The following is a 54,776-nucleotide window of genomic DNA, read 5'->3' as shown; positions in this document are numbered from 1 at the left end:
TTACGGTCACCGATTTCCCATGTTGCCGGGCCCGGCTTGCCGAGCCCGAACCGATTGGACGCCACCATGTGCGGTGCCTCCTGCGGTGGAACGCCGGACATCGTGGCGGCCCTGTCGCAACCCCGCTACCCGAGAGTGCCCCGCGAACTGTGCGATAAATCTTGCACAATCTTGTAGACAGGATCGTTGCTCATGATCAGGATGTCAACAGGCCATTGAGCTGCCGAAAGAGCAAGATGGCACTCTGCTGAGCCCAGATCCGTCGTACCTCGGCGGTGACAGGTGCGGCGTGGATCCTCTACAGTCCACGATCGATGATCACAGTGGTGGCCCCTACCCAACCTGCTCGGGCGCTCCCCGCGTCCGCTTCTCAAACCCCTGGAAGCTGGAGAAATGATGATTGAGCGCTCCCGAGTGCTGGTAGCTGCGGTCCTTGCTGCCGCCCTCGTAGCCGTGAGCGGCTGCAGCGGCTCAGACTCCGACACCGAGGAGTCGAAGAAGACCGACAAGGTCGCCTACATCACGGCCTTCGGCGCTGTCGGCCGGGACTCCTTCGCCTGGGTGGCAAAGGAAAAGGGCTACTTTGCCGAGGCCGGCATCGAGGTGGAGATCAAGGAGGGGTCCGGCAACGTGCCGAACCTGACCGCACTCAAGGCTGGTCAGGTTCAGTTCGGCGCCCTCGACTTCACCGGCGCGGTGATCCAGGCGGGCAAGGGCGAGTTCACCGACTGGCGGGCGATCGCTGCCGTTCACCAGCAGACACTCGTCGCCGTGATGACCACGAAGGACACCGGCATCAGCGCGCCGAGGGACCTCACCGGCAAGACGATGGCCACCGCCGCCGGCTCGGTCACCGAGCTGCTCTTCCCCGCCTACGCCAGGATGGCCGGACTCGACCCCAACACGGTCAAGATCCAGGGCGCGCAGACCACCGCGCTGAACGGGCTGATGGCCAGCCGCCAGGTGGACGCGCTCGGTACCTTCCTGCTCAGCCGTGGCGCACTGGCGACGGTCGCGAAGAAGGAGGTCGTGGTGTTGCCGTACAGCGACTACCTCGGGGACCTCTTCGGCAACGCCATCATCACCACCCCGGCCCTGATCCAGCAGAACCCGGACCTGGTCCGCCGCTTCACCGAGGCGATCCTCAAGGGACTGCAGTACAGCGTCAAGAACCCGCAGGAAGCGGCGACGATCCTGAACAAGGTGAAGCCGACCTACACCGTGGCTGCGGGCGTGGGTGAGATTGAGGCGATGGCCGCGTACGTGTCACCGGCCGGTGGAGCTCCGATCGGATCCATGGACGAGGTACGGGTTTCGCGGTCGATCGCCATCCTGCAGGGCGCCGGCGTGGTCCCGAACGGTCTGACCCCGAAGGACATCGTCGACAACAGCTTCATCCCCAAGGGCTGACGACAAGCGTTACCTCGCGGACCTGGCGTGAGGGGATGGTTGCCGCAGCCGGGCACCGTCCCCTCACGACCACCGGGCGCACCGAACCCCTGCCACACGACCTCCACGGAGGAAGCCGCCATGCCTGCCGAACGGACCAGCTCCAGGTCAGCACACCTATGGTCGACCGCCGGGCTGCCCGTCCTGGGCGCGGTGCTGGCGGTCGCCCTCTGGTGGTCGGCCACCAGAGTCTTCAACATCGAGCCCTTCTTCCTGCCTGCCCCACCCGACGTCGTCGACGCCTTCCTCCGCTTGCCCGACTATCTGCTCAGGGAAGCCTGGGTGACCCTCCTGGAGACGATCACCGGCTTTGGCATCGCCGCGGTTGGCGGACTGGCCATCGCGATCGTGCTGGCCGCCTCCCGCACGGTAGAACGGATGACCCTACCGCTCATCGCCGGAATCAACGCCGTACCGAAGGTCGCGCTTGCGCCTCTCCTCCTGGTCTGGATCGGGTTCGGCACGCAACCCAAGATCGTGATGGTCGTCCTGCTCTGCTTCTTCCCGATCCTGGTATCCGCTATGGCGGGGCTCACCTCGACTCCGAACGACCTGAGCGAGCTGTCCAATTCGCTCGCCGCGTCGTGGTGGCAAACATTCGTGAAGGTCCGCCTTCCCTGGGCGCTGCCGCAGGTCTTCGTGGGCCTGAAAGTAGCGACCTCACTGGCCATCGTCGGTGCGATCATCGGCGAGGTCATCCAGCCTGACCGGGGTCTCGGCTCGGTCGTCGTCAGCTCCGGGCAGTCCGCCGACACCCCGCTCGCCTTCGCCGCACTGACCCTGCTCGCCATCATGGGGGCCGCCCTGTTCTACCTCGTGGGGGCACTCGAGCGGATCCTCGTGCCATGGGCCCGGGCGATCTCGTCATGACCGGCGCTCAGACCTCGGGGAGCATGATGATCAACCTAAGTGACGTGTCACGGACGTTCAAGAGCCGGACCGGCACCGTCAAGGCACTGCAGAACATCAATCTGGACATCCGTGACGGCGAGTTCATGGCCGTGATCGGCCGGTCCGGATGTGGCAAGTCGACACTACTGCGGCTCGTCGCCGGGCTGATCCCACAGTCAGCGGGCGACATCCGGATCGGCGGCGAGCCGGTGACCCGACCTCGCCGTGACGTCGCCATGATGTTCCAACGCCCAGCACTGCTGCCCTGGCGGACGGTCCTCAGCAACGTGTTGCTGCCAGTCGAGATATTCCGGTGGCATCGGTCAGAGCATCGCGATCACGCCATGCGCCTGTTGGAGATGACCGGGCTGGACGGCTTCGCCAAGCGCCTTCCCCACGAGCTCTCCGGCGGCATGCAGCAACGGGTCTCGCTCTGCCGAGCGCTCATCCAACGGCCAAAGGTCCTGTTGATGGATGAGCCGTTCTCCGCACTCGACGCGCTGACCCGGGAGGAAATGGCGGCCGAGTTGCAGCGCATCCACATGGACCTTGGCACGACTGTCGTCTTCGTGACCCACTCCATCCAGGAGGCTGTTTTGCTGGCTGACCGGGTCGCAGTGCTGAGCGCCCGGCCCGGCCGGCTGCAACGGCTCGTGGACATCGACATCCCACGGCCCCGCTCCTTCGGACACAACGCTCACATGGACCAGGTCGCCGCCTGCTCCGCGGAACTACACCAACTGCTACTGGGCAACGACCACTCGTCCGCCACCGCCACATCGGTCGAGGTGCCGTAGGTCGGCAGCGAGTGGATCCGCCCCTCGGGTAGCGCCGCACCCCGCACCACCCTGCCGTCAACGTCTCGGCGTCGACGTGGACCAGCAGCCGCCCCCACCCGTCACCCTCCAATCAGGCCAGCGGCACCCCATGCGCCCAGGTCGCAAGACACCCCGGCGACCACGCAAAGCCCCTGCGCCGTCGATGCGGATGCCTGCTAGCCTGGGCCCCGCGTAAGCCTCTCCTTGACAGCGGCGGCCTCACTAGCCGTCGGCAGCGGCGCGCCAGCGAGCGGTGAACCAGCCCAGGGCGACCCACCGATGCGGTACAGCCCGCCGATCTGACCCTGGGCGTCCGACCGATGCGGCGCATCCGGCTGCGGCGACTGTTGCCTGCTCATTGGCACGCATCTATAGTTGCGCGGATCACAACAATCATGGCCGTGGTGGTTGCGGCCGGATCGTCGAAGCGCTTCGACGATCCGTCGTCCAGGCCCGTCAGCCGGGTGTCGAGCCTGGCCACGCCGGTCGGGGCGTCCGCTGGGCGTCTGTCGTACGACATGAGGAGAAGCAAATGGGGAACAAGCGCCTTCGGCGCGGAATCGCCGTGCTCGCGCTCGTCCTACTGGCTCTACCGGCCGTTCCCGGCACCGCCCTCGCCGAACCCACCTACCCGTTCCGCGACCCACACCTGCCGGTGCAGGCCCGGGTTGACGACCTGCTCGGCCGGCTCACCCTGGACGAGAAGATCTCCTGGCTGCACCAGTACCAGCCAGCCGTTCCCCGGCTGGGCATCGGCCTGTTCAAGACCGGCACCGAGGCCCTGCACGGGGTGGCCTGGTCGACCGACATCGACAACAACGGCGCTGTCGTCAAGGCCCGCGGCACGGCCTTCCCCCAGCCGGTCGGCATGGCGAGCACCTGGGACACCGACCTGATCAACCGGGTCGGCTCGGCCGTCGGCGACGAGGCGCGCGGCTATCACGCGCAGAACCCCCGGGTGTGGGGTCTCAACCTCTGGGCACCGGTGGTCAACCTGCTGCGTGACCCCCGCTGGGGCCGCAACGAGGAGGGCTACTCCGAGGACCCGCTGCTCACCGCCAAGATGTCCACCGCGTACGGCTCGGGGATGACCGGCGGCGATCCCGACCACCTGAAGAGCGCCCCGACCCTGAAGCACTACCTGGCCTACAACAACGAGATCCGGCGCGACGTGACCTCGTCGAACGTGCCGCCTCGGGTGCTCAATGAGTACGAGCGCGCCGCGTTCAAGCCGGCCCTCGCCGCCGACGCTGCGACCGGCGTGATGGCCGCGTACAACCTGATCAACGGACGGCCCGCCACCGTCGATCCGGACCTGGCCACCGTGGTACGCGGCTGGACGGACCAGCCGCTGATGAACGTCACCGACGCCTGGGCGCCGAACAACCTCGTGGCCTCGCAGGGGTACTACGCCACCCAGCCCGAGGCGAACGCCGCGATCATCAAGGCCGGCCTCAACAGCTTCATCACCGACGACACCAACGCCCAACCGACGGTGACGGCCATCAAGCAGGCCCTCACGACCGGCCTGCTGACCGTGGCGGACATCGACGCCCGGATCCGGGAGATCCTGAACGTGCGGTTCCGGCTCGGGGAGTTCGACCCGGGCGGTGGCCGCCACGGCGGCATCACCCCGGACGTCATCAACAGCCCGGAACACCAACGGCTGGCCCGACAGGCCGCCGGCGAGGCGATGGTGCTGCTGAAGAACTCCCGGCAGGCACTTCCGCTGGACCCGGCCCGCACCCGCAAGGTGGCCGTGCTCGGTCCGCTGGCCGACACCCTCTACACCGACTGGTACGGCGGCGACCTGCCGTACCAGGTGACCACGCTCGACGGGATCCGTGAGCGGCTGGGCAACTCCGCGAGTGTCAGCGGGCTCGACGGGGCGGACCGGATCGCCCTGAAGGACACGGCGACCGGCAGGTACGTCACGGCCACCGGCACCACCGACGCCGACCCGGTCGCCGCCACCGGCACCACGGCATCGCCCGCCGCGCAGTTCGACGTGGTGGACTGGGGCCAGGACGTGGTGACGCTGCGCAACGCCGCCAACGGCCGCTACCTCGGCTACAACTGGGGGCCGTTCATCACCCGCGACGAGCAGCCAAACGGCTGGTACGTCCAGCAGCAGTTCAAGCTGGAGCCGCAGGACGACGGCACCGTGGTGCTGCGCTACGTCGGCTACGAGACCAAGGAGAGCTGGTTCGCCCCCGAGAAGTACGTCACGGTCGGCGACGACGGCGCGCTCAAGCTCGGCGCGTCCACCCCCGCCGCGGCGACCCGCTTCAGCCGCGAGGTGATCAGCAGCGGAATCAACCGGGCGGTGGCGGCGGCCAGGGCGGCCGACACCGCCGTACTGGTCGTGGGCAGCAACCCGTTCATCAACGGACGCGAGGCGCACGACCGCACCTCCACGGCCCTGAGCGCCGGCCAGGAGGCGCTGGTCAAGGCCGTCGTCAAAGCCAACCCGCGTACGGTTCTCGTGCTCCAGACCAGCTACCCGGTCACCCTGACCTGGGAGCAGGAGCACGTCCCCGCGATCGTGTGGACCACCCACGCGGGCGCCGAGACCGGGCACGCCGTGGCCGACGTCCTGTTCGGCGACCGCAACCCGTCCGGTCGGCTCACCCAGACCTGGTACCGCTCGGACGGGCAACTGCCACCGGACCTGCTGGAGTACGACATCATCTCGTCCGGGCAGACCTACCTGTACAGCACCGCGAAGCCGCTCTACCCGTTCGGCCACGGGCTGTCGTACTCCCGGTTCCGCTACGGCCAGGCGCATACCGGCGACCGGCCGGTCGCGGCCGACGGCACCATCACGGTGAGCGTCGACGTGACGAACACCGGCAGCCGGGCCGGCTCCGAGGTGGTCCAGCTCTACACCCACCAGCGCACCTCCCGGGTCAAGACTCCGATCCGTCAGCTCAAGGCCTTCCAGCGGGTGGAACTCGCACCCGGGCAGACCCGGACCGTGACACTGCGGGTGCCCGCCGCCGACCTGGCGCACTGGGACGTCACCCGCAGCCGGTGGGTTGTCGAATCGTCCACCCACGACCTGATGGTGGGGGCGTCCGCCGAGGACATCCGGTCCCGGACCGCGGTGCGGGTGCGCGGTGAGACGGTCCCGGCCCGGGACCTGTCCCGGCCCACCCGGGCGGAGAACTTCGACAGGTACGCAGGGGTCCGGCTGGTCGACGAGACGAAGGCCCAGGGTACGGCCGTCGGCGCCACCGCGGCCGGCCAGTGGATCTCGTTCGCCGGTTCGGCCCTGCGTCCGGGCGCCGACACCTTCACGGCCAAGGTCGCCAGGGCCGGCGCGGACGCCGGCACGATCCAGGTCCGCCTGGGCTCGCCCACCGGCCGACTGCTCGGCACGGCCACCGTGCCCAGCACCGGCGACGACTACCGGTACGCCAACGTCAGCGCCGAGTTGGCCCGCGCCGCCGGCACCCACGACGTGTACCTGGTGTTCGACTCCCCGCTGCGGCTGGCCGACTTCTCCATCAGGTGACCGGAACCCGGGCCGGGACGACCGTCGTCCCGGCCCGGGACGCTCAGGGCCGGTCCGGCCGGCCGGTGGACCTGGGGTCACTGATGCGTCCGTCCACGGCGGTGTTAACGTCTCATCCCGTTGCCGGCGAGCGCCGCTAGCTCAACTGGCAGAGCAGCGGACTCTTAATCCGCGGGTTCGGGGTTCGAGTCCCTGGCGGCGCACCAACGATCAAGGCCCTGACCTGGTGTTTCACACTGGGGGAGGGCCTTTTTCGTGTGCTTCGGTGGTGGGCGGTCGCTCTGCGGGTGCTCGGGAGCCGTTGGACCCGGCCTCGTCCTGTTGGATGCCTGGCTGTCGTCATGGACCCATGGGTCAGATGTTCTCCATGTTGCGGTGCCGCCGACGCGGATGTCGCCTCTTGCGGAGGTTCGGCTACGGCGTCTCGGCGACCTGTTCCGCAGGCCCCACACAGCAGCGCGACGAGCACTGCTGCGGTGCTGCGCACGACCTTGCGCGAGCTGCTGATCACCGCCGCAGCCTGCCACGATGTCCAAGCTCCCGCTGCCCCCACCGCATCGAGTCGGTGCACCACCGGTTACCGATGTCGCTGTTCCGGCGTATCGCTCGCCAACATCGGCCCCGAGTGGCCAGACAGCCCGCCAAGCACGGCGACTGCGACGGCGTGGGGCCCGCCCTATTACGCCCGCCTGAGCCAGCTCTCAATGACAGTGAAGTCGTGCTCGGTGAGCCCGCGACGGGGATCGACCCGATGCAGCAGGGCCGGAGCGGGGTGATGAGTCGACACCCACTGCTGATCGGCGGCGGAGATCTCGTCGTCGACCCAGACGAAGGGACGTCCCTGCGCCCACTCGACCAGTCCGCGGGTCTTCCAGTGCAGGAGCCCCACCTCGTCGGAGTCGGGCCACTCCACGACGGGCAGTGTCGGCAGCCCGAGCAGCGGTGCGAGCACGTCGTTCGCGTCGCTCATCCAGGTCGTCGCCCACACGAGATCACACGGCAGGGCCTTCAGCCGGCGGCCGTGTCCCGGATCGACCTTGTGCAGCAGGGGATTGGCGTCGGCCGGTAGGGCTGGTGCCTGGGTGTGGCTATGCGGCAGGCCCGGCTGAGCCGCCTCGGGTGTGCCGAACGGGATGAGGGTGCCGTCCACGTCGAGGAACAGCAATGAACGCGGCGCAGGGGCGGACATGACCCAAGAGGCTAGCCCCCACCCCGCTGGCGTCACGCGGCTGAGTTGACGCGCGTCAGACCTTGAGGATGTCCACGTCGTACAGCGCTATCGACGCGTCGCGGGAGGCCAGGGTCAGACTCTCGGTGATCGCCTGGGCCACCAGCATGCGGTCGAAGGGGTTGCGGTGATGCGCTGGCAGGCGACCGGCGGCGATGGCGTGGGCGTGGGTCACCGGGAGTTCCTGGAAGCCCATGTCCCTTACTCGCTCTGCGAGGTCAGGGGGTCCGCCGAGCTTCCCCGCGCTCTGCTTGATGGCGATCTCCCACAGGGTGACCGGGGAGAGGAAGATGTCCGGCTCGTGTCGCAGTCGGTCGAGGAACTCGGTGCCGAGGGTCGAGTCGCCGGTGATGGCCCAGAGCGCGACGTGAGTGTCCAGCAACAGGGTCATGCGCCGATGCCGAAGTCGGTGGCGATCTCGGCGTTGGTCTGTGGTGAGTCCCAGTCGCCGGAGAGGTCGAGTTGGCCGGCGAGGGAGCCGACTGCGGTGCGGTTGGCCCGCCGAACCAGCGGTACGACCTTCGCCACCGGGGTGCCCGCCCGGTCGATGATGATCTCCTCGCCGTGTTCCACCCGTTCGATGATGCGCGACAGGTGGGTTTTGGCGTCGTGCATGTTGTAGTGCACGGCCTCAGCCGACATGGCGTAACCCCCTCGCTTAGCTAAGGGATTAGTTTAGCCTGCTTGGCCGCGTGCGCCAGCGGCTTGGCTGCCTGCGGTCGGGGTCGCCGGACGCCGTCTGAGCCGGCGCGCTGGGCAGGGTCGAGGTCGATGGATCACCACGTTGGCCGGCATTGGGGACGACAACCATCCCGTGCTTGACATCGCCCGTCAAGTACTTGACGATGGGTGTCAAGCGAAGGGGGTCGGTGTGTCAGCAGCGAATGCGGAACTTGTCGCGCAGCTCCTCAGGTTGATCGAGGTTCGGCTGCTCGATCCTCTCGAGATCCTGGTCGACGGTGACCCGGCGATCGACTCGCTGCGGTCCGTCGTGGAGGACCGGGCACGCTCCTGGGCCGCCACCATGGTCGGCGGTGACGAGCAGGCCGCCTACGGCGTGATCGTCCGGGCGATCTCGACGCTCTATCCCGGCGACGGCCCGTTCAACCCGCCGCTCGACTGGTGGCGCACCCCGCTCGGCCAGATCGTCGCACGCCGGGTGGGCCACCCCACCGCCGAATCGGTGTCGTACGCGGTGGCTGGCGCCATGCTCGGCATCACCCGCCAGGGAGTCCACGACCTGGCCGCCCGTGGCAAGCTCGCCCGCCATCCCGAGGGCGGTGTGCTGTCTTGCGCCGTCCGCGACCGACTACTGCGGGAAGGAACCCGACGTGCCTGATTCCCTCATCAGCTCCGGCCGAGTGTCGATCGCGTACCGCGACTTCGGTGGACCGGGGCCCTCGTTGTTGCTGCTGCACGGTGCGGGCGGCAACCTCGCCCAGTTGACGACGTTGGCCGAGGAGTTGCGGCAGACGTACCGGGTGGTCACCGTCGACCTGCGCGGCCACGGGCGGTCCGGCGACGGCCCGTGGCGGTGGGGCGAGGTGCTGGACGACCTGGCCGCCGTCGCCGACGGCCTGGGTCTCGATCGCCCCGCAGTGGTGGGGGTCTCCCTCGGTGGGATGCTGGCCGCGCTCTGGGCGCAGCGTCACCCGGAGTGCCCCGGTGTCGTCAGCCTGGACGGAAATCCTCCGCCGAGCCGCCCGGAGCACCTTGCCGGGATGGACCCGGGGCAGGCGGCGACGGCGCTCGCCAAGCTGCGGGCCGCCTTCGACGGGATGGCCGCGATGCTGGCCGAGCCACTCACCGCCGAACGGTTGGCCGCGGCGCTGGCCGGGCAGCGTGCGATGGCCCGGCGGTACGGCGCCGATCCGGCGGACTGGGTGGCCACCTTCGAACGCAACCTCGTGCCGTGCGACGACGGCCGTTACCGGCTCCGCCCCGATCCGACGGTGACCGGACAGTTGCGGGAGGCGATGGAGTCTCTCGACCTGGTCCCCGCCTACCGGGATGCGCGGTGCGCCCTGCTGCTCGTCCTCGCCACCGAGGACCTACCCGAGCAGGAACCGTTCCACGAGGTGTACGCGGCCTACCGCCGAGCCACCCTGGAACGACTGGCCACCGTGGACATCCCACACCTGCGGGTGCTGCCGCTGGCCGGCGCCAGCCACGCGATGGTCGCCGAACGCCCGGCGGAGCTCGCTGCCATCGTCACCGACTTTCTGCACGAGGCAGCTCGCGGCTGAGCCTGAGGCGGGAGCGGCGGCTCGCGGCCGACAGTTGGGGAGGGTGGGCTGTCGGCTAACGCGGCGGCGAGACGTACAGCCCGGTCTTGCACCCCGTCTCGCCCGGCTCCAGCCAGATCCGGTCGTATCCCGGTGATGTGATGGCTCCGTCGGGAGCGCGGACCAGCAGGAGACACTGCCGCTCGGCGGGGACGCCCACCACGGCGACGAGGGCATTCTCGTGGGTGGTCGTGTCGACGGTGACGTGTTGCTCGGGGAAGGCGGCTCGCACGGCGCCCGCGAGGGTGTCGGGCGTGGCGGTACGCAGCACCGCGGTGAGCCGGTTTCGCGCGTCGTCGGGCAGTGTCGGAATCGGCTCGGCGGTGGGCACCGGTGGGGTCGACGCAGCTGGGCAGTCGATCTCCTTGTAAGAGGTGTAGCGATAGAGTTCCAGCAGGTAGCGGTAGCACCGCGTGGCCTGGCCGGCAGAGTGGCCGGGGTTGCCGAAGGTCCCGTAATCCTCCTGCACCGTCACGACGAATCGGACGTCGACGGTGGCCTGCTCGTCGCGGACGATGCGCCCTGACCAGGCCAGCGGCTCACGGTGGACGTTCGACGTGCCGCCACTGGGCGGCTCGAGGATCTCGGCCGCGGCGATGTGCTCGGCGCTCCGCACCCGATTGCGATGACCGAGCCTCTCGTTGAGAAGCTCCGCTGCGGTCGCCGCGCTGTCCTGCGCGATCGCGTCGCCGTCGCGGTACTCCGCGCACCCGGCCGACAGCAGGCAGAGCGCCACGGCGATGCAGGCCGCCGCCGTGCGGGCGGGGCGTCGAGGGGTACGGGATCGCCGCCGCGCCAGTGGCGGCCATCCGCCCGTCCGCGTCTGGGAGACCGCAGGGGCTCGTACCGCATCGCGCGATGTGGTCCGGTGAGGATGCGTCATGGCGTCGAGCATGCCGGTCGACGGCAGCGGCGTGCTGAGTGCTCCTACTCAGCCTGCCGGGCGGCCAGGTCCTCGGCGCGGATTCATCGGACGATGCCTGTAGGACGTGGGACGGAGGTCGGGCGTTCTGCCCGGTACGAGCACCTTTGCGCATTGACCACTCTTAATTGGCTGTTGCAGTCGTCACACGTTCGACATACAGTCCGGGGGAGAGCTTCGTAGCGATTGGAAAATGAGTGCGGTCGGGCAACAGCACCCCTCCGCCAGTCCTTAGTGGCGTCGCTGTTCCGTGCTCGTCGCTCGATACCCACATTCGGCATCCCGTCGACGGCAAGTGAAAGGAACAGCACGTGAAATCAGCAATTTCCACCGCTCGAACGTCATTGTTGGCGCTCGCGGTGTTCGTCTCGGCCGCAGTGCCGGCCGTGCTGACGAATCAGCTGCCGGCCGCGGCCGCGGTCCAGGCGACCTACTATGTCGCCCCGGACGGCAACGACGCCAACGCGGGGACCATCGAATCCCCATTCAAGACGCTACAGCGCGCGCGGGATGTCGTCCGTACGGTGAACACGAACATGACCGGCGACATCAACGTGTTGCTGCGTGGTGGGAGTTATCCAATCAGCAGCACTGTCGAATTCGGCACGAGTGACTCGGGCACCAACGGATTCCGGATCAGCTACGGTGCCTACCCGGGTGAGAAGCCGGTCCTCGACGGTGGTGTCCAGGTGACCGGGTGGACCCAGCACAGCGGCAACATCTGGAAGGCGCCGCTGGACCGCGCCAACAAGCTGCGTGCGCTGTACGTCAACGACAAGCGTGCCGTCATGGCGTCGAAGACAATCAGCTCGGGGGGTTGTTACGGGACGTACACCATCACGGCCAACCAGGCCGCCTGGGCCTGGGAGTCGGGCTCGCAGTGCGATGGTGCCAAATACAGCCTGAATGATTTCCCCGCCGTTCCCCGCAACCAGGACGACATCGAGATCGAGACGGGCACGACCTGGACCACGGCCATCGTGGGCGTCCGCCAGGTGACCACGAGTTCCGACGGCGCGAACCGGGTCGCCCTCTTCCAGCAGCCGGGTGCGGCGATCGCCCAGGGCTCGTTCAACGGCAACGCCCAGGTGGGTGGCACCCACAAGCTCATGAACGCCTACGAGTTCCTGGACGCGCCCGGCGAGTTCTACTTCGACAAGGGCGCCAAGACGGTCTACTACTACAAGGCCAGTGCCGACAACATGTCGACCGCGACGGTCTACGCGCCGAACAACGTCACCCACCTGCTGCGCGTCGCCGGCACCTCGACCAGCAGCCACGCGCGCAACATCACGTTCTCCGGGCTGACGGTGCAGCACTCCGACTGGAACCTGTTCAACGTCGCCGGCTCGTCCTTCAAGCAGGCGCAGCAGGGCAACCTCGGTGCCCAGGTGTACGCCAAGGGCAACTTCCACGTCTACTACTACCGGAACGTGGACGTGACGCCCGGCATCATCCAGATCCAGAACGCCGACGGGATCCTGCTGCAACGCAACCGGATCCAGCACACCGGCGCCGACGGGATCAACATGATCAACGACGTGCAGGGCACGCAGTTGATCGGCAACCACACGAACGACATCGCCGGCTCCGCAATCACCGTGGGTCATCCGCAGCACGTCTACATCGGAGACGGCACGTCGACCAACCGGGAGAAGTTCTCCGCGCAGGTCGAGGGGCTGCCGAAGAACATCGACATCAAGAACAACTACCTCTACGACAGTGCGGTCCTGTTCAACGGGCACAGCCCCATCTCGGCGTACTTCGCCGACACCCTCACCATCCAGCGCAATCGGATCGAGAAGACCACGTGGTCGGGTATCACGATGGGTTGGGGCTGGTGGAACTTCGACGGATCGTCGGGCTCGATCGTGCCCAACCGACCCACCACGACGGCGCGAAACAACAACATCAGCTACAACCACATCATCGACACGGTGCAGCGTCTCAGTGACACGGCCCCGATCTACACGCTCGGCAGCCAGCCGGGGACGATGATCACCAACAACTATCTCCAGGGCGTGCCGTCGGGCCACAAGTACGGCCTCCACCCGGACGAGGGATCGGCGTTCATCACCTTCCGCGACAACGTGCTGAGCATCGACAAGAACGTCACCTGGATGATTAATTCCGACGACTTCGGCCGGAAGCACGATCTGAGCATCACGCAGATCTACGGCCCGATCAACAAGGTCTCGAACAAGAACCTGCCGAACAGCACGGTCGCCGACATCCTCGTCTCCTCCGACTATGTCTGGCCCGCGGCGGCGTACGGCATCGCCGCGAATTCCGGCCTGGAGGACGCGTACCGGGACATCGTGCCGGCGAGCACCTTCTCCGCGCCGAACTACGTGCTGCCGGCCAGCACGTTCGTCACAAGTGCCACGGCGTCGATCCCGATCCGCAGCACCGGCGACGCCACCAGGTCGGTCTGGCTGGCGCCGTCCGGCACGACCACCTTCACCGCCGGGGCGACGATGACCAGGGCGGCCGGCAACGCCACGTCCATCGCCGTGCCGACGACCCAGGGCGAGTACCGGCTCTACGTCGTCGACGCACAGGGCAACCGGTCGGCGGAGTCGACCTTCATCGTCCGGCAACAGCAGGGCGGCGGCGGCACGGGGGCCGGGCAGCTCGTGGGTGGCCAGTCCGGCCGCTGTCTCGAGGTGCCCAACTCCTCGACCACCAACGGCACCCAGACGCAGCTCTGGGACTGCTCCACCGGCGCCAACCAGCGCTGGACCCAGACCGCCAGCAAGCAGCTGACCGTGTACGGCAACAAGTGCCTGGACGCGTCCGGGGCCGGCACGGCCAACGGCACCGCGGTCATCATCTGGGACTGCCACGGCGGCACGAACCAGCAGTGGAACGTCAACAGCAACGGCACCATCACGAACGCCCAGTCCGGGCTCTGCCTCGATGCCAACGGCGCTGCCACCGCCAACGGCACCAAGGTGATCCTCTGGTCGTGCAACGGCGGCGCGAACCAGCGGTGGACGCTGCGTAGCTGACCGATCAGACCCCGGGGCCAGGCCGACACGGGCCTGGCCCCGGGCTATTTCTGGTATCCGTAGTTGTCGCAGGTCCGGCGGCCGAGGACGCAGTTCTTGGTGCGCTTGTTCATGGTGGCGACGTCCCACATCACGAACGCGTCGCCGTGCATCGACGAGGCGCTCTTGCCCTCCTTGTCGGAGGAGAGGTAGTAGCCCGCCGGGGTGCCCTTCGCCGGGTACTGGATGTCGAAGGTGATCGCCGGGATCCGGACCGGGTGGCTGGGCGGGCAGGCGTTGCCGCCGCCGTACGCCACATGGTCCTTGTGGTTGGGGCTGTCCAGGTGCTTGCCGTCCCAGCAGTCGGGGAACTGCATCATGAAGTGCAGCGTCGCGTCCCCACCGCAGATGGGCCAGTTGCCGTTGGTGCTGCGGGCGACGCCGTCGAGGTCCCCCGGGCCGTAGAAGGCGCAGTAGAACTGCCCGGTCGCGCCGCGCGGTGTCGGCTTCTTCTTCTTGGCGTCGCCGGAGATCATGCGCAGACCGTTGGGCATCGGCATCTGGCCCGTCGAGTTCTTGGCGAGCGATCGGTAGTAGACCCGAAAGCCCGTGGTCTCGACCGGCTTGCCTGTCGCGTTGTCGTAGAGCGTGGGCACCCAGTAGGCGGAGTGGTCCTGCACCGGCTTGCAGGAGGTGGCCGTGAACTTCGTCAGGTCGCCGGCGACGGTGTTCGCGTCGACGGCCTTGTTGCCGACGAAGGAGTGCATGTGTGAGGCGCCCGGTAGGCCGGGAGCGACGATCGGGTCATCCGGCAACCGGTGGCTGTACTGGCAGTCCGCGCGGAACTCCGGGAGGTTGCCCACACCGGCCGGGACCGGGTCGATCGTCAACGCCTGGTACGCGTCGGCCTGCGCCTTCCAGGTCGTGCGGTCGGCGGTAATCCAGCCGGTGGCGGGGATCGGTGGCGCGGCGGCGGTCGACGGGGTGGCTGCGGTCGAAGGGGTCGCGCTGGTCGACGGGGACGTGGCAACGGTCGGCGGCGCGGAGTCCGACGTTGCCGCGGCGGACCGTGGCTGCCCGGCCGACGGCGACGGGTACTGCTGGGCGTTGGCCGCGTTCGACGGCTCGGGCGTCACCCCGCCGTTGCCCAGGTACACGCCCCCGGCCGCGACGACGAGCAGGACCGCTGCTGCGGCGGCCACGCCGAGCTTGTTGCGGGCCGGCCACCCCGGAAGGCGATGACGTGACGGCGGTGGGCTCTCGTACGACACCTGTCACTCCCAACGAGTCGACATGAGGCTGACCCGAACGGCCACGGCCGCCGAATGGTAGGCACCCACCGCCCGTACTCAACAGTTTCTTAAACTTTCCTTAAAATGTGCGGACCCGAATGTCCATACAGGTCAGTGCGTCGTTCCTGGCCACGGACGCGGAGCAGTCGGATGTCGCGGATTACCACTCTCGCCGGTGAGATGTATCGCTTTACCGATCGGTCGAACGTGAAGGTTGCCTCGGGCTACCGTGTCCCCGGTTCAACTGATCATCGTGAGCGGTCGACACCCCGACCGGCCTCACGGGAACCGGGTTGCACACCCGAAGGAGGTTCCATGGCACGCACCCGCATGGTTGGGGCGCTCGCCGCTGTCCTCGTCCTACCGGCCCTCACCGTCGTGACCGCGACGTCGCCGGCGTCGGCGGAAGCCGTCGCGCCGAAGGTCGCCCCGCGGAGCGACATGCGTGAGCTCACCCGCAAGGACTTCACGCTGGACGGCCGGCCGATCGAGACGCCCTCGCGATACCAGCCGCGTACGGGCGCGCGGAAGCAGGCGCAGTCGGTCGAGACGCCGGCGGTCGGCACGGTCCGTCAGTGGCTCGGCCTCGACGACGTCCAGGGCTCGGTCTACCGCAAGGACTACACGCTGCGGGCGGTCGGTGAGCACATCGAGGTCTGGGTCGCCAACGACCTGGCGTTCCCGGCCGGTGACTGCCGGACGCAGGTGCCGTCGTCGACGCAGATCACCGACGCGCAGGTGAAGCACCTCGTCGACGAGTTCGACACGAACATGTACCCGAAGGAGACGAACGCCTTCAGCACCCCGCCGGACCGGGACGGCAGCAACGCCCAGATCGGGCCGGACGCCAACGGCAATGGCGGGGTCTACACCGGCGCCGGCAACAAGACCGTCACGCTCGTGGACAACGTGCGGGACGACAACTACTACACGTTCCCGGCCGCGCCGACGTACATCGCCGGGTTCTTCTCCGCACAGTTCAACGAGCTGCTCGACCGCAACGTGATGACCGTCGACGCGTTCGACTGGCTGCACCGCATGACGGCGAACCCGCCGGACGAGCCGACCACCGACCTGTGCACCAGCCGGGGCGCGCGGCCGAACAGCTACGAGGGCACGTTCGCGCACGAGTGGCAGCACCTCGCGCACTACTACGCGGACCCCTTCGAGGGTAACTGGATCAACGAGGGTCTCTCCGACTTCGCCATGTCGTTGACCGGGTACAGCGACTCGAAGGCCACGGTCTTCGACCGGGGCGCCGACAGTCACCTCTACTGCTACCAGGGATTCGGCACGGTCCAGACGCCGTACAACACCAACCCGCGCGACTGCGGTGGTCCGGAGAACTCCCTCACCCTCTGGGACGAGAGCCCCAACCCGAACGCGGTCCTCGCCGACTACGGCAGCGCGTACTCGTTGATGCTGTTCCTCTACGACCGCTACGGCGCCGACTTCATGTCCCGGCTGCACCGCGACGGTACCCGGCAGGGCCTCGCGAGCCTGGACGCCGAGCTGGAGACGGTCGGGGTCCACGATTTCTACCAGGTCATCCACGACTTCCAGTCGATGACGCTGCTCGACAAGCTCGTCGGCGAGTCGAAGTTCGGCATCACCCTCGGCGTCGCGAAGAGCCGGGTCACCACGCCGAGCCTGCGCTCCACGGTCAACCTGGCCAGCACGGCGGCCAACGGTACGCCGGGAGCCGCCCCGAACGGCGCCGACTACGTGCAACTGGGCACGGCCAAGGGCAAGGTGCTCAGCGGTCGCGACCTGCGGTCGGTGAAGTTCCAGGGCGCGAAGACCCTGCCCGCGCTCCCGCTGTCGTGGACGACCACCACCCAGGACCCGGACCGGCCGGGCAACGCGGTGCTCTTCTCCGGCAACGCCAACAGCCTCGACTCGACGGCGGTCACCTCCGTCGCCGTGCCGACCACCGACCCGACGCTGCGGTTCCAGGCCAAGTACGGCGCGGAACTCGGCTACGACTACGGCTACGTCACCGTGTCGACGGACGGCGGTGCCACGTACACGGCGATCCCCGGTGACAAGACTGTCGACGGGCCGCGCGGTCCGGCGCTCAACGGCACGACCAGCGGCTTCGAGGCGCGCTCGTACGACCTGTCGGCGTACGCCGGAAAGACCGTGCTGCTCGGCTTCGAGTACGTCAGCGATGGTGGCACCAACGAGGGCGGCCTGCTGCTCGACGACATCACCGTCGGCGGGCAGACGCTCAGCGACGGCACCAGCCTGGCGCCGTTCGACTCGCCGACGGAGATCCGTCCGACCCCGGTCAAGAACTGGAACCTGCGGCTCGTCGGCATCGACGAGAAGCACTCGATCGCCTGGCAGTTCGAGTCCAACGGCCGCTCCGAGGTCACGATCGGCAAGCTTCAGCTGGCCGTGCTGGACGCCTTCCCGAAGGTCGTCGCCGTGGTGGCGTACGACGAGCCGACCGAGCAGGTGCGGCAGTACGCGCCGTACCAGCTCACCGTGAACGGTGTGGTGCAGCCCGGGGGCAGCAGCTCACTGAGCTGATCTCCACCCAGGTCGCGGGGCACCCGCCGTCGAGGTCGACGGTGGGTGCCCCGCCCGCTCTGCCGGGTCGGCGGGACCGGAAATTCTCGGGTGGAGAGGTGCTGGCGGACAGCGTGCGGGTAATGCGGGGTGATGAAGTCGACCTGGAAGCCCCACGAGAAGCACGGCGGGCTGTCGAGCAAGGACAAGCGCGAGCTGCCGGAGACCGTCTTCGCGTTCCCCCGCGAACGCAAGGAACCGATGACCGACGCGGGTCACGTCCGCAACGCCATCGCCCGGTTCGATCAGGTGCAGGGCGTCACCGACGAGGATCGGGACCTGGCCTTCCAGAACATCCTCGCCGCGGCCAAGCACTACGGTGTCGAGGTCGCTGAGACCAACTGGCGTCAGCTCGGCAAACTCCCGCACACACCGAACCCCGCCCACTGACCGGCACACTCGCACGATTCGGCGGGTAGGTCCGCCGTCGGCGGGTAAGCGGCGCGAGTGCCCGCAGAGGAGGAGCCGGCAGCCCACCTCGACCCGGAGTCGAGCGGGGCGTCCCGAACGGTGGCCGGCCTCCGCGAACGGGTGCGCCACGCCCTACGTACCCGTGCCTGGCGGTTCCGCCTCTTCGGTCCGCTCGCCGTGCAGGCCGGCGTCGCGGCGTCGCTGGCCTGGTTCGTGGGGTATCAGTTCCTGGACAATCCGGCCCCGGTCCTCGCGCCCACCACGGCGGTTGGCATCGTGGCCGCCTCGATGGGCTCACGCCTGCGACGCACCGTCGAGCTGCTGGTCGGGGTGATCCTGGGCCTCGCCGTCGGTGACGCGCTCATGCCGCTGTTCGGCATCGGCGCCTGGCAGACCGGTGTGGTCGTGGTGCTGGCGATCATCGTGGCCGTGTTGCTCAAGGGCGGTGGATCCCTGCTCACCCAGGCCGGCGGCACCGCGGTACTCATCGCCACGCTGGAACCGCCCGTGCGTGACCTGTCCGTCCCCCGCTTCGTCGACGCCGCGGTCGGCGGGCTCATCGGTCTGGCGGTCGGCCTGCTGGTGGTGCCCATCCACCCGCAGCGGACTGTGCAGCGGCTGGCCGAACCGGTCCTCGACCCGGCCATCGCCGCCCTGCACGACCTGGCCGCGGCCCTGCGTCGTCGGGACCTTGGCGGCACCGAGCAGAGTCTGGACGCGCTGCGGACTCTCGGAGCACGGATGACCGCGCTCGACGAGGGGCTCGCGGCTGCCCAGGAGGTGGTGCGGCTGGCGCCACTACGGTGGCGCGAACGCGGGTCGCTGGCCCGTTACACCCAGGCCGTCCACCACCTTGAGCGCAGTCTCTACGGCTGTCGGGCCGTCGCGCGGAGACTCACCAAGGCTCTCCGGGAGGATGAGCCGATTCCCGCGGAGTTCGCCGCGGCCATCGACCTGCTGGCCACCGGTGTGCAGACGCTGAGACGCACCACCACCGCCGAGCGGGCGGACCCGCAGGAGGCGCGCCGGCAGATCCTGACCGCTGTCGAACTGGTCGGACAGGCGCAGGGGGAGGCCGCCCCGGATCCCACCCGCCCGCACACCCACCGGCTGGGCTACTCGGGCATGGTCGCCGCGGGTGAGTTCCGCACGGCTGCCCACGACCTGCTCATCGCCAGTGGCTTGGACACCACCGAGGCGGCAGCGCAGGTGCGGCAGACGGCGGACCGGGACGGGTGGGATTGGCCGGAACGCGGCGCTCGCCCGTGAGCCGTCCGGGTCAGGACGGCTTGAGCGAGGCCAGGATCTCTTCGTAGTGCGGGTTCTTCATGACGCCCAGCACGTTGCCGAACGGGTCGACGACCGAGGCGGTGATGAACCCCTCGTCGCCGTGCGGGGTGATCGGCTGGTACTCCTTGGCACCCAACGCCAGCAGTCGCTCGACGGTGGCGTCGAGATCGTCGACGTACCAGTGCATGAGCACGCCGCCGGGTCCCGTCGCGGCCCCGGGCGGCGCGAACTTGCGGTCGAGGATGCCCAGCTCCGCCTGGTAGTCGCCGATCCGGAACTCGGTGTAGGCCGGGCGTCCGTCCGGGCCGGGGCGCATGAAGTACGCCTCGACGCCGAGGAAGTCGGCGTACCAGGCGGTGGCCGCCTCCACGTCGTCGGCCCAGATGTTGAGTGTGGCGAATCCTCGCAGGCTCATCAGCTTTCCCTCCGTCGATGTCGTTGCACACGACGCTATCGGCGATTGCGGAAGGTTTGCTTCCGCAATGGTCGGCGGGTTCGGAGAAGTCGCGTGTAGCCCGCCGCCTCCCGGGTAGTCGCCGCCGTTGCCATCACTGACGGCGGGGGACAGCGTGGGTGCGAGGTATCCGGCGATCGAGGCGCACGGTCTGATCGGTGACCTGCAGACCGCCGCGCTGATCAGCGAAGACGGTGCCGTCGACTGGTTCTGCGCGCCCCGTTTCGACTCACCGAGCATCTTCGGTGCGCTGCTCGACCATGACAAGGGCGGCCACTTCCGGCTCACGCCCGAGGGCGTCGACTACACGAGCAAGCAGCTCTACCTGCCCGGTACGCCGATCCTGATCACCCGCTTCCACAGCGCCGACGGCGTGGGGGAGCTGTTGGACTTCATGCCCGTCACCGGCGAACGGGCCACCGACCGGCACCGGTTGATCCGGCTGGTACGGATGGTCCGGGGGAGCATGCGGTTCCGCTTCGACTGCCGTCCACGGTTCAACTACGGGCGCGACTCGTACGAGCTCGAGGTGCACCCCGAGGGTGACGTGTTCCGGAGTCCGACCCTCAACCTCACCCTCGCCGCGTTCAAGGACTCGGAACGGAAATTCGACGCGCGGGGAATCCGGCGCGACGGGGACGGCGTGTCCGCGTCGTTCACCCTGCACGCGGGCGACATCGGCGGGGTCGTCCTGGAGACGGCCTGCCCGCACGCGCCCCGCGCGATGAGCACCGACGAGGCCTGCGACCTGCTCGCCCAGACCCGCGACTACTGGCGGCGGTGGGTGGGCGGCTCCCGGTACAAGGGTCGCTGGCGGGAGGTCGTCGAGCGGTCGGCGATGACGCTCAAGCTGATGACGTACGCGCCGACCGGCGCCCTGGTCGCGGCACCCACCGCCGGGCTGCCGGAGCAGATCGGCGGGCAGCGGAACTGGGACTACCGCTACACCTGGATCCGGGACGCGTCCTTCTCCGTGCACGCGTTGCTGCGTCTGGGCTTCACCGACGAGGCCCAGAGGTATCTGTTCTGGCTGAACGAGCGCATCCGCGAGGCCCGCGACGCCGACCTGCCCCTCCAGGTCATGTACCGGATCGACGGTTCACCCGACCTCTCCGAGGAGGTGTTGGGTCACCTGGAGGGGTACCGGTGCTCGGCGCCGGTGCGGATCGGAAACGGCGCGGCCGGCCAACTGCAGCTCGACATCTACGGCGAGGCGCTCGTCTCGTTGGAGCTCGCGGACCGCAACGGGCTGATCGCGCCGTACCAGGGGTGGCGGAAGACGGCCGGGATGATGGACTGGCTCTGCGAGCACTGGGACCAACCCGAGGACGGCATCTGGGAGACCCGGTCCGGCCGGCAGGACTTCACCTACGGGCGGGTGCTGTCCTGGGTCGCGCTCGACCGCGCCATCCGCATCGCGCACCGCCGAGGGCGCCCCGGCGACACCGCCCGCTGGGCCACCGAACGGGACGCCATCTACGAGCAGGTCATGACCCGTGGCTTCGACCCGCAGTGCGGCGCGTTCGTGCAGCACTACGGGTCCGACATCCTGGACGCCTCGCTGCTGGCGATGCCCGGCCTGAACTTCATCTCGGCGACCGACCCGATGTGGGAGTCGACGCTGCGGGCGATGGACGCCAGCCTGGTCTCCGACAGCCTGGTCTACCGCTACGACCCGAAGGCGTCGCCGGACGGGCTCGCCGGCACCGAGGGCACCTTCAACATGTGCACCTTCTGGTACGTGCAGGCCCTCGCGCTGGCCGGTCGGGTCGACGACGCCCGGTTGACCTTCGAGAAGATGCTCACCTACGCCAGCCCGCTGGGCCTCTACTCCGAGGAGATCGCCCCGACCGGTGAGCAGATCGGCAACTTCCCGCAGGCGTTCAGTCACCTCTCGCTGATCAGCACGGCTGCCCACCTCGACGACCTGCTCGACAAGGAGCAGTGCTGATCTGCCCGGTCAGAACAGCGTCAGCGGCTCGACAGGTGTGGGCTCGGGCAGCGGGTCCAACTCGGGCACGCGTGCGCGGACCTCGTCGTGGAACCGGCGGGCGAGCACGGGTGCGTCGGCGTTGTCCGGGGTGTGCACGAACATCGTCGGCGAGCGTCCCTCCCGCAGCCAGGCCACGGTGACGTCGATCCAGCGCTGCCACCCCTCGACCGTGCGGGTCGGGTCGTCCCGACCGAGGTAGCGGACGATCGGTTGGTCGGTCAGCGCGAGCGAGCGGAGCGGCACGCGTGGCTTCTTGGTCCAGGCGTCCCGTTCGGCGTCGCTGCTGGGTGGGCTCGCGAAGAAGGCTGTGGTGTCGAAGGGGATCCACTCGGCGGACGCGACGGCGAGGGTCGCCTCCAGCAGCCGGGCCGCGTCGGCGTCGGTGAAGAACGTGGGGTGGCGGACCTCCACCGCGTACCGGTGCGACGGCGGGAGCTGACCCAGGAAGCGCCGCAGGGTCGGGACGTCGGCGGGGGCGAACGAGCCGGGCAGCTGGATCCAGAGGGCGTGTACGCGCGGGCCGAGCGGCTCGATCGCGTCCAGGAAGGCACGCAGCGGTTCGCCGACGGCGGTGAGCCGGCGTTCGTGGGTGATGACCTTCGGAAGTTTGAGGACGAACCGGAAGCCGGGGTCCGTCTGCGCGGCCCACGACGCCACCGTGTCCCGGGCCGGGGTCGCGTAGAACGTCGTGTTGCCCTCCACGGCGTCACACCAGCTGGCGTAGTGCCGCAGGCGCTCCGCGGGTGGCAGTTGGTGTCCCGACCACGCCCGGTGGCTCCACATCGCGCACCCCACGTGCAGCCGCATGCCCGCCCTTCCCGTGCTTCGACCGGAGCCCACCGTATCGGGAGCGCCTCGCCCGCCACCCGCCGGACATCGTCAACTTAGGGTTGACGCGATCGCGCCGTCAACTTATGGTTGACGCATGACAGATCCTCTCCAGATGAGCAACACCGTCAAGCTCGACGACCTGATCCAGGCCATCAAGAGGGCACACACCGACGCGCTCGACCAGCTCACCGACGCGGTCATCGCCGCCGACCACCTCGGCGAGGTCGCGGACCACCTGATCGGGCACTTCGTCGACCAGGCTCGCCGCTCGGGCGCCTCCTGGACCGACATCGGCCGCAGCATGGGCGTCACCAAGCAGGCCGCCCAGAAGCGCTTCGTGCCGAAGGCCACCGACGGGTCGACCCTCGACCCGAACGAATCCTTCGGTCGGTTCACCCCCCGGGCTCGCAACGTGGTGATGGCCTCCCAGGAGGAGGCCCGCGCCAGCGGAAGCGCCGAGATCCGCCCCGAGCACCTGGTGCTGGGCCTGCTGGCCGAGCCGGAAGGGCTGGCCGCCAAGGTGATGGCCGGCCGGGGCGCCACCGCCGAGGTGGTGCGGGAGAAGGTCGCCGCCCTCCTGCCGCCGCCGGCCGAGCAGGTCCCGGACCTCATCCCCTACGGCGCGCGCGGCCGGAAGGCGTTGGAGTTGACCTTCCGGGAGGCGCTGCGCCTCGGGCACAACTACATCGGCACCGAACACATCCTGCTGGCCCTGCTGGAGCAGGAGGACGGCGCCGGCGTGCTCACCGATCTCGGCCTGGAGAAGGCGACGGTCGAGGCCGACCTGGCCGCCGCGCTCGCCGCCTTCACGGCACAGAAGTGAGGCCCTCGGGTCAGGGTGCCTCGGGGAAGCCGTAACGCAGGGCGTGCTCCGGATCGGTCGGGTCGATCTGGCGCACGCCCGCGTCGGCGAGGCGCTTGTTGACCTCGTCGAGCTGCTCGCGCACCAGTCGGGCCTCCTCCTCGGTGACCCGGCCCCGGTGCGGCTTGCCGGCGTGCTCAAGCGTGCTGTAGTCGATCTTCTCGGCGCCCTTGCGGGCCTTCGGTGGGCGGACCCGCTCGGCCGTCCGCAACAGTCGCGCCATCGGTACGTCGGTGGCCATCGCGTCGAACTCGCTGGCCGTCAACACCACCCGACGCGGCTCGCCGCCGCCGTGCCGGTCGTGGATCTCCACCACCGCCACGTCCAGGGCGGCGTCGTCGATGTTCTCCACCTCGCCCGGGGTGGCGTCCAACTGCACGGGCCCGGCGACCAGGTCCGGGTGCTCCAGCACGACGACGCGGACCACCTCGTCGTCCTGCTGCAGAACCGTGCCGGTGAAGTCGGAGACGTGGATCGTCTTCTTGCCCATGCGCGGAGCTTCTCCTGTCGTAGGCCGGATGGCGGACCACAAGAAATTACCCGACAGGTGTGCGAAAGCCCTCGCTGGACCTCCCCGGTGTGTCGCCCCAGGCGAACGTCAGAGGCTGCCCCTGGGTGCCACCCACTCGGTGGGTTGGCCGGTGACAGCGGCGATGCGGTCGTAGTCGGTGTCGTAGTGCAGGACGGTCGCGCCGTGTTCCTCGGCGGTCGCCGCGATGATCAGGTCGGGCAGCCGGAAGTTGCGGTGCTGGCTCTCGGCCGCGAGCAGGCGATGAACCGCCATGGCGCGGTCCGTCGCCGCTGTCGACACGTCCATCCACCGCCCCCCACGCAGTGCCTGCCAGAGGATCTCGTACCCCTTTGGGTGGGGTGCGTTGTTGAGGTATTCCAGGCTGGTCATGTGGCAGGCGGCGAGCCGCCCCTCGGCCAGAAGTGACTCGAAGCGCCGCCGGACCGACGCGTGACGCCCCTGCAGAACATAAACCGAGGTGTCCGCAAGATAGATCTGACCAGCCATCAGGCTGCCTCGGCGTCACGCGCCTGCTGAGCGAGCGTGTCCAGGTCGCGACCGCCCCCGTAGCGCCAGGCGTCAGCGGACCCGGAGAAGTCCATCTCCACCTGATCGAAGGCGGCAACAACCTCGCGAGCCTGCCGGCGAACGGCGAACGCGTGCAGGGCTGCATTGATGGTGGCCACCTTGGTGTCGGTGCCGAGCACCTCCTTCGCGGCGTCCAGCCACTCGTCGTTCACGTCCACGGTGATGCGAGTCATGGCGCGAACATACACCAGATCAGGCGCTGCCGAGGCACCAACTTTGAGCGATGCGTGGTGCGTCAGCGGGTGTTCGGGCGGTGCCGACTGAAGCTGCCAGCGGGCAGCTTGTTCAATCCGGCCCACGACAGGGCACCGCCGCCGATCGTGCGAGGCTTCCGGTAGCGCGGCTGGGGAGGATTGCCGTCGACAGCATCCGCCGCCTGCCAGAGTCGCGCGGGATCCTGCTGATAGCGGTGGTACTGCTCATTCGGCATGGCCTCTACCGTTCCAAACAAAGGTGTCCAGGTAGGGAAATACATATGACGGTCGATCGCTCTGCCCGGTCGGCGCGCCCCGCCCGGCCCAGCGGGATCGTCCGCCCGGCCGGCCGGCCCGGCGTACGGTGATCCACGACGGGTGGACCGACGGGGAGGTGGACATGCTCGACCGGCGGGTCCAACTGCACCTGGCCACCTGGCTCGGCCAGTGGCCGGCCGGGGCGGGGCTGCACGTGGTCGCCTCGCACCGACGGGCCGCACCGGCCTGGGACGGCAGGTTGCGCCCCGCGCTCGGCGTGGACACCGGGCGCAGCGGTGTGCTCTCCGTGGCGCCGGACCGGGTGGCGGCGATCCGTGCCCTGATCCGGCGTACCCCGGACCGGTTCCTCGCCGCGCTGCCGCAGGCCGTGGGGCTGCCCGACTGGTGCGTGCACGACGGCTCCTTCCGGTGGAGTGTGTCCCCCGCGCCGCTTCCCGACGTGGGGGAGTGGACCTCGCCGACGGCGCCCGGGCTGCCGCCCTGGCTGCGGCTCTTCGACCGGCCGGTGCTGGTGGTCCGCGATCCGGACGGCGCCTACCTGGCCGGTGCCGGGATCAAACGGCACGACGCGTACGGGCACGAGTTGGCCGTGGGCACCGCGCCGGTGGCTCGGGGGCACGGCCTCGCCCGCCGACTCGTGGCACAGGCGGCGCGACGGGTCCTCGACGAGGGAGCAGTGCCGACGTACCTGCACGAGCGCGACAATCTCGCCTCGGCCCGGGTCGCCGACGCGGCCGGTTTCCCGGATCGCGGCTGGCGGGCGTACGGGGTCTATCCGCGCTGACTGGCGCCGGCGCTCGCGGACCGTGGATCCCGGGCCGGATCCACGGTCCGCAACCTCCCCCAGGCCCCGGTTCCGGACGTACCGACAGGTGTCGGGTCGGTACGCGTCGATCACGCTACGTATCTAACCGGCTCAGGGCAAGGTTGATGCTGTCGGTTCGGAGTGTCGAAAAGTGGACTTGACCTGCTTCTTCGGTGATCGCCGAGTGCCGGCCGGGTCAGTGACGGAGCGTGCGGATCAGGTCGAGCACCTGTCGGGTCACCGGTCGAAGGACCCGGAGGCGGGACAGCGCCACGAGCCGGTCGATCAGTGGTACGGCCCCGTCGATCAGTTGCCGGGTCTTGGTCTGGCCCGGGGATCGATCGTGGACCCAGTAGAGGATCACGCCCATGTACGCGAGCCAGAGCAACTCGGGTAGTTGGGGGCGAAGCTCCGCGTCGACCTTGGCTGTCGAGCCCGTCAACACCTCGCCGAAGAGCTCGATGGCCGCCTGTCGGGGGCCGGAGGACTCCGCGGAGAAGGGACTCAGCGGCGAGGTGGGCTCGGCCGCCGTCTTGAAGAAGGTCGCCGCGAACCCGTGCGACGGCGTCAGCACGTCGATCCCCGCGTGCAGGACTCCGGCCAGGCGGGCGCCGAACGCCTCCTCCCGATCGAGCACGGGCTGTGCGGCCGCCCGGTGTGCGACCTGGGACTGGGCGTAGAACTCCTGGATCAGGTGGTCCTTGGAACCGAAGTAGTAGTAGGCGTTGCCGACCGCCACGCCGGCCTCCTGCGCGATCGCCCGCATGGTGGTCTGGGCGTAACCGCGCTCGCGGAACAGCCGCATCGCGGTGTCCCGGATCAGCTGCCGGGTCTGCTCGCCTCGGGCGGTGGCTGGGTCACCCGCAGTGGTCGTCTGCGCAGGCTGCTCGGTCATCGAGGTCACCGTATCCCGCCAGGTCGTTTGTCGGCTCGTCCCCCGGGTCGCGGACCCGCTCCCGGATCGCCGAGGCGGCGGCCACCGCCTGTCGGGCGAGGGGCAGCAGGTGCGGTCGGGCCAGTCGCTCGGCCATGGACCGGTGGTCGGCCAACGCCCACAGGCAGGCGAACCAGGCGCCGTCGCCCGCGTACACCTCGCCGGTGTCGGCGATCACGGTGAGGTCGCGCAGCGTCGCGTCGTGGTCCAGGCCGGGGAAGCGCCGGCGGGCCTCGACCGACCCGGCCGGCACGAACTCCAGGGGTACGAGCTGGGCGCGGGAGGTCAACCAGCGGCGGGCGGCGCGGCAGAGCGGGCAGGCCGCGTCGAACAGGACGGTGAACCCCCGGATCCCACCGCCGGACTGGGCGGCGGGATCCGGGAGCCGACCGACGCCACCGGTCGGTGATCCGGTCATCGGGTCGGCGGGTTGTTCGCCGGCCCGGCGCCGGGCTGCGGTCCGGCGGGGTGTGGTCCGGCCGGGTGTGGTCCGGCCGGTTGCGGGCCGGCGGGCTGGGGTCCGGCCGGGTGTGCGCCGGGTGGCCGCGGTCCGCCCGGGTACGCGCCGACCAACTGCGATCCGGCTGGGGCGGGCTGCATGGGGAGTCGGCCGATCGGGGCGATCGGGGGGTGGGTGGCGAGCTGACGAAGGCGGGTTCGGCGGTAGCGGCCCAGTGCGAAGACGTTGAAGAAGTGCAGCGCGCCGAGCACCAGCAGCACCAGGCCGACCTTGAGGGACAGTTCCTCCATGGCCTCGCTCGTGGAAACCACCGGGTCGGAGTGCCTCATCGCCACCGTGACGTAGCCGAGGTTGAGCAGATAGAAGCCGACGACCAGGAGGCTGTTGACCGCTTTGGCGACTCGTTCCTCGGCGAACACCTCCTCCAGGAAGACCAGCCCGTTGCGGGACAGTGCCCGAGCCACCCAGATGGTCAGCCCGACGCTGACCGCGAGGTAGACCACGTACATCCAGACCTTGATGTCCATGCGGACGCCCTTCTTGAACGTGTTCAACTACCGACGTCGTCAGCCTAGGGCGAATGTTGAACATGTTCAAGAAGGGGCGACAGGTGACTGTGGACACTCTGGCGCTGGAGCACGTCGTCCGGCCGAGCCTCGGGGGCCCGGCCGGAGAGCGCCGTGGCTCAGCCGGCCAGTCCGAGAGCCTCGGCCGCCGCACGGCCGTTGGCGTGGCTCGCGCCGTACGTGGTGACGAAGGCGCGTACGCCCGCCGGGCGCCACTGTGCCGGCCACCCCATCTCCACCACGGTCACCGAATGCTCGGCGGCCAGCCCGGCGACCAGCTCCGGGCCACCGGGCAGCCGGTGCAGGTGCCGCCCCACCAGCACGATGGGTCGGTCACCGGCCAACCCGCGCAACGTCGCCGGGTCGGTCTCGGTGGCGATCACGCGGATCTCCGGCACCCCGTCGAGGTGGGGACCGAGACCCCACGGCACCCGACCCTCGGCGATCGTCGACTCGGTGTGCAACTGCACCACAAGCGGTCGGTCCAGGCCGGTGAGCACCCCGTCCACGCGGACGGCGCGACGCGCTGCGGCGTACCCCAGCTCGGTGTCCCCGGCTGCCGGCGGCCCGGCGGCGGCCCGGGTCCAGGCGGCGAGCTCGGCGGCGCGGCCGGCGGCCTGCTCGACCCGGGCGGTCGCCAGTCGGCCGTCGGTGACGGCGTCGACGATCTCGGCGGCCACCCGCTCGACCAGTTCGGCGTCGACCCGCGCGCCGATGCAGAGCAGGTCGGCGCCGGCCGCCAGGGCGCGGACCGCGGCCGGGCCGACCCCACCGGCGGCCACCGCGGCCCCCTTCATCTCCAGCGCGTCGGTGATGACGGCGCCGGTGAAGCCGAGGTCGGTGCGGAGCAGGTCGACCAGGACGGCCCGGCTGAAGGTGGCCGGATCGGCGCCGGTCAGCGACGGCACCCGGATGTGCGCGGTCATCACGGCGCGTGCCCCGGCGGCGATGACCGCCCCGAACGGCGGCAGGTCCCGTTGGCGGAGCAGGCTCAACGGCGCGTCCACGGTGGGCAGTTCGTGGTGCGAGTCGGTGACGGTGGCGCCGTGTCCGGGGAAGTGCTTCGCGCAGGCGGCCACACCGGCGGCCTGCAACCCGGTCACGGCGGCGGCCGAGTGGGCGGCTACCCGCACCGGGTCCGCGCCGAAGGACCGGGTGCCGATCACCGGGTTCTCGTCGGCGGTGTTGACGTCCACCGTCGGGGCGAGGTTGACGGTGATGCCGAGCGCGGCCAGCTCGGCGCCGATCGACCGGTAGACGCGTCGGGTGAGCGCCACGTCGCCGATCGCGCCGAGGGCGGCGTTTCCGGGGTACGGGCTGCCGGTGGCATGCGCCAGCCGGGTCACGTCACCGCCCTCCTCGTCGATGGCGATCAGCGCGTCCGGCCGACCGGAGCGCAGCGCGGCGCTGCTCGCCGCCACCTGGGCGGGGTCGTGCACGTTGGTGCCGAACAGGGTGTGCCCGGCCAGCCCGTCGGCCAGCAGGTCGACCGCCCAGTCCGGCGGGACCGGTCCCGGGTACGCGGCGAGCAACGTGCCCAGCGCCAACCGGCGCAGTCCTGGATCCAGCCCCACGTGATCTCCCCCTTCGGTGCCCCAGCGGGTACGAAACGTCGTACCGGTGGTGGTGTCCGCCCTGCCGAATCGGCGGAGCGTCCCGCCTCCGGGTGGCCGATACGCTACGGCTACCCGTTCGCAGGTAGGTTTACAGTTAGCAAAGTTTACTAAAACTAGAGGACGTGTCATGAGTGCGACCCGGCTGCCCGGCACCCCCCGCCTGTTGCGGGCGCTCAACGACCGTGCGGCACTGGAGCTGCTCCTCGAACGCGGCCCGCTGACCCGGGCCCGGCTCGGCGAGCTGACCGGGCTGTCGAAGGTCACCGCCTCGCAGTTGGTCGAGCGGTTGGAGGAGCGTGGCCTCGTCACGCGGGTCGGCGAGCAGGCCGGCGGGCGGGGGCCGAACGCTCAGCTCTACGCGGTCAGCCCCGGCAGCGCGCACGTGGTCGGCGTGGACGTCGGGCCCGATCGGGTGGTGGCCGCGTGTGCCGACATCACCGGCGCGGTCATCGGCCGGGTGGAGCAGTCGACCCGGGACACCGACGACCCGGTGGGCGTCGTGCACAACGCCGTGGTGCAGGCGGCCAGCAGTGCCCACGCGCAGCTCAGCAGCGTACGGCGGATCGTGCTCGGCACCCCGGGTCTGGTCGACCCCGGCACCGGCGACATCACCTTCGCCTTCAACCTGCCGCGCTGGCACAGCGGCCTGCTCGCCGCCCTGCGGGAGGACCTGCACACTCCGGTGGTCTTCGAGAACGACGTCAACCTGGCCGCGGTGGCCGAGGCGCAGTCCGGCGCCGCGCAGGGACTGGCGGACTTCGTCCTGGTCTGGGTGGGTGCCGGCGTGGGCCTGGCGATCATGCTGGGCGGGCGGCTGCACCACGGCAGCAGTGGAGCGGCAGGTGAGATCGGCTACCTGCCGGTGCCCGGCGCGCCCATCCCACGCGACGCCTCCCGCCGCGCCAAGCCCGCCTTCCAGCAGCTCGTCGGCGCGGATTCGGTCCGCGCGGTGGCCCGCGAGCACGGCTATCCGGACACCGACGCCGCCGAGGCGGTGCGCGCGGCCGTCGCGGCCGGCGCCGACGGTGGCCCGATGCTCGACGAGCTGGCCCGCCGGCTCGCGCTCGGCGTGGCCAGCACCTGCGTGGTCCTCGACCCGCCGTTGGTCGTGCTCGCCGGCGACGTGGGCCAGGCCGGTGGCGCCGCACTCGCCGAGCGGGTGCAGCACGAGGTCGCCGCGATCACCCTGGTCCGGCCACGGGTGGTGCCGACCGGGCTGACCGAGGAGCCGATCCTGCACGGCGCGCTGCGCACCGCCCTGGACGCCGTGCGCGACGAGGTGTTCGGCTCCACCGTCGGCTGAGCCCGCTGCGCAGGTCATGTGAAGGAATATTTCACCGCAGCTTGACAGGTTGCAAGCTCTTGCCGCGTCGCGATCGCCGCCGAGTGCCGCGTCGCGATCGGCCGCCGGGTCGCCCGCGACCACGCGGACGGCCCGGCGGACCGCGACTCAGAGCAGGTCGCGCCGGCGGAACACGGCGAACGCCGCAGCGGTCAGCCCACCGGTGATCACGAGCAACACCAACAGCGACGGCAGCCAGGTCAGCGTGTAGAGCCCCTCGCAGTAGGTGCCGACGCTGCCGCCCCGGCAGATCCGTGCGTCGTAGAAACGCGCCTCGCCGTTGAGCCACGCCCCGATGTGGCTGGAGAGCATGAACCGGTCCGACTCCGGGGCGTCGACGATCTCCAGGACCAGCCGGCCGCCCAACTCCCAGACCACCACGTACGCGGCGAGCGCGCCGAGGGCCGCCGAGGTGTGCCGACCCAGCGTGGCAATGGCGAAGCCCGCCGCGCTGGCCAGCAGCACCAGCACCAGTCCACGGCCGTGCACCGCGCCCAGCGAACGCCAGAAGTCCCCACTCAACCGGCCGGGCAACCCGGCGGTCTGCCCGATCACCCAGAACGTGGCGAGGTAGGCCACCGACGCCAGCAGAGCCAGGACCAGCACCGTGCCGAGCAGGGTGCCCAACTTGGCCCCGAGCACCGTCAACCGGCGTGGCCGCCAGAGCAGCAGGTTCACCACTCCGCCGGAGTTCAGGTCCGCGCCGATGTAGGAGGCGCCGACCAGGAAACCGAACAGCACCAGGAACGCGATGAGGAAGTAGAGCAGTGGCCGCGCCTGCTGGGCGAAGCTGAACACCCCCGGCAGGAAGACGGCGGCGGTCGGCAGCTGCTCCCGCCGGACCGGGTCGATCTCCGAGCACTCCGCCGGAAAATACTGGTCCATCTCGCTCTGCGGCAGCGTGCCGTTCTGTCGGGCCAGGCACTGCTGGTAGGCGGTCTCCATCCCCTGTAGCTGCTCGGCGGCCTGCTGCCGCGCCGAGTTCAGCTCGCTCGCGCTCGGCTTGTGCGACCCGGCCAGGGTGGTCGCCGCCGTCACGGCGAACGCCAACGCCAACAGGACGACCATGAGCTGCACGAAGCGACGACTGAACAGCCGCTCCAACTCGGCACGAACCAGGTTCACGCGTCCACTCCCCGATTGAGATCGATCACAGCTTCGCCCTGCTCGCCGTCCGGCAGCGCCGAGCCGTCGACCTGCCGGGGGACCGACGACTGCGCGTACGCGCCCGTCAGCTCCAGGAAGACGCTCTCCAGATCCGGCCGAAGCGGCGTCAGCTCGCCCACCCACAGCCCCTGCTCGCCGAGCACTCGACTGATCACCGTTCCGTCGCTCACGCCGCTCACCACCAGCGCCTCGCCGTCGACGGCCGCCGTCAGTTCGGCCGCGTGCAGCAACTCCACGGCGCGCTCGGGCTCGGCCACCCGCACCACGAACTCGTGTCGGTCGTGGCCGGCCAGCACCTCGTCCACCCGGCCGGACGCCACCCGCTTCCCCCGCGAGATGATCGTCACGTGGTCGCAGATCAACTGGATCTCACCCAGGATGTGACTGGACACCAGCACGGTCACGCCGTTTGCCGCGAGCGACCGCATCAGGTCCCGCATCTCCCGGATGCCCGCCGGGTCCAGCCCGTTCGCCGGCTCGTCCAGGATCAGCAACCGGGGCTCCTTCAACAGCGCGGACGCCACCGCGAGGCGCTGCTTCATGCCCAGCGAGTAGCCCTTCACCCGCTCGTCGCCCCGGTCGCGCAGACCCACCGTCTCCAGCGCCTCGTCGACCCGCGAGACCGGCACCCCACCGGCGCGAGCCAACAGGCGCAGCGTGCGGTACGCGGTGAAGTTGCCGAAGAACTGCGGGCTCTCGACGATCGCGCCGACCTGCCCCGCCACCCGGGGCAGCAGCTCCGGCGACGGTTGGCCGAGCACGGTCATCCGCCCACCGTCGGCGCGTACCAGCCCGAGCAGGGCCCGCAGGGTGGTGGTCTTGCCGGAGCCGTTGGGCCCCAGGAAACCGTGGACCTGGCCCGTCTCGACCAACAGGTCGAACCCGTCCACCGCCACCCGCCGGCCGTTGCGCAGGCTGCGGAAGGTCTTGCGTAGACCCTCGATCTCGATGACCGCGCTCATCCGCGCGGCTCCGAATCTTGACGGAACATCAGCCGTCCTCCGGGTTTGGTGATCAACGACACGGCGCTTCACCCTATGGCCGAGGTGCCGCCCGTGGGGGGCACCCCGGCGTGCGTGGTTGGATGGTGCGGTGACTGGTGACCTGATCCTTGGCGCTGCCGGCGCCGCGCCTGTGGACCCGGATCTGGTGGTCAGCCTGGCCGGCGTCGGTGTACGCCGGTCTGGCACCGCCCTCCTGCAGGACCTGACCTGGCGCGTCGAGTTGGACGAGCGGTGGGTGGTGCTCGGCTCCAACGGTGCCGGCAAGACCACCCTGCTCAACCTCGCCTCGGGCCGGCTGCACCCGACCACCGGTGTCGCGCACGTGCTCGGCGAGCGGATCGGCCGCACCGACGTCAACGAGCTGCGTACCCGGATCGGGCTCACCACCGCCGCGCTCGCCGAGCGGCTGCCCGCCGACGAGCGGGTCAGCGACGTGGTGGTGACCGCCGCCTGGTCGGTGGTCGGCCGCTGGCGGGAGAACTACGACCCTGGCGACGAGGCGCGGGCGCGGGCCCTGCTGAGCCAGCTCGGCGTCGGTGGCCTCGCCGAACGCCGCTACGGCACCCTTTCCTCGGGTGAGCGCAAACGGGTGCAGATCGCCCGTGCCCTGATGACCGACCCGGAGCTGCTGCTGCTCGACGAGCCGGCCGCCGGGCTCGACCTGGGTGGACGCGAGGACCTGGTCGCCCGACTGGCCGAGCTGGCGTACGACCCGGACGCCCCGGCGATGGTTCTTGTCACCCACCACGTGGAGGAGATCCCGCCGGGGTTCACCCACGCGCTGCTGCTGCGCGAGGGTGGGGTGGTCGCCCAGGGTCTGCTCGCCGAGACGTTGACCGGCGACAACCTCTCCAAGACCTTCGGCCTGCCGCTGGTTGTCGAACGGTCGGGCGACCGTTACACCGCGCGGGCCGCCTGAACGTCGGGACAGGGCGGAGACGACAGTGCCACAGACCCGGGTCGCCGTGGTGGGCAGCGCCAACATGGACCTGGTCGCGATGGCACCGGCGCTGCCCCGGGTCGGTGAGACCACCCTCGGCACCGACTTCGTGATGGTGCCCGGCGGCAAGGGCGCCAACCAGGCCATCGCCGCCGTCCGGGCCGGTGCCGCCTGCGCGTTCCTCGGCGCGATCGGTTCGGACGCCTTCGGCGTCACCCTGAAGGCCCGCATCACCGCCGCCGGGGTGGACACCAGCCAGCTACGCGTGGTCTACGGCACCTCCGGCGTCGCGCTGGTCATGGTCAACGCCCAGGGTGAGAACGCCATCATGGTGACCCCCGGTGCCAACGACGCCCTGGTCGACCTCACCGAGGAGGACCTGGCCACGGTGCGCGGCGCGGACGTCCTGGTCGCCCAACTGGAGATTCCGGTGCGGACCGTGACGGCCGCCGCGGTTGCCGCCCGCGCCGCCGGCACCCGGGTCATCCTGAACGCCGCCCCGGCCCGGGACCTCCCGCCCGAGCTGCTCGCCGCCGTGGACGTGCTCGTCGTCAACGAGGGCGAGGCGCAGGCGCTCGCCGGCCGCGGCCGGGAGGACCCCCGGGCGCTGCTCGACCTGGCCCCCCGGGCCGTGCTCACTCTCGGCGGCGAGGGCGCCCGGTACGTCGACCGCGACGGCACCGACGTGCACGTGCCGGCGGTACGGGTCGACGTGGTCGACTCCACCGCCGCCGGTGACGCGTTCACCGCCGCGCTGGCCGTCGGCTGGGGCGAGGGACGCGACCTGGTCGACGCGGTGCGCTGGGCGTCGGCGGCCGGCGCGGCCTGCGTCCGCAAGCTCGGTGCCTCGGTGGCGCTGCCGCAACGCGCCGAGATCGACGAACTGTACGCGCCAGCCTGAACGCGCTCGCGCCAGACGAGTACGTCCGAACCCAGGACGAGGCTGCGTCGCGGCGAAGGGCGCTGGCCCTCCGCTGGGGCTGCCCCCTGCCGATGTGCTGTCGAGCGGTATACCTGTGAGTCATAAATATGACTCACAGGTATACCGCTCACTACCGCATCCGCCCCCACGGAGGTAACTGACGGTCACCGCCGGCCTGAGCGCGCCCGAGTAGATCGACATGATGCGGGCACCGCTCCGGTGCGCCCGGCGCAGCGCGGTCACCAGTTCGGGCGACGGGTCACGACCTGACCGCGCCAACCGCGACGATCACCTGCGAACGCTGATCCCCCACGCCCACGGGGGAGGATTCAGCCGACGGGCTCGTCGCTGAGCTTTTCGCCGCGTCGACGCAGCATGCCCAGCCCGGGGATGCCGGCCACGGCGAGCTTGAGGTCGCGGGTCACGTCCAGCAGGTCGTGCAGGTCGGGCCCGACCCGGTCCAGGGTGGCGAGGATCGGCAGGATGTCGGCCGTCAGGTGTTCCCTGAGCTTGGGCAGCTCGTCGATCAGGTGGATCGCCGCGCTGATCTCCTCGTGGCTCAGCTCCTCGACGAACTTCCGCGCCATCGGCGCGGCCCGGCGCAACGCCGGCTCGTACGCCGCCAGCAACTCCGCGGCCGTGGCCGCGGCCTCCGTCGCGGTGCCCACGGTGGCGGCGGCCCGGCCGGCCACCTCGTCAGCCTCGGCGACCACCGAGCCGGCCGACCGGGACACCCGGTCGGCTTCGGCGACCACCACGGCGGCGGCCGTCGCCACCTCGGTGGCCGTGTCGATGGCGGTGGTCGCGGCGGCGCTGATGACGGCCACCTCGCGGACCGCCACCTCGGCGTCCGTGAGCACCTGGTCGGTCCGGTCCAGGGTCGTCTCGATCCGGTCCACCACGCCGTTGATCCGGGCCAGCAGCGTCTCCACCCCGTCCAGCACCGCGAACGCGCGGGCGGGTACGGCGGCCATCGAGGCGGCCGAGCCGAGCGCCTGGTCGAGAGCGAAGCGGGTCAGACCGACAACGGCGGTCGGGGTGGGGAGGGGAATCGCCATGGGACCAAGTGTGCGTCGGCCGCGCCGCAACCGCCCGACGGAGCCGGTCAGCGTGAAGGTCGGCCGTACGCGATGGCCCGTTTCGTCGGGCGTCGGTGCCGCCAGTCCACGGCCATCTTCACGTTCGCCGGCAGGACGGCCAGGGCGACGGCCTCGCCGCGGCGAGTGGTCATCGATGGTCCCCCTGCTGTTCGACGGCGCGCTGCACGGCCCGGTAGATCTGCCCGAACCGTAGCGCGTCCGGGGTACGCACCAGCAGGTCCTCCCGGCCGTGGTGCTGCACCCACAACTCGTGCACGTGGCTGCCGCGCTCGTAGGAGCGGTCCAGCCAGCCGAGGGGGATCTCCAGGAACGGCAGCGCCACCACCGCCGCGACCGCGCAGGCGGCGAGGATGATCAGCGCCAGCTTCCAGTTACCCCGGTCCTGCGCCGACCAGGCCAGTGAGACGACGCAGACCAGGGCGACCAGCGGCGGCAGCGAGAGCAGCAGCACCAGGACACCGCGCCCCAGCACCCGACCGCGGACGGCGAGAGTCTTCTGCCCCCGGGCGTGCCAGACGAACGTCACGTCGGACAGGGCGATCACGTGACCGCCCGCCCGGATCGACTCGGAGGTCACCTGCACCGCGTCGTCCCGGTAATAGAGGGTCATCACTAAGCCTAACCACCGGCAGGCAACCCTCGCCTCGGCAATCGTGGACAGTTTCCGTTAGCCGCCAACGGAAACTGTCCACGATTGGCAAACCGCTAGCGGCGGGTGCCGGGGCGGGCCGGTTGGCTGTGCTCGACCGCGCGCTGCACCGCCCGGTAGATCTGCCCGAAACGCAACGCGTCGCCGGTGCGCAGCAGCCGCACCGGCTGGCCGCGCCAGCGGGCCCAGATTTCCAGTTGTCGGCTGCCCCGGGCGTACGAGCGGTCCAGGTGCTCGAAGAGGAAGTCGGCGACCGGCCCGACGGCCAGCCCGACCAGCACCGACGCGCCGACGATCGCGACCGTCACGGTGGGTGAGCGGTGCAGCCAGATAGCCACGCCGATGCCGAGGACCGCCGCGACCAGCGGACCGGCCAGCGCGGCGCCGATCGCGCCACGCCCCACCAGGACGCGCCAGGAACGGCTGCCGCGGCGGTGCCAGATCATGGTGATGTCGGTGAGCGCGTAGCTGCGGCCGTCGGCTCGGAAGGTGGTGGAGGTGACCTGCACCGACCTGTCGTCGTAATACGTGACCATGTCTGGACTCCCGCCCACGGGGCTGACACCACACTACTTACCCAAACGAGCCGGGTCGTAAGGTTGGCACGCGACTTCGACGAGGAAGTGAGGGCAGCGTGGGCGAGTTCGTTCGGCTGGAGACCAGGGACGGCATCGGCACGATCCGGCTGGAGCGGCCGCCGATGAACGCGCTCAACACCCAGGTGCAGGAGGAGTTGCGCGCCGCCGCCACGGCGGCCGCCGCCGACCCGGAGGTCCGCGCCGTCATCGTGTACGGCGGGGAGAAGGTCTTCGCCGCCGGTGCGGACATCAAGCAGATGGCCGAGATGTCCTATGTCGACATGGCCGACCGGGCCGCGAACCTGTCCAGCGCGCTCGGCGCGATCGCCCGGATCCCGAAGCCGGTGGTCGCCGCGATCACCGGGTACGCCCTCGGTGGCGGCTGTGAACTGGCGTTGGCCTGCGACTGGCGGGTGGTCGCCGAGGACGCCAAGCTCGGCCAACCGGAGATCAAGCTGGGCATCATCCCCGGTGCGGGCGGCACCCAGCGGTTGGCCCGCCTGATCGGCCCGGCCCGCGCCAAGGACCTGATCATGTCGGGGCGGATGGTGGACGCGCAGGAGGCGCTGCGGATCGGCCTCGCCGATCGGGTCGCCCCGGCCGCCGAGGTGTACGACACGGCCGTCGCCCTGATCACCCCGTACCTGAACGGGCCGGCGCAGGCGCTGCGCGCGGCGAAGCTGGCGGTCGACGGCGGCCTGGACATGGACCTGAACTCCGGCCTGGCCTGGGAGAGTCAGCTCTTCGCGGCGCTGTTCGCCACCGACGACAGGCGCGAGGGCATGGCGGCCTTCGTGGAGAAGCGCAAGCCGGACTTCACCGGCCGCTGACCCGTCGGTCCACCCTCCAACTGCCCCCTGACCTCGGTAGCGTCCACCGGCCGGGACCACCGTCGGACGGTCAAGTGACTGGCCGGTAACCTGTGATCCCGGCCACGGACGATGGGAGCGACATGACGGAGCGGATCGAGGGTCACGGCGGCGAGCTGGCGCTCGCGGCCCTACGCGCGCACGGCGTACGGGAGATGTTCACACTCTCCGGCGGGCACGTCTTCCCGCTCTACGATGCCGCGTACAAGACCGACTTCCCGATCTACGACGTCCGGCACGAGCAGTCCGCCGTGTTCGCCGCCGAGGCGGTCGCCAAGTTGCAGCGCCGGCCCGGCCTCGCGGTGCTCACCGCCGGCCCCGGTGTCACCAACGGCATCTCCGGCATGACCAGCGCGTTCTTCAACGCCTCCCCGGTGCTGGTGCTCGGCGGCCGCGCGCCCGCGTTCCGCTGGGGCTCCGGCAGCCTCCAGGAGATGGACCACCTGCCGTTGGTCACCCCGGTCACCAAGCACGCCGAGACGGTGTTCAGCACCGACGACATCCCGCGTGCGGTGGGTGCCGCGCTCACCGCCGCGCTCAGCCCGCACCGTGGTCCGGCCTTCCTCGACTTCCCGCTGGAGACGATCTTCTCGGTCGCCGAGGTCGACCTGCCCGCCGCCTCCGGCGTCGACCCGGTCGTGCCGGACCCGGAGGAGGTCGGCCGCGCCGCGCTGCTCATCGCCGCGGCACAGCGACCGGTCATCATCGCCGGCTCCGACGTGTACGCGGGCGACGCGATCGCCGCGCTGCGCGAGGCGGCCGAGGCGTTGCAGGTGCCGGTCTTCACCAACGGCATGGGCCGCGGCTCGCTTCCGCCGACGCACCCGCTCGCGTTCGCCAAGGCCCGTCGGGCAGCGCTCTCCGGCGCCGACGTGGTCGTGGTGGTCGGCACCCCACTGGACTTCCGGCTCAGCTTCGGTGACTTCGGCGACGCCAAGGTGGTGCACATCGTCGACGCGCCCAGCCAGCGGGCCACGCACGTGCAGCCGGCCGCCGCCCCCGCCGGTGACCTGCGCCTGATCCTGTCGGCGCTGGCCGACCACGCCGGTGACCGGGCCGACCACACCGACTGGATCGCCGACCTGCGCGTCGCCGAGGACGCGGCCAAGGCCCGGGACGCCGCCGAGATGGCCGCCGAGACCGACCCGATCCGCCCCGCCCGGATCTACGGCGAGCTGCGTCGGGTGCTGGACCCGGACGCCATCACCATCGGTGACGGCGGCGACTTCGTGTCGTACGCCGGGCGTTACCTCGAGCCGGCCCAGCCCGGCACCTGGCTGGACCCGGGACCGTACGGCTGCCTGGGCACCGGCATGGGCTACGCGATGGGCGCCCGGGTCAGTCACCCGGACCGGCAGATCTGCGTGCTGATGGGTGACGGCGCTGCCGGCTTCTCGCTGATGGACGTCGAGTCGCTGGTCCGCCAGAAGCTGCCGGTGGTGATCGTCGTCGGCAACAACGGCATCTGGGGGCTGGAGAAGCACCCGATGCGGGCCATGTACGGCTACGACGTGGCCGCCGACCTCCAACCGGAGTTGCGCTACGACACGGTGGTCAGCGCGCTCGGTGGGGCGGGGGAGACGGTCGCCAAGGCGGCCGACCTGGGTCCGGCCCTGCAGCGGGCGTTCGACGCCGGAGTGCCGTACCTGGTGAACGTGCTCACCGACCCGACCGACGCGTACCCCCGGTCGTCGAACCTGGCCTGAGGCGCACCCGCCGCCGCCGTCGCCCCTCGCGGGCGGCGGCGGCGCGGCGTCTTCCCGCAGGTGAATACGCGGAAAGTCAGCTCCGGTCGTCGTAACGTCAGCGCGGGAACGGCGGGACGTCAGCCTGTCGCCCGACGACAGGAGTTGCGATGGACCACGCGATCCGCGCCGAGGGCCTGGTGCGGCGTTTCGGCGCCACCACCGCCCTCGCCGGAGTTGATCTGGAGGTTCCGACCGGGACCGTCTTCGGTCTGCTCGGGCCCAACGGCGCCGGCAAGACCACCGCCGTGCGGGTGCTCGCCACCCTGCTGCGGGCCGACGAGGGGCACGCCACGGTTGGTGGCTTCGACGTCGTGCGCGATGCGCACCAGGTGCGTCAGCTGATCGGTCTGACCGGCCAGTACGCCTCGGTCGACGAGACCCTGACCGGCGCGGAGAACCTGCTGCTGATCGGTCGGCTGCTCGGCCTGAGCAGGTCCGACGCCCGACAGCGCGCCCGCCAACTCCTCGCCGACTTCGACCTCAGCGACGCCGCCGACCGGGCCGCCAAGACCTTCTCCGGTGGGATGCGGCGCCGGCTGGACCTCGCCGCCAGTCTGGTCGGCCGGCCGCAGGTGCTCTTCCTGGACGAGCCGACCACCGGCCTGGACCCGCGCAGCCGAAACGACCTGTGGGACATCGTCCGCACTCTGGTCTCCGACGGTGTGACGGTGCTGCTCACCACCCAGTATCTGGAGGAGGCCGACCAGCTCGCCGGTGAGATCGCCGTCGTCGATCACGGTCGGGTGATCGCCCAGGGCACGCCGGAGGAGCTGAAGTCCAAGACCGGTGGTCAGACCCTCACCGTGCGGCCGGCGGACGGCAGCGACCTGGGCATCGTGACCGCCATCGTCGCCGAGGTGTCCGGTGCTGCCCCCGAGGTGGCCCAGAGCGCCGTCACCGTCGCCGTGAACGATCCCGGCGTCCTGCCCGCTGTGGTCAGCCGCCTCGACGCCGCCGAGATCGCGGTCGCCGAGCTGGCACTGCGCGGCGCCAGCCTGGACGAGGTCTTCCTCTCGCTCACCGGCCACCGGGCCGAGGACTCGCCGGCCGTCACCGACCTGGAAAGGACCCCGGCATGACCGCCGCCACCATCCCCGCCCCGCTGGCGCCGACCCGCCGGGTCAGCCCGGTCGCGGGCGTCCGGCACACCGTCACGCTGGCCTGGCGCAGCCTGGTGCAGATCAAGCACAACCCGATGGAACTGCTCGATCTGAGCATCCAGCCGGTCATGTTCGTGCTGCTGTTCACCTATGTGTTCGGCACCGCCATCGCCGGATCGTCGGGTGAATACCTCACCTTCATGCTGCCCGGCATCATGGTGCAGAACGCGCTGTTCGCCACGATGACGACCGGGTTCGGGTTGAACAACGACCTGACCAAGGGCGTGTTCGACCGTCTCCGGGCGCTGCCCATCGCCCGGTGGGCGCCGTTGGCCGGGCGGATCCTCGCCGACACCGTCAAGCAGGCCTGGTCGATCGCGCTGCTGCTGGGTGTCGGGTCGATTCTCGGTTTCCGGGTCGGCAACGGGCTGCTCGGGGTGGTCGGGGCGTTCGCGCTGCTGCTGGCGTTCACGTTGGCCGCGTCGTGGATCTCGGTGCTGGTCGGCGTGCTGGTCAGCGAACCGGACAAGGTGCAGATCTTCGGCTTCACGGTGATCTTCCCGCTGACGTTCACCAGCAACATCTTCGTACCCACCGACCAGATGCCGAGTTGGTTGCAGAGGTGGGTGGAGGTCAACCCGGTGACCGTGGTGGCCGACGCGCTGCGCGGGCTCCTGGTCAGTGGGCCGGTGGCCGGCCCGGTCCTCCAGACGCTGCTCTGGGGCTTCGGCATCGCGGTGATCTTCGCGCCGTTGGCGGTGCGCGCGCTCAGGCGTCGAGTCTGAGCCTCACACCTCCGGCCGGTCACCCTCGCGGGGAGGCTCACCGTCGTGCCGGCGCAGGTCGTCCTCACGTCGGCGCAGGTCCTCCTCCCAGCGGCGGAAAAGCTCCTGGTCCTGCTGCTTGGCGCGATCCTGCACGGAGCGGAGGAACTCCGGATCGTCGTCGGGGGCGACCGGCCGGGTGCGCTGCCGCTGGGGCGAGCCGGCGCCGCCGGGCCAGCTCTTGCGGGTGCCGGGGCCGGGCTCCCGGCCGGCGACGAACCAGGCGATCGAGCCGACCAGCGGGAAGAACAGGATGATCAGCACCCAGGCGATCCGGGGGAGGGCGCGGATCTGACCCTCCTCGGCGGAGAGGCAACTGATCAGCGCGCAGACGGCGAGGACAATCTGCGCCAGGAAGAGGAGGACGTACAGCCGGGCCATCCACCCATCATGGCGCACCGAGGCTCGTCAACACAGTCCGCGAAGCACCAGCAGCACTCCCAGTAGCGCGAGCGCCACGGTGCCCACCGCGACCAGCGGCAGGGTCCGACCGCCGGTGCGGGCCGGTCCGGTGCCGGTGCCGCGGGGCCAGCAGAGCACCAGCAGGGCGCCCCACACCAGCACGGTGACGCCGGCGATCAGCGCCCCGGTCGGGCCGCCCGCCGACGCCAACCGGACGGCGAGCGCCGTCACCACAGTCAGCGTGAGCAGGGTGCGTCGCCAGGCCAGACGGGTGCGCTCGGGTTGCAGCCCGGCGTCGCGTCCGGTGTTCACCGCCCGCCGACCGCCCGGACCAGGACGGCGATCACCAGCAGCACCGCGCCGGCGCCCACGGCCAGGGCCAGGATGGCGGGAAACCGGGACGCGGGCAGCTCCTGACCGAGCCGGATGGCCCGCTCGGTACGCGCCCAGTGGTCCACGGCGCGGACCGCGACCGCCCCGCCGAGCAGCAGCAGCGCCACCGCGATCACCTCCCGCAGGTGGCTCATCGGCAGCGGCGGCAGGAACTGCGCGGCGGCCAACCCGCCGCCGACCAGCGCCAACCCGGTGCGCAGCCAGGCGAGGAAGGTCCGTTCGTTGGCCAGCGAGAAGCGGTAGTCCGGCGGTTCACCGACCGAACCCAGCTCCGCCGGGTCGAACCATCGCCTGATCGCCGCCCACACGGGGGGAGAATATCCGCTTCCCATCCCGCTTAGCCTGACCCGGTGACTGATCTCGACGTGTCGACCCTGCGTGCCGCCTACGACAGCCAGCTCCGCCCGGAGATCCCCGACCCGGTCCCGGCCGGAGTGACGGTGGAGCGGGACGGCCCGTTGGTCCGCATCGTCGGGCTCGACGCCGGCGGCTTCCTCACCTACCGCGACCTGGGTGGACTCACCGGCGACGAGCTGGACGCGCTGATCGCCCGGCAGGTGGCCCTGTTCCGCGAGCGCGGCCAGTCGGTCGAGTGGAAGCTCAACGGGCACGACGAACCGGCGGACCTGGCGGACCGGCTGCGCGCGGCCGGCTTCGTGCCGGAGGACCGGGAGACCGTCGTGGTCGGGCCGGTCGCCCCGCTGGCCGCCGCGCTGCCGGTCACCCCCGAGGGGGTACGCCTGCGTGAGGTGTCCTCCCACGCCGACCTGGAGCGGATCGCCGCCATGGAGGAGGAGGTCTGGCAGGAGGACCGCTCGCATCTCGTCCGGGGCCTGGCCAAGGAGATCGACGCCGACCCGAACTCGATCACCATCGTGGTGGCCGAGGCGGACGGGACGGTGGTGAGCGCCGGCTGGGTGCGGTTCCCGGCGAACACCGGCTTCGCCACCATGTGGGGCGGCTCGACCCTGCCCCAGTGGCGGCGCAGGGGCATCTACCGGGCGTTGGTCAACTACCGGGCGCGACTGGCCGAGCAGCGAGGTCGGACGCTCATGCAGGTCGACTGTTCCGAGGACAGTCGGCCGATCCTCCAGCGGCTCGGCCTCGTCGCGGTCACGACCACCACCCCGTACGTCTACACTCCGTGATCATGGAGCAGCGGTTGACGGACGAGGAGCGCCTGATCCTCAAGACCGGCGCCTTCGGGGCCGTCTTCCTGGTGTCCAACGCCCACCCGGGGGTGCTGGGGGTGATCCGGGAGAGCGTCGCCGCCTCCAACGCACTGGCCAACGCCAGCGGGACGGTCAAGGAGGCGCTCACCACCGGCCCTCTTCCCCGGCTGCCCCGGGACTCGCAGTTGGAGATCGAGTCGGTGGTGCTGCCGGCGCTGCGACACGCGGTGCGCATTCTGCGGGACAAGTCACCGCGGGATGTGGACGCGTACCGCTCGGTGGTGTTGGGTGCGGCGGACCGGGTGGCCCGGGCGCACGCCGGGGTGGCACCCGCCGAGGCGGCGGCCATCGACCAGATCCGGGGCGCGTTGGCCGACCCGGCCTGACCGCCTGCCCGCCGGTGAGCTGTGTCACTCCGAGTGCCCCGGGGAGCGCAAGCTACCGACAGGTAACATTGCGCCGTGGGCAACTGCACAGCAGCCCGCGGTTGACCTGGCGTCGACCGACGCGCGACGCTGCGCCCCAGACCGGGCGAGCGAATCGCATCACCACACAGGAGGGTCGTCGAAGCGCGATGAATATCGTCGTACTCGTCAAGCAGGTGCCTGATTCGGGCGCGGACCGCAACCTGCGCAATGACGACAACACCGTCGACCGCGGTTCGGCGAACAACGTGATCAACGAGATGGACGAGTACGCCATCGAGGAGGCGCTGAAGATCAAGGAGGCGCACGGCGGCGAGGTCACCATCCTGACCATGGGTCCGGACCGGGCGACCGAATCGATCCGCAAGGCGCTCTCCATGGGTCCGGACAAGGCCGTGCACGTGCTGGACGACGCCCTGCACGGTTCCTGCGCCGTCGCCACCTCGAAGGTGCTCGCCGCCGCTCTCGGCCAGCTGAACGCCGACCTGGTGATCTGCGGCGCCGAGTCCACCGACGGCCGGGTCCAGGTCATGCCGCACATGATCGCCGAGCGGCTGGGCGTCGCGGCGCTCACCGGCGCCCGCAAGCTCACCGTCGACGGCGGCACGCTGACCGTGGAGCGGCAGACCGAGGAGGGCTACGAGGTGGTCACCGCCGCCACTCCGGCAGTGGTCTCCGTCTGGGACACGATCAACGAGCCGCGCTACCCCTCCTTCAAGGGCATCATGGCCGCCAAGAAGAAGCCCGTGCAGACGTTCTCCCTGGCCGACCTGGGTGTCGCGCCCACCGAGGTGGGCTTCGACGGGGCCACCAGTGCCGTCGTCGAGCACACCAAGCGCCCCCCGCGCTCCGGTGGCGCCAAGATCACCGACGAGGGCGAGGGCGGCGTCAAGCTGGTCGAGTTCCTCGCCACCGAGAAGTTCGTGTGAGAGGGGGGTTCTGACATGTCCGAGGTTCTCGTCGTCGTCGAAGCCACAAAGGAATTCGGCGTCAAGAAGGTCACCCTGGAAATGCTCACCATCGCCCGCGAGCTGGGCACCCCGAGCGCGGTGGTGCTCGGTGGCGCCGGCGCCGCCGAGGCGCTGAGCGGCAAACTGGGCGAGTACGGCGCGGAGAAGATCTACGCCGCCGAGGGTGACGAGATCGACGGCTACCTGGTGGCCCCCAAGGCCACCGTGCTGGCCGAGCTGGTCCAGCGGGTGCAGCCGGCCGCCGTGCTGCTGGCCTCGGCCCAGGAGGGCAAGGAGATCGCCGCCCGGCTCGCCGTCAAGCTGGACAACGGCATCCTGACCGACGTGGTCGGCCTCGACACCGACGGCACCGCGACCCAGATCGCGTTCGCCGGCTCCACCATCGTCAAGTCGAAGGTCACCAAGGGCCTGCCGCTGGTCACCGTCCGGCCCAACTCGGTCACCCCCGCCCCGGCGGCGGCCAGCCCGACGATCGAGCAGCTCACCGTGTCGGTCACCGACACCGACAAGCTGGCCAAGGTCGTCGAGCGGGTCGCCGAGCAGAAGGGCTCCCGGCCCGAGCTGACCGAGGCCGGCGTGGTGGTCTCCGGTGGTCGCGGTGTCGGCAACGCCGACAACTTCAAGCTGGTCGAGGAGCTGGCCGACCTGCTCGGCGGCGCCGTCGGCGCGTCCCGCGCGGCCGTCGACTCCGGCTTCTACCCGCACCAGTTCCAGGTGGGTCAGACCGGCAAGACGGTCTCCCCGCAGCTCTACGTCGCGCTCGGCATCTCCGGTGCCATCCAGCACCGGGCCGGCATGCAGACCTCGAAGACCATCGTCGCGGTCAACAAGGACGGCGAGGCGCCGATCTTCGAGCTGGCCGACTTCGGCGTGGTGGGTGACCTGTTCAAGATCGTCCCGCAGGCCGCCGAGGAGATCCGCAAGCGCAAGTGACCCCGCGCTGAGACCAGTGGCCGCCCCGTCGGGGGCGGCCACTGTCTTTCGATGGGAGCTGATCGGCGGGCCGGGGAGCTGAACCGGCCCGCCGATCAGCCCGTCAGGGTGCCCCTCAGCAGGCTGTCGCCGGAGTGGCGGGTGTTGTTGTCGTACTGCTCGGCGGAGACGTCGACCACCGAATAGCTCTTGAGGTCGACATTCGGGGGCAGGGGCAGCAGCGCGTCCGAACCGCCGCCCAGGGTGCCCACCGAGAACATCTCCATCGTCGTCGGATTGATCAGCCAAACCTCGTAGTACCCCGGGACGCGCGGGAGATTCGCCACATGCAGATGTAGTTGACCGTCCCGCAGAACCCGGGCGTCACCCTTGGCCGTCGGCGGCGTCGCCCCGTACGCCGCCAGCGGCGCGCTCGCCACCACCACAGGTGTCGGAGCGGGCGCCGGGTCGTCCGGCCGCAGCACCGAGACCGTACCCAGCACACCGACCGCCGCAGCGGCTGCCGCAGTCACGGCGGTGGCCGCCCAGCGCGACCAGCCGGCACCCCGACGGGACCGGCGCGCCGAATCCAGCCGGGTGACAGTCGGCTCGGCCACCGAACCGGTGGCCTGCCCGCCCGTCGTGCCGCCGAACTCCGCGGTCGGGTCGGTGGCCTGGGTGGTCGGGTCCACGGCCGGTGCGGTCGTCAGGTCGTTCGTCTGCTCGGCCCGGGTGCCGACGGCTTGCCCAGGGAGTTGCCGCGGACGTGTCTCGATCGGTGACCGCTCGGCCTCCGCTGGCCTGACCTGGGCGGCGATGCCCTGCCAGACGTGCTCCGGCGGGTCGGGCAGGTCGACCAGACCCTGCGTCTCGGTGCCGAGACCGGCCACCTGTTGGAGGGTCGACACCTCCGCACGGCAGAGCGCGCAGGTGTCGAGGTGGGTGCTCTCCCCGTTGTCCGCCTCGCTCTCACCGAGCGCCAGAAAGACCAGCCGCTCGTGGCCCAGGTGCTGCACCATCCACCTCCCATCTGCGTTTCAAGCTCGCCATGCCGCGCCGGATGTGGCTCTTCACGGTGCCCAACGGCACTCCGGTCACCGTGGCTATCTGCTGGTGTGTCAGGTCGTCGTAGAAGGCCAACTCCAGCATCCGTCGCTGGTCGTCCGGGAGACGAGCCAGCTCGTCGGCGATCACCAACCGGTCCACCACGCGGTCCGGGTCCGGGTCGGCGGGTTTCGGCTCCGGCAGTTGCCGGACCGTCTCCACCACCCGGGTCTCCCGGGCGGAGGCACGCATCCGGTCGATCACCTTGCGCCGGCCGATGCCGAGCAGCCAGCCGATCAGCGACCCCTTGGCCGGATCGAAGGTGTCCCGACCCAGCCACGCGGCGACGAACGTCGCCTGGGTGACGTCCTCGGCGTCGGCGCGGTTGGCCAGCATCGAGGTGGCCAGGTGGAACACGGCCCGACCGTACCTGTCGTACGCCTCGCGCAGCGCCACGTCGTCGCCCGCGCGGAAGCGGAGGTCGAGGTCGTCCACCGGGGGGTCCGGTTCCTCGTGCAGGGCCGTCATCGGGCGGCTCGCCTTCGATGGGGCATGCCCGACTGTAGCTGCCACAGTCTCCGCCCCACTCTCCCGGTCGATGTCATCTCAGCAGCTATTCGTCTCGCGACCCCGGTTCGGATGCAGGCGGGGCCGACGAAGAAAAGTCCCTCCGATCCGCATCCACCCGTCCGGACGGCGGCGTAACCAGTTCTGCAAGCCAGGCCTGACGAATCAGCACCAATCACCAGGAGGCAGACATGCAGCTCTCGTACTTCCGTCGGGTCGCGGCGGGCGGCGCGGTCGCCGCGTTGGCCTTCGCCGGAGTCGGCGCACTCAGCGCCACCCCCGCGTACGCCGCAACGTCGAAGGTCTCCGTCGTGCACGGCATCCCGGACACCCCGGTCGACGTCTACGTCAACGGCAAGAAGACGCTCGACAACTTCAAGCCCGGTGACGTGGCCGGCCCGCTGAACCTGGAGGAGGGCGACTACGACATCGCGCTCACCAAGCCGGGCGAGCCGATCGGCAGCGCGATCCTCAAGGTCGACAATGCGGCCGTCCCGGGCGGCGCGAACATCAGCATCGCGGCCCACCTCGACGCCGCCGGCCAGCCGAAGATCACGCCGTTCGTGAACGACGTCTCGAAGGTCGCCGCCGGCAAGGCCCGGCTCATCGTCCGGCACACCGCCGCCGCCCCCGAGGTGGACGTGCGCGCCGGCGGCACCCCGGTCTTCGAGGGCCTCACCAACCCGAACGAGGCCAAGGGCGACGTCGCCGCGGGCAGCGTCAAGGCGGACGTGGTGCTCGCCGGCACCGACACCGTGGCCATCGGCCCGGCGGACCTCAACCTCAAGGAGGGCACCGCGACGATCGTCTACGCGATCGGCTCCGCCGAGGGCAAGACGCTCGGCGTGGTGGCGCAGACCATCACCGGCCTGCACTCCGCCCCGGGCGGCGTGCCCAGCGGTGACGGCGGTCAGGCCGGCACCGGCGTGGACACCTGGTGGTACGTGCTCACCGGTGCCGGCGTACTCCTGCTGCTGGTCGGTGGTGTGCGGATGGCGACCGCACGGACCGGTCGCAGGTGACGGTGCGCAACCGCGGCGCGCTGGCGGCCCTGGCCGCCGGCGTTGCCGCGCTCACCGTCGCCGCCGTGGTGGCGTGCGGTTCCCAACCGGCGGAGAACGTGGGTGCCGAGGAGGCGAGCACGCTGGCCAGCACCCCAGCGGCCACCGCCAGCGCCCCCTCGGTGCCGGTCACCGTCGGTGAGCTGCCGACCGACGCGGTGATTATCCCGCCGGTACGGCTGGTGATCCCCGAGATCGACGTCACCGCCACCGTCAACGCGGTCGGCATCAACGAGCGGACAAACGAGTTCGAGGTGCCGCCAAGTGTCGACCAGATCGGGTGGTACCGCTACGGACCCGGCCTGGAGGCAACCGCTGGATCGGTGGTCGTCGCCGGTCACGTGGACAGCGCCAAGCAGGGCAGGGGGGCGTTCTTCCGACTCCGTGAACTCGACCAGAACGACACCCTGACCGTGACCGGCAGCGACGGCACGGCCCGGCGGTACCGGGTCGTCGCCCGGGAGGAGTACGCGAAGACCAGGATTCCGTTGGACCGGTACTTCGCCCGGGACGGCAGGACCCGGCTGACTCTGATCACCTGTGGCGGACCGTTCGACGCCAAGGCGCGGAAGTACCGCGACAACATCGTCGTCACCGCGGTGCCCGCCTGAGCGGGGCCGCCGCCAGGGCCGGGGTGGAATTTCCCACCCCGGCTCCGGCGCTGGGTCCCTCCGCCATCCGGGTGCCGTGGTGTCGGCCGTAGGCTGGTCGGTGATGGCTTACCTGGATCACGCGGCGACGACTCCGATGCTCGATGAGGCACTGGAGGCGTACGTCGCTACCGCCCGCGAGGTCGGCAACGCGTCCTCCCTGCACGCGGCGGGTCGTCGTGCCCGCCGCCGGGTCGAAGAGTCCCGCGAGAAGGTGGCCGCGGTGCTGGGCGCCCGGCCGTCCGAGGTGATCTTCACGGGTGGGGGCACGGAGAGCGACAACCTCGCGGTCAAGGGCATCTTCTGGGCCCGCCGGGGAGCCGCCCCGGGCCGCCGTCGGGTGGTCTCCAGCGCCGTCGAGCACCACGCGGTGCTGGACGCCGTCGACTGGCTCGTCGAGCACGAGGGGGCCGAGGTCGGTTGGCTGCCGGTGGACGCCGCCGGTCGGCTCGACCCGGAGGACCTGCGCGCCGAGCTGGCCGCGCACACCGACCGGGTGGCCGTGGTCACCGCGATGTGGGCCAACAACGAGGCGGGCACCATCCAGCCGGTCGCCGAACTGGCCGCTGTCGCCGCCGAGCACGGGGTGCCGTTCCACACCGACGCCATCCAGGCGGTCGGTCAGGTGCCCGTCGACTTCGGCGCCAGCGGCGTCGCCGCGCTGACCGTGACCGGGCACAAGCTGGGCGGCCCCACCGGGGTGGGCGCGTTGCTGCTCGCCCGGGACGTGCCGGCCACGCCACTGCTGCACGGCGGTGGCCAGGAACGTGACATCCGTTCCGGCACCCTCGACACGGCCGGCATCGTGGCCTTCGCGGTCGCCGTCGAGACGGCGGTGAAGGGCCAACAGGAGTACGCGGCCCGGGTGGCCGCACTCCGCGACGACCTGGTCGAGCGGGTTCGTCGGGCGGTGCCCGAGGTGATCTACAACGGTGACCCGACCGACCGGCTGCCGGGCAACGCGCACTTCTCCTTCCCGGGCTGCGAGGGCGACGCCCTGCTGCTGTTGCTCGACGCCCAGGGCATCGCCTGCTCGACGGGGTCGGCCTGCTCCGCGGGGGTGGCCCAGCCCTCCCACGTGCTGCTGGCGATGGGCGCCGACGACGACCGCGCCCGCTCCTCGCTGCGCTTCACCCTCGGTCACACGAGCACCCAGGCCGACGTCGACGCCCTCATCGCGGCCCTCCCGGCAGCGGTGGACCGAGCCCGCCGAGCCGCCGCCCTCCGCACCCCCCGCTGACCGGTGGATAGGGTTGTGGCGGGGACGGGGAAGGGAGTTCGCTGGTGAAGGTTCTGGCGGCTATGTCGGGCGGGGTCGACTCGGCCGTGGCGGCGGCGCGGGCGGTGGCGGCCGGGCACGACGTGACAGGCGTACACCTGGCGCTGGCCCGTAACCCACAGACCTATCGGACCGGGGCGCGCGGCTGCTGCACGCTCGAGGATTCCCGGGACGCGCGGCGGGCCGCCGACGTGATCGGCATCCCGTTCTACGTGTGGGACATGGCCGACCGTTTCCACGAGGACGTGGTGGACGACTTCGTCGCCGAGTACGCCGCCGGGCGCACGCCGAACCCCTGCCTGCGCTGCAACGAGAAGATCAAGTTCGCGGCGGTGCTGGACCGGGCCGTGGCCCTGGGCTTCGACGCGGTGGTCACCGGGCATCACGCCCGGCTCGGCCCGGACGGGCTGCTGCGCCGCAGCGTCGACATCGCCAAGGACCAGTCGTACGTGCTGGCCGTGCTCACCCGCGAGCAACTGGACCGGTCGATCTTCCCGCTGGGCGACTCGACAAAGGCGCAGGTACGCGCGGAGGCCGCCGAGCGTGGCCTGGCCGTGGCCGACAAGCCGGACTCACACGACATCTGCTTCATCGCCGACGGCGACACCCGCGGCTTCCTCGCCGGCCGGCTCGGCGAGGCGCCCGGCGACGTGGTGGACGCCAGCACCGGCGCGGTGGTCGGCAGTCACAGCGGCGCGTACGCGTACACCGTGGGACAGCGGCGCGGCCTGCACCTGGACCGCCCGGCCGCGGATGGCCGGCCGCGTTACGTGCTCTCCATCACGCCGAAGACCAACACGGTGACCGTCGGCCCCGCCGAGGCGCTCGAGGTGTCCGAGGTCCGGGCCGTTCGTCCGGTCTGGACCGGCGACGCGCGCCCGGACGCGCCGGTGGAGTGCGAGGTGCAACTGCGTGCCCACGGCGACGTGGTGCCGGCGACCGTCGCGCTCGACGGCGACCTGCTGCACGCCGAGCTGCGCCGGCCGGTGCGCGGCGTCGCCGCCGGTCAGGCCGTGGTCGCGTACCGGTCGGACCCGGCCGGCGACGTGGTCCTCGGCTCCGCGACCATCACCGGCTGACCGCACGGCCCCGGTGTTCGCGGGATAGCCTTCGCCCGTGACAGATCAGGCGTGGCCCTGGCCGGCCGGCGCGGCAACCGGAATTGGTTCGCTGCCCGGCACCGACATCGGCGAGGCGCAGCGGGTGGTCCTCGGTGAGCTTCCCGAACTGCCCCACCTGCCCGAGCTGCCGGCCCGTGGTCCCGGCGCGGACCTGATCGGCCGGTCCGCCGGGCTGCTGGTCGAGCTGCCCGTCGAGGTGTACGCCGGACGGTGGCGGGTCGCCCCACGCCCCGGCCGTGACCTGCGCCGGGCCGCTGACCTGATGGAACGTGACCTGGACCAGCTCGCCGAGCAGGCCGAGGAGTACACCGGGCCGATCAAGGTGCAGGCCGCCGGTCCACTGACGCTTGCCGCGTCCCTGGAGTTGCCGATCGGCGGCCGAATGCTGCGCGACCCCGGCGCGGTCCGCGATCTGACCGGCTCCCTCGCCGAGGGGCTGCGCGCGCACGTCGCGGCGGTGACCCGGCGACTGCCCCGGGCGTCGGTGCTGCTCCAACTGGACGAACCGTCGCTGCCGACCGTGTTGGCCGGGCGGGTGCCGACCGAGAGCGGGCTGGGCGCGTACCGGCCGGTCGACCCGGTGGACGCCGCCGCGCTGCTGCGCACGGTCGTCGACGCCGTCGGCGTCCCGACGCTCGTGCACTGCTGCGCCCCGGACGTGCCGCTGGAGTTGATCCGCTCCACCGGCGCCGTCGCGGTCGCCCTCGACCTGGACCTGGTCACCAAGCTCGACCCGCTCGGCGAGGCGCTCGACGCCGGCCTCGGACTGCTGGCCGGGGCCGCGCCGACCCGACCGCCGTCGGCCGGCGGCACCCCGACCTCCGCGCAGATCGCCGATCGGGTACGCCAGGTCTGGGACCGCCTCGGCTTTCCCCGCCGGCAGCTCGCCGAGCAGGTGGTGGTCACCCCGGCCTGCGGTCTCGCCGGCGCCACCCCGGAGTACGCGCGGGCGGTGCTCGCCGCGTGCCGGGACGCCGGCCGGCGGCTCGCCGAGGTGTGAGGTTTCCTGTCGTACCCGGTGGGCAGGATGACGGTCATGATTGGACAGCTGCGTTCAGTGGTGATCGACTGCCCGGACCCGCGGGCGCTGGCGATGTTCTACGCCGAGCTGCTCGGCGTGCCTCTCGCCGAGGGTGAGATGGACGACGACTGGGTGGTGCTGGGCGGTCCGCCCGGTCACCAGCCGCGTCTCGCCTTCCAGCAGGCGCTCAACCTCCGGGCACCGGCCTGGCCGGATCCGGAGCGCCCTCAGCAGTTCCACCTGGACGTGACGGTGGACGACATCGAGAGCGCGGAGAAGGCGGCACTCGCGCTCGGGGCTCGGCGACTGCCGGGCGAGGGCGAGGGTTTCCGGGTCTACGCCGACCCGGCCGGCCACCCGTTCTGCCTCTGCTGGGACTGAGCCTGCCGGGGGTTGCGGCGGCCGGGCATCATGGCCGCCGTGACTCCCACCTCCTCGCTGCGCGCCTCCGGTTCACTCTTCGGCCTCGCCTACGGTGACGCGCTCGGCAAGCCGACCGAGTTCCTGACCGTCGCCGAGATCGAGCACCGGTACGGCCCGACCGGCCCACGTGAGCTGTCCGGCGAGCCGGCGCTCGTCACCGACGACACCCAGATGGCGCTCGCGGTGGGCTGGGCGCTGCACGAGGCGCCGACGTTCACCCCGGAGGCGGTGGAGCCGCTGCTGCGGCAGCGCTTTCTGGCCTGGGCGGTCAGCCCGGACAACAACCGCGCCCCGGGGATGACGTGCCTGCGTGCCTGCGCGGAGTTGAGCCGTGGGCTGCGCTGGCAGGAGGCGACCATGGCCGGCTCGAAGGGGTGTGGGGCCAACATGCGCGTCACCCCGGTTGGCTTGCTGAAGGTGGACCTGGACACGATGGCCGGATTGGCCCAGTTGCAGGCCGGGTTGACCCACGGGCACCCGACCGGGCTGGCCGCCAGCGAGCTGACCGCGTACGCCGTCTTCGCGCTGCGCGCGGGCGCCACGTTGCCCGAGCTACCCGCGATCCTCACCGAGCGGGCGCGGTCCCAGCGCCTGGTCTACCGGGAGCAGTGGCTGGGTGATCTCTGGCAGCGCCCGGGGGTCGGGACGCCGGCGGAGTTCATCGCCCGGGGCTGGGACGAGTGCCTGGCGGTGCTGGGCCGACTGACGGACGCTCTGCGCCAGCCGGACGACGGCGGCGACCCGTGCCGGGCCACCGGCGAGGGCTGGGTTGCCGAGGAGGCGCTGGCCACCGCGCTGCTCTGCGCCGTACGGCACGCCGACGACCCCGTTGCGGCACTGACCCGAGGCGCGACCACCGCCGGCGACTCGGACTCGATCGCCGCCCTGGCCGGCGCGTTCGTGGGCGCGGCCGCCGGCATGGCCGCCTGGCCGACCGGGTGGGTCGACCGCATCGAGTACGCGGACCAACTCGCCACTCTCGGCGCCGCCTGGGACTGACCGAGCCGCCCGCCCCGCCTTGGCCCGCCCCGCCTTGGCCTGCCCCGCCTTGGCCTGCCCCGCCTTGCGCCCGCCCTGCCTTGGCCCGCCCTGCCTTGGCCCGCCTTGGTCTGCGGGCGTGATCCACTCGGGTTCCTGAAAGTCGGGGTGTCCCGCGGTGTCGGATGCCGCGGTTTGCAGGAATCCGAGTCGATCACGCCGTCTTTGGTCGGGCGGCTACGCGGCGGTGCGGTGGTCAGGGGGTGGGCAGATGGCGCAGGTTGCGGACCTTCTTCCACAGGTCGGCGTCGCAGCGCCCGGCGTGGTCGGCGAAGGCGGCCGAGTTGAGTCGGA

60 protein-coding genes and 1 tRNA gene (2 of these 61 cut by a window edge) are annotated in these 54,776 nt (G+C 70.7%); 32 read left to right on the top strand and 29 right to left on the bottom strand.

Translation table 11 applies throughout. The annotated features are described in order from the left end of the window. A protein-coding gene (locus tag AB0C25_RS22250) for a GntR family transcriptional regulator (RefSeq protein ID WP_357375960.1) crosses the window boundary here: on the bottom strand, positions 1-10 show its start. It extends 704 nt beyond the left edge of the window; 10 of the gene's 714 nt are visible here — the first part of the coding sequence; its start codon is at positions 8-10; its stop codon lies beyond the left edge, outside the window. A gap of 443 nt (positions 11-453) precedes the next feature. Between AB0C25_RS22250 and AB0C25_RS22245 the strand changes: the two genes are divergently transcribed. The 3 genes from AB0C25_RS22245 (at position 454) to AB0C25_RS22235 (ending at position 3,137) form a co-directional block, all read left to right on the top strand. Beyond that, entirely contained in the window at positions 454-1,410 is a 957-nt protein-coding gene (locus AB0C25_RS22245; RefSeq protein ID WP_357375958.1) for an ABC transporter substrate-binding protein, read from the top strand. A gap of 120 nt (positions 1,411-1,530) precedes the next feature. Further along, positions 1,531-2,319, top strand: a complete 789-nt coding sequence (locus AB0C25_RS22240; protein ID WP_357375956.1) for an ABC transporter permease — start codon at positions 1,531-1,533, stop codon at positions 2,317-2,319. Between the two features lie 26 nt (positions 2,320-2,345). Further along, complete coding sequence (locus AB0C25_RS22235; protein WP_357375954.1) at positions 2,346-3,137, top strand: ABC transporter ATP-binding protein; 792 nt, start codon at positions 2,346-2,348, stop codon at positions 3,135-3,137. 376 nt (positions 3,138-3,513) lie between these two features. Here AB0C25_RS22235 and AB0C25_RS22230 read toward each other — a convergent pair whose 3' ends face one another. Continuing rightward, the gene (locus tag AB0C25_RS22230; RefSeq protein ID WP_357375952.1) at positions 3,514-3,678 is read right to left on the bottom strand and encodes a hypothetical protein; all 165 of its coding nucleotides are present in this window, start codon (positions 3,676-3,678) and stop codon (positions 3,514-3,516) included. A 12-nt stretch (positions 3,679-3,690) separates the two neighbouring features. Between AB0C25_RS22230 and AB0C25_RS22225 the strand changes: the two genes are divergently transcribed. Both AB0C25_RS22225 and AB0C25_RS22220 read left to right on the top strand, forming a co-directional pair. Then, complete coding sequence (locus AB0C25_RS22225) at positions 3,691-6,675, top strand: glycoside hydrolase family 3 C-terminal domain-containing protein (RefSeq protein ID WP_357375950.1); 2,985 nt, start codon at positions 3,691-3,693, stop codon at positions 6,673-6,675. 130 nt (positions 6,676-6,805) lie between these two features. Beyond that, positions 6,806-6,881: transfer RNA gene (locus AB0C25_RS22220), tRNA-Lys, on the top strand. A 473-nt stretch (positions 6,882-7,354) separates the two neighbouring features. Here AB0C25_RS22220 and AB0C25_RS22215 read toward each other — a convergent pair. Genes AB0C25_RS22215 through AB0C25_RS22205 form a run of 3 tightly spaced genes read right to left on the bottom strand, consistent with a single transcriptional unit; the run spans position 7,355 to position 8,545 of the window. Beyond that, positions 7,355-7,864, bottom strand: a complete 510-nt coding sequence (locus AB0C25_RS22215) for an HAD domain-containing protein (RefSeq protein WP_357375948.1) — start codon at positions 7,862-7,864, stop codon at positions 7,355-7,357. A gap of 55 nt (positions 7,865-7,919) precedes the next feature. Continuing rightward, positions 7,920-8,294, bottom strand: a complete 375-nt coding sequence (locus AB0C25_RS22210) for a type II toxin-antitoxin system VapC family toxin (RefSeq protein WP_357375946.1) — start codon at positions 8,292-8,294, stop codon at positions 7,920-7,922. Next, positions 8,291-8,545: a type II toxin-antitoxin system prevent-host-death family antitoxin gene (locus AB0C25_RS22205; protein WP_357375944.1), complete on the bottom strand. Its 255-nt coding sequence runs from the start codon at positions 8,543-8,545 to the stop codon at positions 8,291-8,293. Before AB0C25_RS22205 ends, AB0C25_RS22210 begins: the two co-directional genes overlap by 4 nt. A gap of 229 nt (positions 8,546-8,774) precedes the next feature. Between AB0C25_RS22205 and AB0C25_RS22200 the strand changes: the two genes are divergently transcribed. Next, positions 8,775-9,242, top strand: a complete 468-nt coding sequence (locus AB0C25_RS22200; RefSeq protein WP_357375941.1) for a hypothetical protein — start codon at positions 8,775-8,777, stop codon at positions 9,240-9,242. Continuing rightward, entirely contained in the window at positions 9,235-10,149 is a 915-nt protein-coding gene (locus tag AB0C25_RS22195; RefSeq protein WP_357375939.1) for an alpha/beta hydrolase, read from the top strand. The genes AB0C25_RS22200 and AB0C25_RS22195 overlap by 8 nt, the downstream gene beginning before the upstream one ends. 55 nt (positions 10,150-10,204) lie before the next feature. Here AB0C25_RS22195 and AB0C25_RS22190 read toward each other — a convergent pair whose 3' ends face one another. Beyond that, positions 10,205-11,071, bottom strand: a complete 867-nt coding sequence (locus AB0C25_RS22190; protein ID WP_357375937.1) for a hypothetical protein — start codon at positions 11,069-11,071, stop codon at positions 10,205-10,207. Between the two features lie 350 nt (positions 11,072-11,421). On the opposite strand from AB0C25_RS22190, the gene AB0C25_RS22185 reads away from it, so the two are divergent. Further along, positions 11,422-14,121, top strand: coding sequence for an RICIN domain-containing protein (locus tag AB0C25_RS22185; RefSeq protein ID WP_357375935.1), 2,700 nt, complete (start codon positions 11,422-11,424; stop codon positions 14,119-14,121). Between the two features lie 44 nt (positions 14,122-14,165). Here AB0C25_RS22185 and AB0C25_RS22180 read toward each other — a convergent pair whose 3' ends face one another. Next, positions 14,166-15,371, bottom strand: a complete 1,206-nt coding sequence (locus AB0C25_RS22180) for a DUF1996 domain-containing protein (RefSeq protein ID WP_357375933.1) — start codon at positions 15,369-15,371, stop codon at positions 14,166-14,168. A 336-nt stretch (positions 15,372-15,707) separates the two neighbouring features. Between AB0C25_RS22180 and AB0C25_RS22175 the strand changes: the two genes are divergently transcribed. The 3 genes from AB0C25_RS22175 (at position 15,708) to AB0C25_RS22165 (ending at position 19,646) form a co-directional block, all read left to right on the top strand. Then, the gene (locus AB0C25_RS22175; protein ID WP_357375931.1) at positions 15,708-17,927 is read left to right on the top strand and encodes a peptidase M6 immune inhibitor A; all 2,220 of its coding nucleotides are present in this window, start codon (positions 15,708-15,710) and stop codon (positions 17,925-17,927) included. Positions 17,928-18,059: 132 nt separating this feature from the next. Then, the gene (locus AB0C25_RS22170) at positions 18,060-18,356 is read left to right on the top strand and encodes a DUF6582 domain-containing protein (RefSeq protein WP_357250826.1); all 297 of its coding nucleotides are present in this window, start codon (positions 18,060-18,062) and stop codon (positions 18,354-18,356) included. A gap of 57 nt (positions 18,357-18,413) precedes the next feature. After that, positions 18,414-19,646 carry an FUSC family protein gene (locus tag AB0C25_RS22165; protein ID WP_357375929.1) on the top strand — a complete coding sequence of 411 codons (1,233 nt, stop codon included), beginning with the start codon at positions 18,414-18,416 and terminating at the stop codon, positions 19,644-19,646. Between the two features lie 10 nt (positions 19,647-19,656). On the opposite strand, the gene AB0C25_RS22160 is transcribed toward AB0C25_RS22165, so the two are convergent. Continuing rightward, the gene (locus AB0C25_RS22160; RefSeq protein WP_357375927.1) at positions 19,657-20,082 is read right to left on the bottom strand and encodes a VOC family protein; all 426 of its coding nucleotides are present in this window, start codon (positions 20,080-20,082) and stop codon (positions 19,657-19,659) included. A gap of 154 nt (positions 20,083-20,236) precedes the next feature. On the opposite strand from AB0C25_RS22160, the gene AB0C25_RS22155 reads away from it, so the two are divergent. Beyond that, a complete protein-coding gene (locus tag AB0C25_RS22155; RefSeq protein ID WP_357375925.1) occupies positions 20,237-22,072 on the top strand; it encodes a glycoside hydrolase family 15 protein in 1,836 nt (611 codons plus the stop codon). 9 nt (positions 22,073-22,081) lie between these two features. Here AB0C25_RS22155 and AB0C25_RS22150 read toward each other — a convergent pair whose 3' ends face one another. Continuing rightward, positions 22,082-22,897: a DUF72 domain-containing protein gene (locus AB0C25_RS22150; protein WP_357376012.1), complete on the bottom strand. Its 816-nt coding sequence runs from the start codon at positions 22,895-22,897 to the stop codon at positions 22,082-22,084. Positions 22,898-23,039: 142 nt separating this feature from the next. On the opposite strand from AB0C25_RS22150, the gene AB0C25_RS22145 reads away from it, so the two are divergent. After that, on the top strand, positions 23,040-23,768 hold the full coding sequence (locus AB0C25_RS22145; RefSeq protein WP_357375923.1) for a Clp protease N-terminal domain-containing protein: 729 nt from the start codon (positions 23,040-23,042) through the stop codon (positions 23,766-23,768). A 10-nt stretch (positions 23,769-23,778) separates the two neighbouring features. Here the strand turns inward: AB0C25_RS22145 and AB0C25_RS22140 are convergent, their stop codons facing one another. The 4 genes from AB0C25_RS22140 to AB0C25_RS22125 form a co-directional block, all read right to left on the bottom strand. Then, a complete protein-coding gene (locus AB0C25_RS22140) occupies positions 23,779-24,297 on the bottom strand; it encodes a hypothetical protein (RefSeq protein ID WP_357375921.1) in 519 nt (172 codons plus the stop codon). A gap of 108 nt (positions 24,298-24,405) precedes the next feature. Next, complete coding sequence (locus AB0C25_RS22135; RefSeq protein WP_357375919.1) at positions 24,406-24,825, bottom strand: PIN domain nuclease; 420 nt, start codon at positions 24,823-24,825, stop codon at positions 24,406-24,408. After that, positions 24,825-25,079 carry a type II toxin-antitoxin system VapB family antitoxin gene (locus AB0C25_RS22130; RefSeq protein ID WP_357375917.1) on the bottom strand — a complete coding sequence of 85 codons (255 nt, stop codon included), beginning with the start codon at positions 25,077-25,079 and terminating at the stop codon, positions 24,825-24,827. Before AB0C25_RS22130 ends, AB0C25_RS22135 begins: the two co-directional genes overlap by 1 nt. A 62-nt stretch (positions 25,080-25,141) precedes the next feature. Next, on the bottom strand, positions 25,142-25,336 hold the full coding sequence (locus AB0C25_RS22125) for a DNA repair protein (RefSeq protein ID WP_357375915.1): 195 nt from the start codon (positions 25,334-25,336) through the stop codon (positions 25,142-25,144). Positions 25,337-25,500: 164 nt separating this feature from the next. Here AB0C25_RS22125 and AB0C25_RS22120 point away from each other — a divergent pair, with 164 nt between their 5' ends. Further along, entirely contained in the window at positions 25,501-26,163 is a 663-nt protein-coding gene (locus AB0C25_RS22120; protein ID WP_357375912.1) for a GNAT family N-acetyltransferase, read from the top strand. A 217-nt stretch (positions 26,164-26,380) separates the two neighbouring features. Here the strand turns inward: AB0C25_RS22120 and AB0C25_RS22115 are convergent, their stop codons facing one another. From AB0C25_RS22115 to AB0C25_RS22100, 4 genes are all read right to left on the bottom strand, one after another. Then, positions 26,381-27,079: a TetR family transcriptional regulator gene (locus AB0C25_RS22115; RefSeq protein WP_357375910.1), complete on the bottom strand. Its 699-nt coding sequence runs from the start codon at positions 27,077-27,079 to the stop codon at positions 26,381-26,383. Continuing rightward, positions 27,042-27,536 (bottom strand): DCC1-like thiol-disulfide oxidoreductase family protein, encoded by a 495-nt coding sequence (locus AB0C25_RS22110; RefSeq protein ID WP_357375908.1) that lies wholly within the window; start codon positions 27,534-27,536, stop codon positions 27,042-27,044. Before AB0C25_RS22110 ends, AB0C25_RS22115 begins: the two co-directional genes overlap by 38 nt. After that, on the bottom strand, positions 27,533-28,132 hold the full coding sequence (locus AB0C25_RS22105; RefSeq protein ID WP_357375906.1) for a hypothetical protein: 600 nt from the start codon (positions 28,130-28,132) through the stop codon (positions 27,533-27,535). The genes AB0C25_RS22110 and AB0C25_RS22105 overlap by 4 nt, the downstream gene beginning before the upstream one ends. Before the next feature lie 131 nt (positions 28,133-28,263). Further along, a complete protein-coding gene (locus AB0C25_RS22100; RefSeq protein WP_357375904.1) occupies positions 28,264-29,718 on the bottom strand; it encodes a glycoside hydrolase family 3 N-terminal domain-containing protein in 1,455 nt (484 codons plus the stop codon). A 169-nt stretch (positions 29,719-29,887) separates the two neighbouring features. Between AB0C25_RS22100 and AB0C25_RS22095 the strand changes: the two genes are divergently transcribed. Next, the gene (locus AB0C25_RS22095) at positions 29,888-31,063 is read left to right on the top strand and encodes an ROK family transcriptional regulator (protein ID WP_357375902.1); all 1,176 of its coding nucleotides are present in this window, start codon (positions 29,888-29,890) and stop codon (positions 31,061-31,063) included. Between the two features lie 147 nt (positions 31,064-31,210). Here AB0C25_RS22095 and AB0C25_RS22090 read toward each other — a convergent pair whose 3' ends face one another. Continuing rightward, a complete protein-coding gene (locus AB0C25_RS22090) occupies positions 31,211-32,227 on the bottom strand; it encodes an ABC transporter permease subunit (protein ID WP_357375900.1) in 1,017 nt (338 codons plus the stop codon). Next, positions 32,224-33,231: an ATP-binding cassette domain-containing protein gene (locus AB0C25_RS22085; RefSeq protein WP_357375898.1), complete on the bottom strand. Its 1,008-nt coding sequence runs from the start codon at positions 33,229-33,231 to the stop codon at positions 32,224-32,226. Before AB0C25_RS22085 ends, AB0C25_RS22090 begins: the two co-directional genes overlap by 4 nt. Before the next feature lie 130 nt (positions 33,232-33,361). On the opposite strand from AB0C25_RS22085, the gene AB0C25_RS22080 reads away from it, so the two are divergent. Further along, positions 33,362-34,192, top strand: a complete 831-nt coding sequence (locus AB0C25_RS22080) for an ABC transporter ATP-binding protein (protein WP_357375896.1) — start codon at positions 33,362-33,364, stop codon at positions 34,190-34,192. Between the two features lie 25 nt (positions 34,193-34,217). Beyond that, positions 34,218-35,114, top strand: coding sequence for a ribokinase (locus tag AB0C25_RS22075; RefSeq protein WP_357375894.1), 897 nt, complete (start codon positions 34,218-34,220; stop codon positions 35,112-35,114). Positions 35,115-35,464: 350 nt separating this feature from the next. On the opposite strand, the gene AB0C25_RS22070 is transcribed toward AB0C25_RS22075, so the two are convergent. From AB0C25_RS22070 to AB0C25_RS22055, 4 genes are all read right to left on the bottom strand, one after another. After that, positions 35,465-36,193 carry a hypothetical protein gene (locus AB0C25_RS22070; RefSeq protein WP_357375891.1) on the bottom strand — a complete coding sequence of 243 codons (729 nt, stop codon included), beginning with the start codon at positions 36,191-36,193 and terminating at the stop codon, positions 35,465-35,467. A 47-nt stretch (positions 36,194-36,240) separates the two neighbouring features. Beyond that, positions 36,241-36,366 carry a hypothetical protein gene (locus AB0C25_RS22065; protein WP_357375889.1) on the bottom strand — a complete coding sequence of 42 codons (126 nt, stop codon included), beginning with the start codon at positions 36,364-36,366 and terminating at the stop codon, positions 36,241-36,243. Continuing rightward, entirely contained in the window at positions 36,363-36,845 is a 483-nt protein-coding gene (locus tag AB0C25_RS22060) for a DUF6232 family protein (protein ID WP_357375887.1), read from the bottom strand. The genes AB0C25_RS22065 and AB0C25_RS22060 overlap by 4 nt, the downstream gene beginning before the upstream one ends. A gap of 95 nt (positions 36,846-36,940) precedes the next feature. Further along, the gene (locus AB0C25_RS22055) at positions 36,941-37,420 is read right to left on the bottom strand and encodes a DUF6232 family protein (RefSeq protein ID WP_357375885.1); all 480 of its coding nucleotides are present in this window, start codon (positions 37,418-37,420) and stop codon (positions 36,941-36,943) included. 98 nt (positions 37,421-37,518) lie between these two features. On the opposite strand from AB0C25_RS22055, the gene AB0C25_RS22050 reads away from it, so the two are divergent. The 4 genes from AB0C25_RS22050 to AB0C25_RS22035 all read left to right on the top strand — a co-directional run bounded on the left by AB0C25_RS22050 (position 37,519) and on the right by AB0C25_RS22035 (position 41,964). Further along, the gene (locus AB0C25_RS22050; protein ID WP_357375883.1) at positions 37,519-38,292 is read left to right on the top strand and encodes an enoyl-CoA hydratase-related protein; all 774 of its coding nucleotides are present in this window, start codon (positions 37,519-37,521) and stop codon (positions 38,290-38,292) included. A gap of 122 nt (positions 38,293-38,414) precedes the next feature. Next, positions 38,415-40,037, top strand: a complete 1,623-nt coding sequence (locus AB0C25_RS22045; RefSeq protein ID WP_357375881.1) for an acetolactate synthase — start codon at positions 38,415-38,417, stop codon at positions 40,035-40,037. Between the two features lie 149 nt (positions 40,038-40,186). Beyond that, positions 40,187-41,158: an ATP-binding cassette domain-containing protein gene (locus AB0C25_RS22040; RefSeq protein ID WP_357375879.1), complete on the top strand. Its 972-nt coding sequence runs from the start codon at positions 40,187-40,189 to the stop codon at positions 41,156-41,158. Continuing rightward, complete coding sequence (locus AB0C25_RS22035; RefSeq protein WP_357375877.1) at positions 41,155-41,964, top strand: ABC transporter permease; 810 nt, start codon at positions 41,155-41,157, stop codon at positions 41,962-41,964. The genes AB0C25_RS22040 and AB0C25_RS22035 overlap by 4 nt, the downstream gene beginning before the upstream one ends. Before the next feature lie 3 nt (positions 41,965-41,967). On the opposite strand, the gene AB0C25_RS22030 is transcribed toward AB0C25_RS22035, so the two are convergent. Genes AB0C25_RS22030 through AB0C25_RS22020 form a run of 3 tightly spaced genes read right to left on the bottom strand, consistent with a single transcriptional unit; the run spans position 41,968 to position 43,106 of the window. Continuing rightward, positions 41,968-42,384, bottom strand: a complete 417-nt coding sequence (locus AB0C25_RS22030; protein WP_357375875.1) for a PLD nuclease N-terminal domain-containing protein — start codon at positions 42,382-42,384, stop codon at positions 41,968-41,970. A gap of 27 nt (positions 42,385-42,411) precedes the next feature. Continuing rightward, positions 42,412-42,717 carry a DUF202 domain-containing protein gene (locus AB0C25_RS22025; RefSeq protein ID WP_357375873.1) on the bottom strand — a complete coding sequence of 102 codons (306 nt, stop codon included), beginning with the start codon at positions 42,715-42,717 and terminating at the stop codon, positions 42,412-42,414. Continuing rightward, on the bottom strand, positions 42,714-43,106 hold the full coding sequence (locus tag AB0C25_RS22020; RefSeq protein WP_357375871.1) for a DUF202 domain-containing protein: 393 nt from the start codon (positions 43,104-43,106) through the stop codon (positions 42,714-42,716). Before AB0C25_RS22020 ends, AB0C25_RS22025 begins: the two co-directional genes overlap by 4 nt. Positions 43,107-43,148: 42 nt before the next feature. On the opposite strand from AB0C25_RS22020, the gene AB0C25_RS22015 reads away from it, so the two are divergent. The 4 genes from AB0C25_RS22015 to AB0C25_RS22000 all read left to right on the top strand — a co-directional run bounded on the left by AB0C25_RS22015 (position 43,149) and on the right by AB0C25_RS22000 (position 46,299). After that, positions 43,149-43,946, top strand: coding sequence for a GNAT family N-acetyltransferase (locus tag AB0C25_RS22015; RefSeq protein ID WP_357375869.1), 798 nt, complete (start codon positions 43,149-43,151; stop codon positions 43,944-43,946). Next, positions 43,943-44,356, top strand: a complete 414-nt coding sequence (locus AB0C25_RS22010) for a hypothetical protein (protein WP_357375867.1) — start codon at positions 43,943-43,945, stop codon at positions 44,354-44,356. Before AB0C25_RS22015 ends, AB0C25_RS22010 begins: the two co-directional genes overlap by 4 nt. Positions 44,357-44,544: 188 nt before the next feature. Next, entirely contained in the window at positions 44,545-45,324 is a 780-nt protein-coding gene (locus AB0C25_RS22005) for an electron transfer flavoprotein subunit beta/FixA family protein (RefSeq protein WP_357250736.1), read from the top strand. 15 nt (positions 45,325-45,339) lie between these two features. Then, on the top strand, positions 45,340-46,299 hold the full coding sequence (locus AB0C25_RS22000) for an electron transfer flavoprotein subunit alpha/FixB family protein (protein ID WP_357375864.1): 960 nt from the start codon (positions 45,340-45,342) through the stop codon (positions 46,297-46,299). A 95-nt stretch (positions 46,300-46,394) separates the two neighbouring features. On the opposite strand, the gene AB0C25_RS21995 is transcribed toward AB0C25_RS22000, so the two are convergent. Further along, positions 46,395-47,294 carry an anti-sigma factor gene (locus AB0C25_RS21995; protein ID WP_357376010.1) on the bottom strand — a complete coding sequence of 300 codons (900 nt, stop codon included), beginning with the start codon at positions 47,292-47,294 and terminating at the stop codon, positions 46,395-46,397. After that, the gene (locus AB0C25_RS21990; protein ID WP_357375862.1) at positions 47,248-47,850 is read right to left on the bottom strand and encodes a sigma-70 family RNA polymerase sigma factor; all 603 of its coding nucleotides are present in this window, start codon (positions 47,848-47,850) and stop codon (positions 47,248-47,250) included. Before AB0C25_RS21990 ends, AB0C25_RS21995 begins: the two co-directional genes overlap by 47 nt. Positions 47,851-48,080: 230 nt before the next feature. Between AB0C25_RS21990 and AB0C25_RS21985 the strand changes: the two genes are divergently transcribed. From AB0C25_RS21985 to AB0C25_RS21955, 7 genes are all read left to right on the top strand, one after another. After that, a complete protein-coding gene (locus AB0C25_RS21985) occupies positions 48,081-48,911 on the top strand; it encodes a DUF4397 domain-containing protein (protein WP_357250724.1) in 831 nt (276 codons plus the stop codon). Continuing rightward, a complete protein-coding gene (locus AB0C25_RS21980) occupies positions 48,908-49,561 on the top strand; it encodes a class F sortase (protein ID WP_357375860.1) in 654 nt (217 codons plus the stop codon). Before AB0C25_RS21985 ends, AB0C25_RS21980 begins: the two co-directional genes overlap by 4 nt. 103 nt (positions 49,562-49,664) lie before the next feature. Continuing rightward, positions 49,665-50,840, top strand: coding sequence for a cysteine desulfurase family protein (locus AB0C25_RS21975; protein WP_357375858.1), 1,176 nt, complete (start codon positions 49,665-49,667; stop codon positions 50,838-50,840). 44 nt (positions 50,841-50,884) lie between these two features. Continuing rightward, positions 50,885-51,958 carry a tRNA 2-thiouridine(34) synthase MnmA gene (gene mnmA, locus AB0C25_RS21970; protein WP_357375856.1) on the top strand — a complete coding sequence of 358 codons (1,074 nt, stop codon included), beginning with the start codon at positions 50,885-50,887 and terminating at the stop codon, positions 51,956-51,958. A gap of 37 nt (positions 51,959-51,995) precedes the next feature. Next, a complete protein-coding gene (locus AB0C25_RS21965) occupies positions 51,996-53,000 on the top strand; it encodes a methionine synthase (protein WP_357375854.1) in 1,005 nt (334 codons plus the stop codon). Between the two features lie 36 nt (positions 53,001-53,036). Beyond that, positions 53,037-53,402 (top strand): VOC family protein, encoded by a 366-nt coding sequence (locus AB0C25_RS21960; protein ID WP_357375852.1) that lies wholly within the window; start codon positions 53,037-53,039, stop codon positions 53,400-53,402. 30 nt (positions 53,403-53,432) lie between these two features. Then, positions 53,433-54,443 (top strand): ADP-ribosylglycohydrolase family protein, encoded by a 1,011-nt coding sequence (locus AB0C25_RS21955; protein WP_357375850.1) that lies wholly within the window; start codon positions 53,433-53,435, stop codon positions 54,441-54,443. A gap of 235 nt (positions 54,444-54,678) precedes the next feature. On the opposite strand, the gene AB0C25_RS21950 is transcribed toward AB0C25_RS21955, so the two are convergent. Then, positions 54,679-54,776, bottom strand: partial view of a type II toxin-antitoxin system PemK/MazF family toxin gene (locus AB0C25_RS21950; protein ID WP_357375848.1) — the 3' end only. It continues 445 nt past the right edge of the window; only the last 98 of its 543 coding nucleotides appear in the window; its start codon lies off the right edge, out of view; the stop codon is at positions 54,679-54,681.

The organism is Micromonospora sp. NPDC048839 (assembly GCF_040649915.1).
Lineage (GTDB): Bacteria > Actinomycetota > Actinomycetes > Mycobacteriales > Micromonosporaceae > Micromonospora.
This window is presented reverse-complemented; position numbering and strand designations above follow the sequence as displayed.

What these genes read in the sequence shown, in the direction of transcription:
- AB0C25_RS22240 (WP_357375956.1), top strand. Translation starts at nt 1,531, where the DNA reads ATGCCTGCCGAACGGACCAGCTCCAGGTCAGCACACCTATGGTCGACC.
- AB0C25_RS22235 (WP_357375954.1), top strand. Translation starts at nt 2,346, where the DNA reads ATGATCAACCTAAGTGACGTGTCACGGACGTTCAAGAGCCGGACCGGC.
- AB0C25_RS22230 (WP_357375952.1), bottom strand. Translation starts at nt 3,678, where the DNA reads ATGTCGTACGACAGACGCCCAGCGGACGCCCCGACCGGCGTGGCCAGG.
- AB0C25_RS22225 (WP_357375950.1), top strand. Translation starts at nt 3,691, where the DNA reads ATGGGGAACAAGCGCCTTCGGCGCGGAATCGCCGTGCTCGCGCTCGTC.
- AB0C25_RS22215 (WP_357375948.1), bottom strand. Translation starts at nt 7,864, where the DNA reads ATGTCCGCCCCTGCGCCGCGTTCATTGCTGTTCCTCGACGTGGACGGC.
- AB0C25_RS22210 (WP_357375946.1), bottom strand. Translation starts at nt 8,294, where the DNA reads ATGACCCTGTTGCTGGACACTCACGTCGCGCTCTGGGCCATCACCGGC.
- AB0C25_RS22205 (WP_357375944.1), bottom strand. Translation starts at nt 8,545, where the DNA reads ATGTCGGCTGAGGCCGTGCACTACAACATGCACGACGCCAAAACCCAC.
- AB0C25_RS22190 (WP_357375937.1), bottom strand. Translation starts at nt 11,071, where the DNA reads ATGACGCATCCTCACCGGACCACATCGCGCGATGCGGTACGAGCCCCT.
- AB0C25_RS22175 (WP_357375931.1), top strand. Translation starts at nt 15,708, where the DNA reads ATGGCACGCACCCGCATGGTTGGGGCGCTCGCCGCTGTCCTCGTCCTA.
- AB0C25_RS22170 (WP_357250826.1), top strand. Translation starts at nt 18,060, where the DNA reads ATGAAGTCGACCTGGAAGCCCCACGAGAAGCACGGCGGGCTGTCGAGC.
- AB0C25_RS22160 (WP_357375927.1), bottom strand. Translation starts at nt 20,082, where the DNA reads ATGAGCCTGCGAGGATTCGCCACACTCAACATCTGGGCCGACGACGTG.
- AB0C25_RS22150 (WP_357376012.1), bottom strand. Translation starts at nt 22,897, where the DNA reads ATGTGGAGCCACCGGGCGTGGTCGGGACACCAACTGCCACCCGCGGAG.
- AB0C25_RS22145 (WP_357375923.1), top strand. Translation starts at nt 23,040, where the DNA reads ATGACAGATCCTCTCCAGATGAGCAACACCGTCAAGCTCGACGACCTG.
- AB0C25_RS22140 (WP_357375921.1), bottom strand. Translation starts at nt 24,297, where the DNA reads ATGGGCAAGAAGACGATCCACGTCTCCGACTTCACCGGCACGGTTCTG.
- AB0C25_RS22135 (WP_357375919.1), bottom strand. Translation starts at nt 24,825, where the DNA reads ATGGCTGGTCAGATCTATCTTGCGGACACCTCGGTTTATGTTCTGCAG.
- AB0C25_RS22130 (WP_357375917.1), bottom strand. Translation starts at nt 25,079, where the DNA reads ATGACTCGCATCACCGTGGACGTGAACGACGAGTGGCTGGACGCCGCG.
- AB0C25_RS22125 (WP_357375915.1), bottom strand. Translation starts at nt 25,336, where the DNA reads ATGCCGAATGAGCAGTACCACCGCTATCAGCAGGATCCCGCGCGACTC.
- AB0C25_RS22120 (WP_357375912.1), top strand. Translation starts at nt 25,501, where the DNA reads ATGCTCGACCGGCGGGTCCAACTGCACCTGGCCACCTGGCTCGGCCAG.
- AB0C25_RS22115 (WP_357375910.1), bottom strand. Translation starts at nt 27,079, where the DNA reads ATGACCGAGCAGCCTGCGCAGACGACCACTGCGGGTGACCCAGCCACC.
- AB0C25_RS22110 (WP_357375908.1), bottom strand. Translation starts at nt 27,536, where the DNA reads ATGACCGGATCACCGACCGGTGGCGTCGGTCGGCTCCCGGATCCCGCC.
- AB0C25_RS22095 (WP_357375902.1), top strand. Translation starts at nt 29,888, where the DNA reads ATGAGTGCGACCCGGCTGCCCGGCACCCCCCGCCTGTTGCGGGCGCTC.
- AB0C25_RS22085 (WP_357375898.1), bottom strand. Translation starts at nt 33,231, where the DNA reads ATGAGCGCGGTCATCGAGATCGAGGGTCTACGCAAGACCTTCCGCAGC.
- AB0C25_RS22070 (WP_357375891.1), bottom strand. Translation starts at nt 36,193, where the DNA reads ATGGCGATTCCCCTCCCCACCCCGACCGCCGTTGTCGGTCTGACCCGC.
- AB0C25_RS22065 (WP_357375889.1), bottom strand. Translation starts at nt 36,366, where the DNA reads ATGACCACTCGCCGCGGCGAGGCCGTCGCCCTGGCCGTCCTGCCGGCG.
- AB0C25_RS22060 (WP_357375887.1), bottom strand. Translation starts at nt 36,845, where the DNA reads ATGACCCTCTATTACCGGGACGACGCGGTGCAGGTGACCTCCGAGTCG.
- AB0C25_RS22055 (WP_357375885.1), bottom strand. Translation starts at nt 37,420, where the DNA reads ATGGTCACGTATTACGACGACAGGTCGGTGCAGGTCACCTCCACCACC.
- AB0C25_RS22045 (WP_357375881.1), top strand. Translation starts at nt 38,415, where the DNA reads ATGACGGAGCGGATCGAGGGTCACGGCGGCGAGCTGGCGCTCGCGGCC.
- AB0C25_RS22040 (WP_357375879.1), top strand. Translation starts at nt 40,187, where the DNA reads ATGGACCACGCGATCCGCGCCGAGGGCCTGGTGCGGCGTTTCGGCGCC.
- AB0C25_RS22035 (WP_357375877.1), top strand. Translation starts at nt 41,155, where the DNA reads ATGACCGCCGCCACCATCCCCGCCCCGCTGGCGCCGACCCGCCGGGTC.
- AB0C25_RS22030 (WP_357375875.1), bottom strand. Translation starts at nt 42,384, where the DNA reads ATGGCCCGGCTGTACGTCCTCCTCTTCCTGGCGCAGATTGTCCTCGCC.
- AB0C25_RS22005 (WP_357250736.1), top strand. Translation starts at nt 44,545, where the DNA reads ATGAATATCGTCGTACTCGTCAAGCAGGTGCCTGATTCGGGCGCGGAC.
- AB0C25_RS22000 (WP_357375864.1), top strand. Translation starts at nt 45,340, where the DNA reads ATGTCCGAGGTTCTCGTCGTCGTCGAAGCCACAAAGGAATTCGGCGTC.
- AB0C25_RS21990 (WP_357375862.1), bottom strand. Translation starts at nt 47,850, where the DNA reads ATGACGGCCCTGCACGAGGAACCGGACCCCCCGGTGGACGACCTCGAC.
- AB0C25_RS21985 (WP_357250724.1), top strand. Translation starts at nt 48,081, where the DNA reads ATGCAGCTCTCGTACTTCCGTCGGGTCGCGGCGGGCGGCGCGGTCGCC.
- AB0C25_RS21975 (WP_357375858.1), top strand. Translation starts at nt 49,665, where the DNA reads ATGGCTTACCTGGATCACGCGGCGACGACTCCGATGCTCGATGAGGCA.
- AB0C25_RS21960 (WP_357375852.1), top strand. Translation starts at nt 53,037, where the DNA reads ATGATTGGACAGCTGCGTTCAGTGGTGATCGACTGCCCGGACCCGCGG.
- AB0C25_RS21955 (WP_357375850.1), top strand. Translation starts at nt 53,433, where the DNA reads ATGGCCGCCGTGACTCCCACCTCCTCGCTGCGCGCCTCCGGTTCACTC.